The 56,644-nt window shown below is 54.7% G+C and carries 57 protein-coding genes and 3 pseudogenes (2 of these 60 only partly in view); 35 read left to right on the top strand and 25 right to left on the bottom strand.

What is annotated here, in order from left to right:
- The 8 genes from F3J45_RS00555 to F3J45_RS00520 form a co-directional block, all read right to left on the bottom strand.
- On the bottom strand, nt 1-389 hold the start of the coding sequence (locus F3J45_RS00555; RefSeq protein WP_167055562.1) for a glutamine synthetase family protein. It extends 970 nt beyond the left edge of the window; the window shows 389 of its 1,359 coding nt (coding positions 1-389); the start codon lies at nt 387-389; its stop codon lies beyond the left edge, outside the window.
- A 30-nt stretch (nt 390-419) separates the two neighbouring features.
- Complete coding sequence (locus tag F3J45_RS00550; RefSeq protein ID WP_167055559.1) at nt 420-2,576, bottom strand: methyl-accepting chemotaxis protein; 2,157 nt, start codon at nt 2,574-2,576, stop codon at nt 420-422.
- A gap of 21 nt (nt 2,577-2,597) precedes the next feature.
- A complete protein-coding gene (locus F3J45_RS00545) occupies nt 2,598-3,884 on the bottom strand; it encodes an FAD-binding oxidoreductase (protein WP_167055558.1) in 1,287 nt (428 codons plus the stop codon).
- A gap of 2 nt (nt 3,885-3,886) precedes the next feature.
- Nucleotides 3,887-4,402: a MaoC family dehydratase gene (locus F3J45_RS00540; RefSeq protein WP_167055556.1), complete on the bottom strand. Its 516-nt coding sequence runs from the start codon at nt 4,400-4,402 to the stop codon at nt 3,887-3,889.
- A gap of 52 nt (nt 4,403-4,454) precedes the next feature.
- Entirely contained in the window at nt 4,455-5,180 is a 726-nt protein-coding gene (locus tag F3J45_RS00535) for a TorF family putative porin (protein ID WP_167055554.1), read from the bottom strand.
- Nucleotides 5,181-5,311: 131 nt separating this feature from the next.
- Nucleotides 5,312-6,106 (bottom strand): ABC transporter permease, encoded by a 795-nt coding sequence (locus F3J45_RS00530; protein WP_370526188.1) that lies wholly within the window; start codon nt 6,104-6,106, stop codon nt 5,312-5,314.
- 23 nt (nt 6,107-6,129) lie between these two features.
- On the bottom strand, nt 6,130-7,014 hold the full coding sequence (locus F3J45_RS00525; RefSeq protein WP_167055552.1) for an ABC transporter permease subunit: 885 nt from the start codon (nt 7,012-7,014) through the stop codon (nt 6,130-6,132).
- Nucleotides 7,015-7,059: 45 nt separating this feature from the next.
- Nucleotides 7,060-8,142, bottom strand: a complete 1,083-nt coding sequence (locus F3J45_RS00520) for an extracellular solute-binding protein (protein ID WP_167055550.1) — start codon at nt 8,140-8,142, stop codon at nt 7,060-7,062.
- A 492-nt stretch (nt 8,143-8,634) separates the two neighbouring features.
- Here F3J45_RS00520 and F3J45_RS00515 point away from each other — a divergent pair, with 492 nt between their 5' ends.
- Together F3J45_RS00515 and F3J45_RS00510 are read left to right on the top strand one after the other, a co-directional pair.
- Nucleotides 8,635-10,251, top strand: a complete 1,617-nt coding sequence (locus F3J45_RS00515; protein ID WP_167055548.1) for a class I adenylate-forming enzyme family protein — start codon at nt 8,635-8,637, stop codon at nt 10,249-10,251.
- Nucleotides 10,252-10,364: 113 nt separating this feature from the next.
- Nucleotides 10,365-11,453: an ABC transporter ATP-binding protein gene (locus tag F3J45_RS00510; RefSeq protein ID WP_167055546.1), complete on the top strand. Its 1,089-nt coding sequence runs from the start codon at nt 10,365-10,367 to the stop codon at nt 11,451-11,453.
- Between the two features lie 101 nt (nt 11,454-11,554).
- Here the strand turns inward: F3J45_RS00510 and F3J45_RS00505 are convergent, their stop codons facing one another.
- The 4 genes from F3J45_RS00505 to F3J45_RS00490 form a co-directional block, all read right to left on the bottom strand.
- The gene (locus F3J45_RS00505; RefSeq protein WP_167055544.1) at nt 11,555-13,186 is read right to left on the bottom strand and encodes a GMC family oxidoreductase; all 1,632 of its coding nucleotides are present in this window, start codon (nt 13,184-13,186) and stop codon (nt 11,555-11,557) included.
- Between the two features lie 220 nt (nt 13,187-13,406).
- Nucleotides 13,407-13,988 (bottom strand): TetR/AcrR family transcriptional regulator, encoded by a 582-nt coding sequence (locus F3J45_RS00500; protein WP_167055541.1) that lies wholly within the window; start codon nt 13,986-13,988, stop codon nt 13,407-13,409.
- A gap of 416 nt (nt 13,989-14,404) precedes the next feature.
- A complete protein-coding gene (locus F3J45_RS00495; protein ID WP_167055538.1) occupies nt 14,405-15,133 on the bottom strand; it encodes an amidotransferase in 729 nt (242 codons plus the stop codon).
- 218 nt (nt 15,134-15,351) lie between these two features.
- A complete protein-coding gene (locus tag F3J45_RS00490) occupies nt 15,352-15,909 on the bottom strand; it encodes a TetR/AcrR family transcriptional regulator (RefSeq protein WP_167055534.1) in 558 nt (185 codons plus the stop codon).
- A gap of 273 nt (nt 15,910-16,182) precedes the next feature.
- Between F3J45_RS00490 and F3J45_RS00485 the strand changes: the two genes are divergently transcribed.
- From F3J45_RS00485 to F3J45_RS00415, 16 genes are all read left to right on the top strand, one after another.
- Nucleotides 16,183-16,998, top strand: a complete 816-nt coding sequence (locus F3J45_RS00485) for an alpha/beta fold hydrolase (protein WP_167055531.1) — start codon at nt 16,183-16,185, stop codon at nt 16,996-16,998.
- Nucleotides 16,999-17,019: 21 nt separating this feature from the next.
- A complete protein-coding gene (locus tag F3J45_RS00480) occupies nt 17,020-17,301 on the top strand; it encodes a hypothetical protein (RefSeq protein ID WP_205300332.1) in 282 nt (93 codons plus the stop codon).
- Nucleotides 17,302-17,304: 3 nt separating this feature from the next.
- The gene (locus F3J45_RS00475; RefSeq protein ID WP_167055525.1) at nt 17,305-18,177 is read left to right on the top strand and encodes a protocatechuate 3,4-dioxygenase; all 873 of its coding nucleotides are present in this window, start codon (nt 17,305-17,307) and stop codon (nt 18,175-18,177) included.
- Nucleotides 18,149-18,505: a non-heme iron oxygenase ferredoxin subunit gene (locus F3J45_RS00470; protein WP_167055521.1), complete on the top strand. Its 357-nt coding sequence runs from the start codon at nt 18,149-18,151 to the stop codon at nt 18,503-18,505. Before F3J45_RS00475 ends, F3J45_RS00470 begins: the two co-directional genes overlap by 29 nt.
- A 25-nt stretch (nt 18,506-18,530) precedes the next feature.
- Nucleotides 18,531-19,880, top strand: a complete 1,350-nt coding sequence (locus F3J45_RS00465; RefSeq protein ID WP_167055518.1) for an SRPBCC family protein — start codon at nt 18,531-18,533, stop codon at nt 19,878-19,880.
- An 11-nt stretch (nt 19,881-19,891) separates the two neighbouring features.
- Nucleotides 19,892-20,413 (top strand): 3-phenylpropionate/cinnamic acid dioxygenase subunit beta, encoded by a 522-nt coding sequence (locus tag F3J45_RS00460; protein ID WP_167055515.1) that lies wholly within the window; start codon nt 19,892-19,894, stop codon nt 20,411-20,413.
- Nucleotides 20,414-20,423: 10 nt separating this feature from the next.
- On the top strand, nt 20,424-21,236 hold the full coding sequence (gene hcaB / locus F3J45_RS00455; RefSeq protein ID WP_167055513.1) for a 3-(cis-5,6-dihydroxycyclohexa-1,3-dien-1-yl)propanoate dehydrogenase: 813 nt from the start codon (nt 20,424-20,426) through the stop codon (nt 21,234-21,236).
- Between the two features lie 37 nt (nt 21,237-21,273).
- A complete protein-coding gene (locus F3J45_RS00450; protein WP_167055510.1) occupies nt 21,274-22,251 on the top strand; it encodes a nitronate monooxygenase family protein in 978 nt (325 codons plus the stop codon).
- Nucleotides 22,252-22,281: 30 nt separating this feature from the next.
- A complete protein-coding gene (locus F3J45_RS00445; protein WP_167055508.1) occupies nt 22,282-23,064 on the top strand; it encodes a 2-keto-4-pentenoate hydratase in 783 nt (260 codons plus the stop codon).
- 103 nt (nt 23,065-23,167) lie between these two features.
- Entirely contained in the window at nt 23,168-25,027 is a 1,860-nt protein-coding gene (locus F3J45_RS00440) for a feruloyl-CoA synthase (protein WP_167055494.1), read from the top strand.
- Nucleotides 25,024-25,932: an acetaldehyde dehydrogenase (acetylating) gene (locus tag F3J45_RS00435; RefSeq protein WP_167055492.1), complete on the top strand. Its 909-nt coding sequence runs from the start codon at nt 25,024-25,026 to the stop codon at nt 25,930-25,932. Before F3J45_RS00440 ends, F3J45_RS00435 begins: the two co-directional genes overlap by 4 nt.
- On the top strand, nt 25,932-26,945 hold the full coding sequence (dmpG, locus tag F3J45_RS00430) for a 4-hydroxy-2-oxovalerate aldolase (protein WP_240164497.1): 1,014 nt from the start codon (nt 25,932-25,934) through the stop codon (nt 26,943-26,945). Before F3J45_RS00435 ends, dmpG begins: the two co-directional genes overlap by 1 nt.
- Before the next feature lie 4 nt (nt 26,946-26,949).
- Nucleotides 26,950-27,951, top strand: a complete 1,002-nt coding sequence (locus F3J45_RS00425) for a CDP-6-deoxy-delta-3,4-glucoseen reductase (protein WP_167055486.1) — start codon at nt 26,950-26,952, stop codon at nt 27,949-27,951.
- Between the two features lie 29 nt (nt 27,952-27,980).
- The gene (locus F3J45_RS29790) at nt 27,981-28,358 is read left to right on the top strand and encodes a flavin reductase family protein (RefSeq protein WP_205300331.1); all 378 of its coding nucleotides are present in this window, start codon (nt 27,981-27,983) and stop codon (nt 28,356-28,358) included.
- A gap of 65 nt (nt 28,359-28,423) precedes the next feature.
- Nucleotides 28,424-28,645, top strand: a complete 222-nt coding sequence (locus F3J45_RS29785) for a hypothetical protein (RefSeq protein WP_205300330.1) — start codon at nt 28,424-28,426, stop codon at nt 28,643-28,645.
- A gap of 104 nt (nt 28,646-28,749) precedes the next feature.
- On the top strand, nt 28,750-29,937 hold the full coding sequence (locus F3J45_RS00415) for an MFS transporter (RefSeq protein ID WP_167055483.1): 1,188 nt from the start codon (nt 28,750-28,752) through the stop codon (nt 29,935-29,937).
- 309 nt (nt 29,938-30,246) lie between these two features.
- On the opposite strand, the gene F3J45_RS00410 is transcribed toward F3J45_RS00415, so the two are convergent.
- The 3 genes from F3J45_RS00410 to F3J45_RS00400 form a co-directional block, all read right to left on the bottom strand.
- Nucleotides 30,247-31,317, bottom strand: coding sequence for an aromatic ring-hydroxylating dioxygenase subunit alpha (locus F3J45_RS00410; protein ID WP_205300329.1), 1,071 nt, complete (start codon nt 31,315-31,317; stop codon nt 30,247-30,249).
- A 36-nt stretch (nt 31,318-31,353) separates the two neighbouring features.
- Complete coding sequence (locus F3J45_RS00405; RefSeq protein ID WP_167055480.1) at nt 31,354-32,307, bottom strand: PDR/VanB family oxidoreductase; 954 nt, start codon at nt 32,305-32,307, stop codon at nt 31,354-31,356.
- Nucleotides 32,308-32,638: 331 nt separating this feature from the next.
- Nucleotides 32,639-33,244, bottom strand: a complete 606-nt coding sequence (locus F3J45_RS00400) for an OprD family outer membrane porin (RefSeq protein WP_205300328.1) — start codon at nt 33,242-33,244, stop codon at nt 32,639-32,641.
- Nucleotides 33,245-33,351: 107 nt separating this feature from the next.
- Between F3J45_RS00400 and F3J45_RS00395 the strand changes: the two genes are divergently transcribed.
- The 5 genes and pseudogenes from F3J45_RS00395 to F3J45_RS00375 all read left to right on the top strand — a co-directional run.
- Nucleotides 33,352-33,678, top strand: coding sequence for a transposase (locus F3J45_RS00395; RefSeq protein ID WP_167055477.1), 327 nt, complete (start codon nt 33,352-33,354; stop codon nt 33,676-33,678).
- A complete protein-coding gene (gene tnpB / locus F3J45_RS00390; protein WP_167055474.1) occupies nt 33,675-34,010 on the top strand; it encodes an IS66 family insertion sequence element accessory protein TnpB in 336 nt (111 codons plus the stop codon). Before F3J45_RS00395 ends, tnpB begins: the two co-directional genes overlap by 4 nt.
- Before the next feature lie 50 nt (nt 34,011-34,060).
- A complete protein-coding gene (locus F3J45_RS00385) occupies nt 34,061-35,377 on the top strand; it encodes an IS66 family transposase (protein WP_167055471.1) in 1,317 nt (438 codons plus the stop codon).
- 23 nt (nt 35,378-35,400) lie between these two features.
- Nucleotides 35,401-35,907, top strand: a complete 507-nt coding sequence (locus tag F3J45_RS00380) for an AAA family ATPase (RefSeq protein ID WP_167055469.1) — start codon at nt 35,401-35,403, stop codon at nt 35,905-35,907.
- A gap of 35 nt (nt 35,908-35,942) precedes the next feature.
- Nucleotides 35,943-36,053 (top strand): annotated as a pseudogene (locus tag F3J45_RS00375) (transposase domain-containing protein); the annotation flags it as partial.
- 140 nt (nt 36,054-36,193) lie between these two features.
- Here F3J45_RS00375 and F3J45_RS00370 read toward each other — a convergent pair.
- From F3J45_RS00370 to F3J45_RS29960, 3 genes are read right to left on the bottom strand one after another with little or no spacing between them, the layout of a single operon-like run.
- Nucleotides 36,194-36,502, bottom strand: coding sequence for a hypothetical protein (locus F3J45_RS00370; protein WP_167055466.1), 309 nt, complete (start codon nt 36,500-36,502; stop codon nt 36,194-36,196).
- 44 nt (nt 36,503-36,546) lie between these two features.
- Nucleotides 36,547-37,260, bottom strand: coding sequence for a YafY family protein (locus tag F3J45_RS00365; RefSeq protein WP_167055463.1), 714 nt, complete (start codon nt 37,258-37,260; stop codon nt 36,547-36,549).
- Nucleotides 37,253-37,507: a helix-hairpin-helix domain-containing protein gene (locus F3J45_RS29960; protein WP_167055460.1), complete on the bottom strand. Its 255-nt coding sequence runs from the start codon at nt 37,505-37,507 to the stop codon at nt 37,253-37,255. Before F3J45_RS29960 ends, F3J45_RS00365 begins: the two co-directional genes overlap by 8 nt.
- Nucleotides 37,508-37,979: 472 nt before the next feature.
- On the opposite strand from F3J45_RS29960, the gene F3J45_RS00355 reads away from it, so the two are divergent.
- Nucleotides 37,980-38,453, top strand: a complete 474-nt coding sequence (locus tag F3J45_RS00355) for a MarR family winged helix-turn-helix transcriptional regulator (RefSeq protein WP_167055434.1) — start codon at nt 37,980-37,982, stop codon at nt 38,451-38,453.
- 150 nt (nt 38,454-38,603) lie between these two features.
- Here the strand turns inward: F3J45_RS00355 and F3J45_RS30450 are convergent, their stop codons facing one another.
- The 5 genes from F3J45_RS30450 to F3J45_RS00330 are packed head-to-tail and all read right to left on the bottom strand — an operon-like array spanning nt 38,604 to nt 44,018.
- Nucleotides 38,604-38,987: an OB-fold domain-containing protein gene (locus tag F3J45_RS30450; RefSeq protein ID WP_167055431.1), complete on the bottom strand. Its 384-nt coding sequence runs from the start codon at nt 38,985-38,987 to the stop codon at nt 38,604-38,606.
- Between the two features lie 2 nt (nt 38,988-38,989).
- A complete protein-coding gene (locus F3J45_RS00345) occupies nt 38,990-40,171 on the bottom strand; it encodes a thiolase domain-containing protein (protein WP_167055428.1) in 1,182 nt (393 codons plus the stop codon).
- A gap of 58 nt (nt 40,172-40,229) precedes the next feature.
- Complete coding sequence (locus F3J45_RS00340; protein ID WP_167055425.1) at nt 40,230-40,991, bottom strand: SDR family NAD(P)-dependent oxidoreductase; 762 nt, start codon at nt 40,989-40,991, stop codon at nt 40,230-40,232.
- Complete coding sequence (locus F3J45_RS00335) at nt 40,988-43,162, bottom strand: acetate--CoA ligase family protein (RefSeq protein ID WP_167055422.1); 2,175 nt, start codon at nt 43,160-43,162, stop codon at nt 40,988-40,990. Before F3J45_RS00335 ends, F3J45_RS00340 begins: the two co-directional genes overlap by 4 nt.
- A gap of 49 nt (nt 43,163-43,211) precedes the next feature.
- Nucleotides 43,212-44,018, bottom strand: a complete 807-nt coding sequence (locus tag F3J45_RS00330; RefSeq protein ID WP_205300327.1) for a crotonase/enoyl-CoA hydratase family protein — start codon at nt 44,016-44,018, stop codon at nt 43,212-43,214.
- Nucleotides 44,019-44,207: 189 nt separating this feature from the next.
- On the opposite strand from F3J45_RS00330, the gene F3J45_RS00325 reads away from it, so the two are divergent.
- The gene (locus F3J45_RS00325) at nt 44,208-44,621 is read left to right on the top strand and encodes a MarR family winged helix-turn-helix transcriptional regulator (RefSeq protein ID WP_205300326.1); all 414 of its coding nucleotides are present in this window, start codon (nt 44,208-44,210) and stop codon (nt 44,619-44,621) included.
- 239 nt (nt 44,622-44,860) lie between these two features.
- Here F3J45_RS00325 and F3J45_RS00320 read toward each other — a convergent pair.
- Nucleotides 44,861-45,171 (bottom strand): annotated as a pseudogene (locus F3J45_RS00320) (DegT/DnrJ/EryC1/StrS family aminotransferase).
- 796 nt (nt 45,172-45,967) lie between these two features.
- On the opposite strand from F3J45_RS00320, the gene F3J45_RS00310 reads away from it, so the two are divergent.
- From F3J45_RS00310 to F3J45_RS00265, 10 genes and pseudogenes are all read left to right on the top strand, one after another.
- On the top strand, nt 45,968-47,404 hold the full coding sequence (locus F3J45_RS00310; protein WP_205300355.1) for a gamma-aminobutyraldehyde dehydrogenase: 1,437 nt from the start codon (nt 45,968-45,970) through the stop codon (nt 47,402-47,404).
- Nucleotides 47,405-47,752: 348 nt separating this feature from the next.
- On the top strand, nt 47,753-49,462 hold the full coding sequence (locus tag F3J45_RS00305) for an NAD(P)/FAD-dependent oxidoreductase (RefSeq protein WP_167055417.1): 1,710 nt from the start codon (nt 47,753-47,755) through the stop codon (nt 49,460-49,462).
- Between the two features lie 165 nt (nt 49,463-49,627).
- Nucleotides 49,628-51,145, top strand: a complete 1,518-nt coding sequence (locus F3J45_RS00300) for a cytosine permease (protein WP_205300325.1) — start codon at nt 49,628-49,630, stop codon at nt 51,143-51,145.
- A 119-nt stretch (nt 51,146-51,264) separates the two neighbouring features.
- Nucleotides 51,265-51,852, top strand: coding sequence for an HD domain-containing protein (locus F3J45_RS00295; RefSeq protein ID WP_167055414.1), 588 nt, complete (start codon nt 51,265-51,267; stop codon nt 51,850-51,852).
- A 91-nt stretch (nt 51,853-51,943) separates the two neighbouring features.
- A complete protein-coding gene (locus F3J45_RS00290; protein ID WP_167055411.1) occupies nt 51,944-52,717 on the top strand; it encodes a class II aldolase/adducin family protein in 774 nt (257 codons plus the stop codon).
- A 241-nt stretch (nt 52,718-52,958) separates the two neighbouring features.
- Complete coding sequence (locus F3J45_RS00285) at nt 52,959-53,624, top strand: GntR family transcriptional regulator (protein ID WP_167055408.1); 666 nt, start codon at nt 52,959-52,961, stop codon at nt 53,622-53,624.
- 163 nt (nt 53,625-53,787) lie between these two features.
- Nucleotides 53,788-54,641, top strand: a pseudogene (locus tag F3J45_RS00280) (IS5 family transposase).
- A complete protein-coding gene (locus F3J45_RS30445) occupies nt 54,608-54,817 on the top strand; it encodes an OST-HTH/LOTUS domain-containing protein (RefSeq protein WP_370526187.1) in 210 nt (69 codons plus the stop codon). Before F3J45_RS00280 ends, F3J45_RS30445 begins: the two are co-directional and overlap by 34 nt.
- Nucleotides 54,818-54,993: 176 nt before the next feature.
- Entirely contained in the window at nt 54,994-55,449 is a 456-nt protein-coding gene (locus F3J45_RS00270) for a lysozyme inhibitor LprI family protein (protein WP_167055402.1), read from the top strand.
- Nucleotides 55,450-55,828: 379 nt separating this feature from the next.
- Nucleotides 55,829-56,029: a hypothetical protein gene (locus F3J45_RS00265; protein ID WP_167055400.1), complete on the top strand. Its 201-nt coding sequence runs from the start codon at nt 55,829-55,831 to the stop codon at nt 56,027-56,029.
- Nucleotides 56,030-56,477: 448 nt separating this feature from the next.
- Here F3J45_RS00265 and F3J45_RS00260 read toward each other — a convergent pair whose 3' ends face one another.
- A protein-coding gene (locus tag F3J45_RS00260; RefSeq protein WP_167055397.1) for a DUF3077 domain-containing protein crosses the window boundary here: on the bottom strand, nt 56,478-56,644 show its 3' portion. 97 nt of this gene lie beyond the right edge of the window; only the last 167 of its 264 coding nucleotides appear in the window; the start codon falls outside the window, past its right edge; it ends in the stop codon at nt 56,478-56,480.

Here is a 56,644-nt window from a genome sequence, read left to right as displayed (position 1 = left end):
TCCGCGTACATTTGCAGGACTTTCTTTAGAAGATTCCGTGGCGACAGCTCGATGGGCTTGCCTTGTTTATCATAAGTATCATGGATGATCTGTGCAGTGCGTTCTATAGCCCAAGGTACCAAAAAAATGGCGTTTTCGTCTGGCCGGCAGATCATGTCGATATCGGCGGGATCGAGAAGCTCATAGAAGATGTTATCTGCTACGTAATCACCTGTTACGGTTTGCAGCAGCACGCTTTCGGGTAAGCGCATGCCCTTTTCGTCAATAAACTTGTCGGTTGGTGAGATTTTTCCGCGAGCGATGCCGGAAAGGTCGCTTACGATACATTCTACCTCAGTAACCCGTTGTTCTTTCAACCAGGCGGAAACTTTCTCAATTCCACTGCTCATATAGGCATCTCATTTTCGGGGGTATTTGGCTCAAGGCTGGACCTTGAACTGGCTAGTCAAAGTTCGCTGTGACATCGCCAATTTGTTCAGGTCCAAGCTGACTCCGGAAGAGTCTGTGGCCTGCAGGGAAATGACGTTGCTCAGGTCGCGAACTGCGGCTATGTTTCGTGACATTTCTTCCGCGACTGAACTTTGCTGTTCAGCGGCGCAAGCGATCTGTGTATTCATGTGGGAGATGGTATTGACCGAGTTGGACATTCCGGTCAGGGCGGCAATTGCTGAACCGACTTTGCCAGCTTTGAGTTGAGTGAACTCATGGCCCTGGCGCATCGTGGTAATGACCATGCGGGTGCCATGCTGGAGCTCTTCGATGACTTGCCGGATCGTGTCAACTGACTGTTGCGTCCGTTTGGCAAGATTTCTCACCTCGTCGGCCACTACCGCGAACCCTCGTCCAGCATCGCCGGCTCGTGCCGCTTCGATAGCTGCATTCAGGGCAAGCAAGTTGGTTTGTTCAGCGATCGAGCGAATCACCGTCAGTACTGAGCCTATCTGGTCACTGCGGTCTGCCAACTGATCTACGTCGCTCATGGAGGCGCTCATTTTTTGGGCAATTTCTTCCATTGCATCTACGAGATCATGAACCGCACCGAGGCTTGATTCCGTTGCTTGCTGCACCTCGTTAGCGGCGCCGGCGGCATTTGCCGCCGACTGGGCGACAGCACAGGCGTTGGCGCTCATCTCGGTTGACGCGGTGGCCAGCAAGTCGATTTCGGCGAACTGCCGTTTGAGTTCCTGATCTGTCTTGCGCGCAACGTCTGCGGCCCGGTCTGCAGTTTCCAATGTGGCGCTGGCCGTGCGACTGATTTGCGCAACGGTGGGTTGGAGTTTGTCGAGGAAGGCATTGAACTCTTTGCACAGTGTGCCCAGTTCGTCCTCACGCCCATATTCGACACGTCGGGTGAGGTCGCCGTCGCCGCGACAGATATCCCCAAGAAGTGCAGCTACACGCAGGATTTGACGCGTTACCCCGGTTGCCGTGATCAAGATGAAGACCAAGCCCGACAACGCCACCAAGGTTCCAATGGCGAGTGCAGTCCTCAGGGCTGATTGCCGGTGCAATGAAACTTGCGACTGTAATTCCCGCACTGGAGCGAGCAGGGCGGTGTCCGGAATCTCGAGGATGACGCTCCAGTAGTCAGAGGAGGGAAGAGGGCGGAACGGGTGAACGATGATTCTCTTATTCCGGTAATGATGAATCGATGTGGCGCCTTGCTTGCTCCACTCCAACAGAAGGTCCCCCTTGGACGCATCGATGGAGCGTATGTGTTGAGTCAGTTGTTCAGCGTTTGCGCTGCTGCCTGCAATCAGTCCCTGGCTACTGAGGATGGTGGCGTGGCCAGCGCCTTCATAGAGCTCACGATGAGCACCTTCGGCGAGCAACTGGAGGTCGCTCAAGCGAATGTCGACACCCACAGCGCCAATCACCTTGCCTTGATCGATGATTGGCAGTGACATGCTGGAGATCAGGCTCTGCTTACCGGTTGCTGGGTCGGTGTAGGGGAACGGCTCCAGAATGCAGGCGCGGGCAGTCTGCTTGGGACAGGTAATCCACTGATTGTAGGGGCTACCTGCAGGTCCAGGAGTGGTATTGGCCAGTTCGCTTTCGTCGATGGCCTGGTAGTCGATGTGGTTGGATGAAGATTGGCTTATGTAAAACGATAGACGGCCAACTTCATTGCTGCCCTTTGATGGCGAGCCTGCAAAAGCAGCGTCCGCGTCATCAAATGCATTGGCGTCAAGCACTACATAGGTGCTCAGCAACTCAGGACGGGTAGAAAGGCTGGCAGTAATCTGTTTGACCAAATCCTGCCTGATATTGGTGTTTGAATAGTGCCTGTCGTTAAGTTGTGCCTTGGCTGTCACAACCTGCATTGCTATCAGTGCGCCGTATTCATAGGTAGATGTGAAGTACCGTTCAATGGTCTGGGCCTGCTGCGTGACTAACGCCTCAAGTCGAAGATCAGCGCTGTGTTCCAAGAAGGTTTTGCTTGAGGCGCTCATGGCGCGGTCGGCGCTGACTGCTTGAATAGCTGAGGTGCCCAGAAGCGACGCTGCTACAACCAGGATGCACAGTCCCGCGAGCAGGGTGATACGCCATTTGATGTTCAGTCGAGGCAGCGTCATTCGGGTGTCCATTGTTATTTTTTATTGAGTCAATTCTTTGATGCGCAACCACATCATCCCCAGCGCAAGCAGCGGCGAGCGAAGGTATCGCCCGCCTGGAAAAGCCATATGTGGTATGCCATTGAATAGTTCGAAATCAGCTGACTCACGCGTGATCGCCTCGGCAATGAGCTTCGCCGCCAAGTGCGTGGCGTTCAGTCCATGGCCTGAGTAAGCCTGGCCATAATAAACTTGGGGTCTGTGCGTAAGCCTTCCCACTTGAGGGAATCGGTTCGCGCCGATGCCGATCATTCCACCCCACTGGTGCGAAAGTTTCACACCTGCCAACTGGGGGAAAACGTTGAGCATTTTAGGGAGCATGTAGGCGCCAATGTCTTTAGGGTCGCGACCTGAATAATGGCAAGCGCCCCCAAATAAAAGTCGACCATCACGGCTTAGGCGGAAATAGTTGAGTCCGACCTGATTGTCTGAGGCAGCAAAATTTTGCGGAAGCAACTCTCGCTGTATAGAAGGGCTCAAGGGCTCGGTCGCAATAATGTAGCTGCCGGCCGGCAAGACGCGTGCAGAGAGAGTAGGCTCCAGGCCGTTGATGTGGGCGTTACAGGCGATCACGATGCGGCTGGCTTTGATCGATCCCAAGGCCGTCCTGATCAGCACATAATCGCGATGGTACTCGATGAATTCAGCAGGGGATTGCTCGAAGATGGCTACGCCTGCCGCCCGCGCGACTCTGGCTTCGGCAGCGATCAGCTTCAAAGGATGGAGGTGGCCTGACCCCATATCCACGAATGCTGAAACGTATGAATTCGACCCCACCACTGAGTGTATGTCGTCGCCTCCGACCACATACGAGGCATGTTCATAGCCAGAGTCCACGTAATGCTTTTGCCGTGCGATGAATGCCTGGGTATGCGATGCATTGTTGGCGAGATCGCAGTATCCCCACGTCAGGTCACATTTGATATCGTGTTCCTTGATTCGATCGCGGACGATATTGACGGCGTCGACGCCGAGTGCTTCCAGCCGGTCAATACCTTCTTGGCCTATCCGCGACTTGAACTGGGTCAAATCATGACCGACGCCACGGATAAGCTGCCCACCGTTGCGCCCAGTCGCGCCCCAGCCAATGCGCCCACCTTCGACAAGCGCCACGGATACACCACGCTGTGCAAGTTCAATCGATGTATTAACACCGGTAAATCCGCCGCCAATTACGCACACATCGCATTCGATCGCATCGACCAATCGAGGGTATTCATCAACGGTAGTACTTTCAGCGTAGTAGGAGGCAGTGTGCTGGGCTTGCATAATCAGTCTTCCTCAAGTTCTGTGCCTGCAGGCAGCAGAAAATAAATCATGGAGTAGTCGACGGCAGGCCTATCTGTGCCGTGCTTCTTTAGTTGGCAACGTAGCTCCACCAGAAAGCCCTGGGCCTTGCTTTGGATGGATGTCACGCTGCAGGTAAAGGTAAGGAGGTCATTCAGATAGATAGGCTCAATGAAACGCAACCGATTCGATCCATAATTCAAGCCGTAATAGTCAGAGGCATCTCTGAAGGTGCATTTCTTCAGCGCATCCATCAGTGAGATCAGATAGAATCCTTCTATTAGGCCGTCTTTGTACGGTGAGTCAAACTCACTCTCGGGGTAGGCCTGGTCGAGATAGGTCGAGCGTGAAAAACGTGCAGCTTCATCAGGGTCGATTAGGAACGAAGGGCAGGAGAGCTCAACGCCAATATTGCTTTCAAGATCTGCGATGCTCAGGATTGGCGAAGTGCTCAAGCATTCGAGCGGGATTCCGCGTGCAACTATTTGATGGTGTGGCATCTGCCACCTCTTCGAGTAAGTGAAATAATGCTGCCGGTGTAGTCTGTGTCACTTAGAAGGTTTTGGTCGCGGCTATGACCAGCGTGGCAGAGCAGACATCATCGACAGCCATTACTGACATGCACTCATGTTTGGACATGTCGGTGTCGATAAAGTCAGCACTGAACGTGACACCGTAGAACGCTTTCGACAGCTTTACTTCCCAGTCTGAGTAAGTTTGGCGAGTGCTGCCGTTGCCGCTATACATGTCAAATCCGTAATCGGTATGGCCATATTTGATGTAGAGGTTGGTATCATAGGGCAGGTTGAATGTGTAGCCAATAAAGCGTGAGGACAAATCGGGCACATGATTCGCTACCCCGTAGTCATAGATGTACCCGATCTTCAGCTGATGGATGTTCGCTTCTGCATAAATTTCATTGGTGTCCAGGCTCGCTTCGCCGGGGTACTCGTAGCGACCAATCGATGCCGAGATATTGATGGCTTCAGTGAACGCATGGGAATAGCCCGCATAGTAGCCCTCTTCAAGCCTGGCTTTGGTCCCGAAATCGACATTTGACGCCCATAAGCCCAGGAACAAACCGCTGGAGTGGGTGAGCACCCCGCTGAGTTGCAAGGCGGGATTGCCCTGCGTTTGAGAAACCCCCATGCTCCTGTAGTCACTGACTAAGGTCGGTGTCAAGTCCAAGTTGAAATTCGAGTTCAACTCAATGGCCTGCACAGCTACCGAGGACAAAGCTGCAGCAACACAGAATAAGTGGCGAATGTAGTAAGTCATTGAGTGCTCCGCGTACGGATAGCGCATTTAGTATTGTGTTTGTTTTTTAATGCATTGTTTGAAACTTGCGCAGCCGGGCACGTTGCCACTGCTGTGGTTTGGAAGTCTTCAGCTCAACTGCGCGGATATTTTTAACTGAAAGAGCTAACCAGCTTCCTGCGCTCGTTTCGCATTATTAGTGAATTGGCGATCACCACAATGATTGTTATGCAGGCCAGCAGAAGCGTGGCGAGCGCGTTGATTTCCGGGCTCAGCCCTTGTCTGGCTCGAGAAAAAATGACCATCGGCAACGTGACTGAGTCCGGCCCGGTAAGAAACGAAGTGATGATCAGGTTGTCCATCGACAGCGTGAACGACAGTAGCCAGCCTGAAATCAGCGAAGCTGAGATCAAGGGCAATGTGATGACGAAAAAAATCTTCAGCGGCCTTGCGCCGAGATCGAGGGCTGCTTCTTCCAGCGACAGATCCATTTCCCTGAGACGCGCCTGGACAAGGATGCCGACGTATGCCACAGCGAGGATGATGTGACCTATCAATACGGTCAGCGCGCCACGATCACCGAAAATACCAAAAAACTGTTTCATGGTGACGAACAACAATAGTAACGCAAGCCCCATGATGACTTCAGGCATCACGATCGGTGCATTTACCATTACCCCAAGGAGGCTACGTCCGCGGAACTCATAACGGGCCAGGACGAATCCCACCCAGACGCCGACAGCGGTAGAGCAGCAGGCGGTGATGAAGGCGAGTTTCAAGCTATAAATTAATGCGGAGATTATTTCTCCGTCTTTCACTACTTCCGTGTACCAGTGGAAGGAAAAGCCAGACCACAAGGTTACCAATTTCGATTCATTAAAAGAAAATGCGAACATCAGCGCGATGGGTATGTACATCGCCACAAAGCCGACGGTTAAAATTGTCACGCTGGCCAAGCGATACCGTCCTTTCACAGCGCGCCCTCCTTGAATGACTTCTTGTTGAATATGGCAAGAGGTACCAACAGCATCAGCACCATCATGCACGTGATTGCGCTGGTCATCGGCCAGTCCAGGTTGCTGAAGAATTCCTGCCAGATCACTCTGCCAAGCATCAACGTGTCAGAACCGCCCATCAGTTGAGGAATCACGTATTCGCCCATCGAAGGAATGAATACCAATAAACTGCCGGCTATGATGCCGTTCTTGGACAGTGGAAGGGTGATGCGCCGCAGTACGGTCAATGGCTTCGCGCCGAGGTCCTGAGCTGCTTCGATCAGTGAGTGGTCAATTTTGCTGATACAGTTATAAAGTGGCACGATCATCAATGGCAGGTAGGTGATCACCATGACTAAGTAAACTGAGAAGTTTGTTCTGTACATTTGAATGGGTGAGTCAATTACCCCGAGCCACAGTAAAAATTGATTGATAAAGCCATCATTTTTCAGCATGGCCATCCATGCGTAGACGCGTACCAGAAATGACAGCCACATCGGCAGCATCACCATAATCAGCAGGTAACTACGAATTGTATGATCAGCGCGAGCGATGCAGTATGCCATGGGATAACCCGCTAGCAGGCACAGTAGGGTGTTGATGGCAGAAAATTTTAATGATGAGAGAAAAGTATTGAGGTAAAGCCCATCCAGTGCGATGGTCAGATAGTTGGCCAGGTTGATACTTAAGGTTAATTCACGATCACTCCAGGATACGATGGGCGAGTATGGAGGCACCGCAAACTCGGAAGCCGTGAAACTGATCGTACAAACCAAAAGGAAAGGCACGAAAAGGAAAAATAGGAAAAACGCATAAGGTGCGGCAACAACTAGTTTTCCAGACCGGGAATTAGGAGTCATACGAGTTTTCTCACAAGAGTCGGTTGAAACGTTCGGCCGAGGCGGTCAGTTTCCTAACTTCAGCTGACTCCACAGTTGGTTCTGCAGGCGCATGATCTTTGCGGAAGGCGTCTTCGAGAGGTAGAAGACATTGGCGTTTGGCGTCTGCAGGCTGACAACCGGTTCGGCCAACGTTTCCGCGTTCACTTGAGGTCGAGCAGCTTCATTTATTGTCGCTATGCGCAGCTCATTCGTGTTTCTGGCGCTAACAGTTGGGTCAAGCAGAAAGTTTATCCACGCCATGGCAGCGTCTGGGTGCGGAGCATCCTTGGGGATGGCCAGTACGGCAAAATCAGTGGCTGTTCCTTCCTTGGGGATGGAGTAGCCAATGGTGTATGGGCGTTTTGCTTCTTTCGCTCGATCTCGCGCGATCAATGCATCGCTGCTCCAAGCGGTAGTGATGCAAATGTCGCCCCCCGCCAGGTCATTCAAATAAGTGCTTTCGTTGAATTGGGCTACGTACGGTCGAATTTTCTTCAACGCGTTGAATGCAGCTTGATAGTCTTTCGGATTCTCGCTACCAGGGTTCAACCCTAAGTATGTCAATGCCATCGAAAATACGGGCGCTGGCGTGTCAAAGAGGTTGATCTTGCAGGACTTCAGCTTTTCGGCGTTGGCGGGGTCGAACAGTAAGGCCAGTGAGTCCAGTTCCGCCTTTTCACCCAGCAGTTCCCTGACTTTGGTCTCGTTGAATGCCAAGAGTGTGGCCACGATTGCGAAGGGGACCAGATGATCGTTTCCGGGGTCTACGGTGGCGAGCTTGGCCATCATGGACTCATCCAGGTTTCGCAAATTCGGTAATTTGGATTTGTCCAGTTTGTACAGCAGATTTGAATTGACCAAGCGCTCGCCAATAGTGTGGCTGGGCGACACTACGTCGTACCCGGTGCCCCCGACGATTAGCTTGGTTTGCAAGGTGTCCAGAGAGTCAGCTACCGAGAAATTGACTTTGATTTTCGACTGGGTTTCAAAATCTTGGACGGTGCCGGCGGCCAGGAAATCAGACCAGTGATTGACATTCACTTCGCTGGCTTGGGCGGCCATGGCCATCAATCCACAGCTCAGAGCCGCTGCCAGCATGGTTTTCATGAACATTGTGTTGCCTCCGATATTTTTGTTTTGGATGGCAGGCTGAAATTGGTTCACCACTCCCCATTGCAGTCTCTGGCTTGCGCTGTTGCTGCTGTGCCCGCTCAGCATCGGTAATGCGGGTGGAGTTGTGACACGCCTTGAGTTTCTCAGACCAGAAAAAAATGTCAACACAATTGTTGAATTTTGCTTTGAGCCTGCTTGTTCAGTGTTTTGCGATGACTGTATCTAGCTTAAAACCGTCTAAATCAATGGTTTTAGAGGTTTTTGTCTGCTCTCGTGCATGGCTCTCTCTCCCCGGTTTTTCGCTGATGATCGTTCTGTTATCAACACTACTGTTGACTGAATCTTTTTTTCGCACCTAGACTGAGATCCGTTTCCCTGAAGGGCTTCACCTTCGGGTAACAGCGCTGCGCGGAGACCGGTATGAATCCGGCTCAGTAGAAGGAATGCGCTCATGCCTCCAAAACTCTTACAACAACGAGATTTTTCATGACTAACCTAGTGCACGCTCGCCTCAATCCTCACCCGTCGTTCGCCGCAATTGAGCAAACCGTTTTCCCGGCCTCGATCCCGGCTGTTCTGGATAGAGCTGCGCAGCGTTTTGGTGATGCGCCGGCTATCGACTTCTTCGAGCGAGGTGAGTCTTTAAGCTTCACTGCGCTGCGTGATACGTCCCACAAACTGGCCAGCGCTTTGCACCGATTAGGCGTTAAACAGGGCACTCATGTAGCGTTATTGATATCCAATCGGATCGAATACCCAGTTGCCTGGCTTGCCCTCGGAATTCTGGGGGCGGTCGCCGTGCCAGTGGTCACGGGGTCTACGGCCCGCGAGCTGAAATTCATCTTTCAGGACGCGAATATCGAGTTTCTGGTGGTCGAGGACACCTATCTCGCCACCGCACTGGAAGCGGAGGCAGGTGTCGACCCTGGCAAGTTGGTGCTGGTTGGCGAGGAGCAAGCGGGCTTCCAGGCTTACAGCAGTCTGCTGAGCGCGGGTGATAGTGGGTTCACGCCAGTTAATAGTATCGAGGGGGGGCAGCTGATGAATATTCAGTACACCTCTGGAACCACCGGCTTGCCCAAGGGCGTGATGCAGGACCATCGCTTCTGGGTTCTGGCCGGGGCGATTCCTGCGCTGATGCTGCCAAATTTGCAGAGCGTGCTTTCGGATCACCCCTGGTACTACATCGACCCACAATGGATGTTGATGACAGGGCTGTATTCGGGGGCGCGGGTTGATTTCTCGAACGGTATGAGCGTGCGTAAGTTCCTGGGCTGGCTGGAATCCCGTGAAAGCAGTCTCGTGTGGTTCCCGGATCCGTTGCTCAAACTTCCCGAGACGGAGCAGGACAGCAAGAATCAGGTCCAGCTTTTCATGGGTTACCACTTAAGCACAGATATGCAGGCTGCCATTCAGCGACGCTACCAGGCTCCCGTCAGAGAGTTCTACGGGATGACAGAAATCGCTTTGGGCATCTGTGTGCCCCTGGATTGCGATGATCCCGAGGCCATAGGTTCTTGCGGTGTACCAGGGCCTTTCCGCCGTGCGCGGATTGTCGATGGGCAGGGAAACGACGTCCAGCCGGGGCAGGTGGGTGAGCTTTGGATCACCGGTGACGGTATTTTCAGTGGGTACTACAACCGTCCTGAAATCAATGCCGAGTTGCTGGTGGATGGGTGGTTCAGGACGGGTGATCTGTTCTGCCAGGATGAAAAGGGATATTTCCATATCGTTGGTAGAATCAAGGACATGATAAAGCGTAGTGGCGAGAACATTGCTGCGCTTGAAGTTGAGCAAGTCTTGATGGACCTGGCTGGCATTGAAGAGGCTGCGGTGGTTGCAGTTCCTGATACTGACCGCGACCAGGAAGTCAAAGCGTACGTCAAACTGGCACGCGGGTTTACCCAGGAGAGCGTTGGGCTTTCTGACATTCATGCTCACTGCGCCGGTCTATTGGCAAAATTCAAGATTCCGCGATACATCCAGTATGTAGAAGAATTTATCTATACACCTTCGAACAAGGTGGCAAAGCATCTTCTGGTGAAGGGGGTAGACGACCTGCGCATCAACAGCTACGACTTCGTTGATAAAATCTGGCGCTGATTGCGGCTCGAATCCAGGCGTTCAATATTTTCGAGTGGAGGCAGGGGTAGACCCTCGCCTTCCTTCGCAAGGTAATCCAATCACGCCCACTGCGACAGGGGTGGAGGTTTAACATGTCTGCGTTTCTGCAGTTGCAAGGTGTTTCGAAATCGTATGGGGCTCTCCGGGCGGTGGACAATGTGACGTTGTCCGTTAAACGGGGAGAGGTGTTTGCCCTCCTGGGTGGGTCCGGGTCAGGGAAGTCAACGTTGCTGCGTATGATGGCAGGATTCGAGCAACCTTCCGCGGGGCGTATCTACCTTGACGGTGTTGATATCACGGCAATGCCGCCCCACAAGCGTCCGATCAACATGATGTTCCAATCTTATGCGCTCTTTCCGCATATGACCGTTGCGCAAAACGTCGAATTTGGATTGCTTCAGGAAAAGCTGGCGGTTAGCGAGATAAGAGCGCGCGTGGATGAGATGTTGTCGTTGGTGCACATGACGCATTTGGCCAATCGAATGCCGCATCAGCTTTCTGGTGGTCAGCGACAACGTGTTGCACTCGCTCGATCGCTTGCCAAGCGTCCCAAGTTGTTGCTGCTGGACGAACCCATGGGCGCTTTGGACAAGAAACTGCGTTCACGCATGCAGCTCGAGCTGATCGAAATTATCGAGCGTGTGGGCGTTACCTGCGTGATGGTCACCCATGACCAGGAGGAATCCATGACGATGGCGAACCAGATCGCAATCATGCACCAGGGGGCTATTGAGCAAGTCGGTACGCCCAAGGATGTATACGAGTCTCCGATCAACCGTCTGGTTTGTGAGTTTATCGGAAACGTGAACCTATTTGATGGCGAGATCATCGAGGATGAACAGTCCCACGCGATTATTTCATGCCCTCAACTGGACCGTCCTATCAGAGTTGGGCATGGTATTACCACCGCCATCGAAGAAAGGCCGGTGGCCTATGCGTTGCGCCCAGAAAAGCTGTTGATGGGCATGCAGGAACCCTGCTCGGATTTCAACTGGGCTCGCGGTAAAGTGCATGACATCGCCTACCTTGGCGGCCATTCGGTTTTCTACATTGAGCTGAGCAGTGGGCTGATCGTCCAGAGTTTTGTTGCGAATGCAGAACGGCATGGCGCGCGGCCTACCTGGGGAGATGCAGTATTTGTTCACTGGTCCGAGGACAGTGGTAGCGTGCTGCGGGGCTAAAGGCTCATTTCGCAGCAAGTGTTCATTTAATACGTCCATTGCCAATTCAAGCGTAAGGGCCGCAACAGAATGGCTGCGGCCCTTACGCTGTTTGGGATGCGTCAAGGTGCCTGAGTGATGAATTCTGCGGCTCTTTCGGCGATCATCACCGTCGCTGCCGTGGTATTGCCTCGGACTATCTCAGGCATCACGGATGCATCTGCAACACGCAGGCCTATTATGCCGCGAACGCGCAGTTGCAGGTCGACCACCGCGTTTTCGTCATTGCCCATGGCGCATGTGCCGGCAGGGTGGTATGAGTTCTCCGCGTTTTTGCGCACATAAGCTTCCAAGGCGGAATCATCATCGTTGACAGCATCGCCAGGTGTTATTTCGCCCTCAATGTATTGGGCCAGCGCGGGAGCCTGCAGGATCTGGCGAGCCAGCCGCACGCCCCTTACCAAGTTCTCGACATCAAGGGAATTGCTCAGGTAATTCGCTTCAATTATCGGCGCTGCGCTTGGGTCCTTGCTGCGCAAGCGAATTCTGCCGCGCGAATGACTTGTCAGGCAGCAGGGGGAAACGGACAAGCCGTGCTCAGGGGAGGGAAGTCCCGTGATATCGTCGCCCTCACCCCAGCTGGTAGAGGCCATGGCGATGGTGTGAATCTGGATTTCGGGGCGACCATCGCCGTCAAGATCGAAAAATCCGCCGCTCTCGACCAGGTTTGAAGTCAACAGTCCTCTGCGACGGATAACCCAGTCCAAGCCGTGGCGTAAGGCTTTAAAGCCCCGGTCCTGGCCAAGCAAGCTGATAGGGTTCTTGAGTCTGCCGTCCACCGCCACCGCGACATGATCCTGATAGTTCTCGCCGACACCGGGAACATCGCTCACTACTTCGATACCGTGTTCTCGCAAGTGATCAGCCGGTCCTATGCCAGACAACATCAAAAGCTTGGGGGACACGGTGGCGCCGGCGCAAATTATGACTTCCTTACGTGCACGAATCTCAATGAGTCCGCCGTCTACCGTCAACACGCGCACGCCAACTGCGCGTCTGTTCTCGATCATGACATGGGCGACCGGGCTATTTACCCGTACCTTGAGGTTGCGTCGACTCATGGCTGGCCAGAGAAAACTGCGTGACGTGCTGCAGCGTTCTCCATTCAGGCTGGTGGTTTGGTAGTAGCCGACCCCTTCTTGGCGAGGGCCGTTGAAGTCGTCGTTGTAGTGAATAGGCAGCCCGAGTCGCTCGCCAACCTGCTGCGCGCCGGTCACAAATGCTCTGCTGAGAACGTGACGGTAGCTGTTATCGGATATGGTCAGAGGGCCGGTATTACCATGCAAGTCTGTCATCAGTCTCTGATTGTTCTCGGACTTCTTGAAATAGGGAAGCACCTCCTCGAAAGACCACCCAAGGCAACCCTTCGCTGCCCATCCGTCATAATCCTCACGCTGCCCGCGAATATAAACCATGCCATTAATCGAGTGGCCTCCGCCCAAAGTACGAGCTTGCATCACTGCAATGGAGCGGTTCTCGGTGTAGGGGGAGGGTTCGGAATTGTAGGTCACCGTTCGCTTGGTGTTCAATGTGCGAAAATAGGCACCGTTCATGCGTATGTAGAGGCTCTTGTCATCGATGCCTGCTTCGAGCAGCAGTACCTGGCGACTGTGATCTTCACTGAGGCGCGCGGCGACCACGCACCCGGCCGCACCACCACCTATCACAATGTAATCAAAGACATCGGCGTTCATGAGGGGCCTGCTTTTATGTGTTGTTCGTCATGAAAGAATAATCCAGGGCCGTAGCGGCCCTGGAGCGGAATGTCTATCAGAGAGTTATTGAGCGAAAATAAAACTAAGGAGATGCCGACCGTTCAATCTGTCACTGCGCTCACGTTCGGTTGTGACAGGTGGTTGAAGGGGCGGCGTAGCGTTCCTTTTTATGTGAGCAGAGGATGTATCGCCAGGTTCTTCAGCTACTGGTGACAGATTTCAATATGCATTGCGCAGCAAGGCGGCCAGCTTCCAGGCGGTCACTGCTGAAGCCGTAAGATGTGAATACTGAGCAGCCCTCGGCGAGTTGGTTCAATGCATACGCAGCCCAGCGGCGTTTTTCGGGATCGGCATCAGGGAATGCTTGATCAACCTCTCGCAGAATGGCGAGCTCGACGGCCTGGTAAATTGACTTGACCTGTGCATTGATATGCTTTTCCCGGTTAGCCAATACGGCAAGTTCATCAATGACTTGAGAAAGCCCAGGCTGATGGAACCTGCCTCCGAACAAGTGCTCAACCAGTTGTTCAGCGCGGTGCTGGTGGTTTGTGTAGGCAGACAGTGAACGGGAAAACTGGTCAATGTATTGGTCCACTACAAACTGGACCAGCGCATCGATGAGTTCTTCTCGGGATTTGAAGTAGTAATAGAGGCTGCTGCGATCAATGCCGACTTTCGAAGCAATTTCAGCCATCGAGCTATTGTTCAGTCCCTGTTCGATAACACAGTTCATGAAGGTCTCGATGATCGATTGTTTCTTGTTAGTCTTTTTTACGGTCATGTTTGCTGCGTAGCTCCGGTCGTCGCCAGATCTGCGAAGTGGTCATGGCGGTGAAATGTGCAAATCCTGAGCCTTACGATACTGAGGCTGTCATGCTGCTCAGGAAGGATGCGACAAAAGATAACATCCTTCGGTCTTCTCGGCTCAACGGCGTTGAAGCCTCCGACGATTTTCAGCTTGTGGTGTGTGCGTAGTCTAGAATTCGCGGCCTAAAAAAGTCAACATAATTGTTGAAAAATTCAGAGGTCGGAGAATGAGACTCTGGTGGGGGTAATTTTTTTATTTTGTAAGTCGTTGATAATAAAGAGTAAATTATTCAATGCGATAGAGATTTGCCTTTTGTGATTTTAGAGATTTTTTCAACGTATGTGTTGGTTTGCCGCATTGCTTGATTGCGCTGCGGCTTTACACTCGCGTCAGCGTTGTGAGCGTGTCTGCGATTGAGCAACAAAATGCGTAATCCAGCTAGCAATCATTGAGCCTTGGTGGGGCTCGTTCAAGCTCTCGAGCCCCTTTATGTAAACCGCTGGTGAAAGCTTGTCACAGCGTCGTTCGATGAGCGCCCGGGAATAGGCAGAGGTAAATTCAGGATGCCCCTGAAAACAAATGATCCTGTCGCCTACCTGATAGGCAGCAACAGGGCAGAATTCGCTGGTTGCCAGTAGTTCGGCATTCGCTGGCATGCAGCTCACCTGGTCTTGATGGCTCACCAGCATCTTCACTTCGTTCGTGAAGGGGGTCATCCAGCTCTTTTTGGACTCGGTCCTGTAGGTATGAACGCCTATGCCCCACCCGTTGCCTGATCGGTCTACCTTGCCGCCGAGCATTAGCGATAGCAGTTGGTGCCCGAAACAGATGCCCACAATAGTCTGTTCATTCATGATCAGCGTGGCGAGGAAGTCGCGCAAATGCTGAATCCATAGTTCCGAGCCGAATGAGTCAAATTTACTGCCTGTTACCAGGTAGGCGTCATAGGTGGTCGTTGGATTGGGGTAGTCCCCAAGGACGACATTGTAGGTATCGAGGGATACGGGAAGCGACTGGTGCTGAAAAAGTTTTTCGAACATGTGTCCATAACAGCCGTATTGTTCTGCCAGTTGAGTAGCCAAAACGTCAGCTTCCAATATACATATCTTTAATGTCACGTGTTCCACCCGCGGTTATTGGGACGGCCGGATGGTAGGCTAGAATGGATGCTCGTTACATCGTCAGGTGTTAACGCTTAGTTGTCATTGCGCTAAACCTAGATAGTGACGGGTAGGTTGAAGTCGACATGAGCGCTGCTTGCCGAGCTGTCGTTAAGCGCTGATGCGTAGGCCTCAACAGTGAAGCGTCAGAATTTTCGGTGGCTGCAGAGGCGAGCTTAACTGCTCGCCATCTCTGGTATTAGCAAGGTCGAGATACGCGAGCACAACTGAGGTTCCTGGTTCAATAGTGACTGGCTGAGCTGGTAGGCGTAGATGAGGTAAGCCCTGGCTCTCGCGTCGTTTTCCTCTGCCCCGGCCTGTATCAGCAGGCTTTCGATATAAGTCAGCCGGTGGCGATCGACTTCGTCCAAGGCTTGCCTGGCTTGCTTGTCGCGCCGCGCCCAAGCCCGGATAGCTAGCTCGATAGCAGCAGCGTCCTTGGCGCGCTGGCCATGGGAGGGCAGTTCCAGCAGGTGCTGTAATTGCTGAAGCGGTGATTGGTGGCTGTCACGCAGACTTAGAATCACATCCTCGGTGGCCCTGGCCCGCCAACTGTCGAGGATGCCAGCGAGCAGTTCGCCGCGACTTTTGAAGTGGTAGTAAAAGCTGCCACGCGTGATTTTCATCTGCTTGGCGAGCACGTCCACGCGCACGGCATCCACGCCGCCGCTGACCAGTACGTGCTGTGCTGCTTCGATCCAGTCATCCCGGGTGAGGCTGGTACGTACATTCATGTATGCAAAAAACCTTATCGTGAGAGGCGTATGCCTGCTTGCCGGCGTCTGGACGAGCTTGATCTGGCGGGGCGTACAGTCTAACGCGCCAAGTCGCTGCGCGCCTAGCAGATGGCCCTGTATTGACGGCTTTAGGCTTGCTTAAAGCACAAATCATTAAGATACACAAGTGTATTTATTTTTCACGAGCCTGCCGCGAGGCCATTGACGTCAGCTAAAACTCTTCTTAGCATCTAGATACACAACTGTATGTTGCTAAATGACGGAGACCCGATGAGCGATAAAGCCAAGACCTTGCTCGCAGCAGGGCATAACACTCACTACCACGAAGCCGGCCAAGGTAATGCGCTGTTCCTTCTGCACGGCTCGGGGCCTGGTGTGTCGGGATGGGCCAACTGGGCCAAGAGCGTGCCGGCGTTCTCTGATCGCTGGCGGGTGATCGTTCCGGATATCGCCGGTTTCGGGTTCACCGAATTCAAGGAAGATACCAAGTACGACATCAAGCTGTGGGTCAACCACCTGGTCGGCATCATGGACGCGTTGGATATTCAGAAGGCTTCCTTCGTCGGTAACTCATTCGGTGGTGCCTTAGCCATCGGTCTGGCGGTGTTTGCTCCGGAGCGCGTTGATCGGTTGGTGCTGCTGGGCACCCCTGCAGGCGAGTTCGAGCAAACTGCGGGCCTGCGCGGCGCTTGGGAGTACGAGCCGTCAGTCGCCAACATGCGACAGCTGATGGCCCTCTTCCCCTACGACCAGAACCTCATCACCGACGAGATGGTTCAGGCGCGCTACCAGGCCAGTGCCCGCCCAGGCGCCCAGGAAGCGCTGCGCAAACTGATTCCGAAGCCTTTAAGCGATGGTCCGACCATTGTCAAAGGCTTCCCGGCAAGTGCGCTGGCCAAGATCACCGCGGCCACCTTGGTGGTGCACGGCCGCGAAGATCGTGTCGTGCCACCGGAGTGTGGACTGTTGATCGCCAATAGCATCCCGGATGCCGACTTGCACCTGTTCGGGCGCTGCGGCCACTGGGTGCAAAGCGAGCAGCCTCGGCGCTTCGTGGCGCTCGTCCGTGATTTCCTGAGCGAGTGATCGGTCATGAGTCGGAATCTGATGGAAAAAGTGCTCTGGCAACTCTGTGTCGAGCGCGCCGCGAAAGACCGATTTCGCCAGGACCCAGCTGGTTTCCTCAGGCGCTATGCACTCATGGAGGACGAGGTGGCGATGATCCTCGACTTCGACGTAGCGGGACTGCAAGCAGCTGGCGTGAGCCCGATGCTGACGATGGGGTTCTGGCAAGAGCTTTCCCCCCACCGAGACATGGCGGCGTACAAGCGCCGGTTGGGGTGTACAGATGAACAAAGTGTTGGCTTCTCTGCCGCGCTCAAGGGGTGAATGATGGGCAAGATTGTAGGCGGCTTCTGGATGCCGCACGACCCAGTGATGTTCGTAGCGCCTGAGGCCCCTCCCGAGCCGCAGCGCAATGCCGTGTGGGGCGCATTCTCTGAATGCGCCAAGCGTCTGGCTGAGCTGCAACCAACTTCAGTGGTCATTGTCGGTTGTGATCATTACATCCTGTTCGGTACTCACTGTCTGCCGCAATACGTGATTGCCACCGGTGATGTCGACGGGCCGATCGATCGGCTACCAGGGCTTGCCCGTGAACAGGTGCTCAATCACGAGCGGCTGGCTGCGCACATCGTTGAGCACGCTCAGGCAGGGGGTATCGACTGGACCGTGGCCCGTAGTTTCACGGTTGATCACTCCTTCTCAATTCCGCATCAACTGGTGGTCAGGCCTGCTCAGGCACTGCTTGGGCGTGAATTACCAACCATCCCGGTTTACCTGGCCTGCGGTGTTGACCCCTACATTCCCTTGTCCCGCGCAGCAGACCTTGGGCGGCAAATTCGCGCAGCCGTGGAAAGTTTCGATGAGCACGAGCGCGTGGTGATCATCGGCAGTGGTGGCATCAGCCACTGGGTCGGTACCGTCGAAATGGGCCGGGTTGCCGAAGAGTTTGACTTGGAGATCCTGCGCCACGGCATCAACGGTGACCTGAGAGCTCTGTGCGCCTACTCGGATGAGGAAATTCTCCGTCGCGCCGGTAATGGGGCAATGGAAATTCGCAATTTCGCCTGCGCCATGGCTGCCCTGCAACGGCCCCAGGGTGAGGTGATCGCCTATGAGGCCGTACCCGCCTGGGTAACCGGCTTGGGCTTTGTACAACTGAAGGAGGCCGATCATGAGCCGCATTTTGCTTTGCCAACGTGATGACCTTGCGCCCGGTGAACTGAAGAAGGTCGACAACCCGAACGGTGGCGATGCGCTGTGCGTGTACAACCTCCATGGCACCTTCTATGCCACCACGGACATGTGCACCCACGCCACGGCATCGTTGGCTGAGGGTGATCTGGAAGACGACCTGATCACCTGCCCGGTGCATTGGGGCCAGTTCCATGTGCCCAGTGGTCAGGCCGTTACGTTCCCGTGCGAAAAGCACCTGCGCACCTACAAGGTCATCGTTACTGACCGTGAGGTCTACGCCGACACCGCCGAAGAAGCCGAAGAGGCGCTGGCGGCTGTGAACAGCCCGGTGTAATGCCGAAATACTGTGAGTCTGAGCCATGGATAACAACAAGTACATTCCGCTGAGAAGCATCGAGAGCAGCCCGGCACTCGACAACCTCGACCGCATCTGCGACATGGAAGAAGGGCGGTTGTCGGGCAAAGTGTTCTGGGACGAGCAGATCTACGCCCAGGAGATGGAGAAGATCTTCGCCCGCTGCTGGCTGTTCGTCGCCCACGAGTCGCAGCTGCCCAAATTTGGTGATTACCTGACCACCAGCATGGGTGAAGATGAAGTGCTGGTGGTGCGGCAGAAAGATGCATCGCTCAAGGTGTTCCTCAATGCTTGCCCGCACCGTGGCAACAAGGTCTGCTTCGCCGAGGCGGGCAACGCCCGCGGCTTCATCTGCAATTATCACGGTTGGTCGTTTGGCGCCGATGGTGGGCGCCTGCTCGGCATGCACGAATCCAAGTGCTACGAAGAGAGCAATTTCGACAAGAGCAAGCATGGCCTGCGTGAGGCGCGGGTGGCCAGCTACAAGGGCTTGGTGTTCGCTACCTTCGCGGCGGACGCACCCAGCCTTGAGGAGTACCTGGGGCCGATGACCTGGTACCTGGATGTCATGCTCGACATGGACGAGGGTGGCAGCGAGTTCCTCGGTGGCTGTATCCGCTCCACCATCGAATGCAACTGGAAGATCGCCGCCGAGAACTTCGTCGGCGATATCCTGCACGGTGGCTGGACTCACGATTCCGCAGCCAAGGCCATGCTCGGCGGGCCGGTAGCCAACGTCGGCGAATTTCCTGAGTCCTACTCGGTGAACTGGAATGGTCATGGCTACGAGTTCGCCACCGATGTCGTGGGTAACGCCGCAACCCTGGGCGAGCGCGAGATCAACAAGTACCTGCACGTGTTAAGGCCGAAAGTGGCCGAGCGGCTGGGCGAGTTCCGCTCGAAGCTGATCGGGGCTATTTCTTCCTTCACGGTGTTCCCCAATTTCTCCTTCTTGCCGGGGCAGAACACTGTACGTATTTGGCAGCCGCGCGGACCGCACAAGATCGAGCTGTTCACCTGGGTGATCGTCAACAAGAACGCACCGCAAGACATCAAGGACAAATGGCGCCGTGGCGCGATGATGACCTTCTCGCCCACTGGTGTGTTCGAGATGGACGATGGCGAGAACTGGGAGTACTGCACCAAGACCAGCCGTGGTGTGGTCACCCGCTATCAGGACCTTTACGTCGGCCTCGGTATGGACAGCCGCATCGAAGACAGTGAGCTGCCTGGGAACGTATTCAAAGGCCAGCTCAACGAGTGCAATGCGCGGGCGTTCTACCAGCGTTGGAAGGATCTGCTGCAGGCGCCTACCTGGGCGGATGTGCCAGACCGCAATGGCAAGATGCGCTGAGGATGACTGCGATGACCAATGAAGTGATGCCAACCTTCGATGAAGTACGTCGGGTCGAGCAGTTTCTGCTGCGCGAAGCGCGTCTGCTGGATGACGAACGCTGGGATGAGTGGCTGCAGACCTTGAGCGAAGCCATTCACTACTGGATGCCGGGTATTGAAAACCGTCGTCGTGAGGACAAGTCAGGGCCATACCGCCTGGAGCACATGGCCTTGTTCGATGACGGCATGCGCGAACTTCAGCGCCGTGTGTCGCGCTTCAAGCAGCCCTCGGCCTGGGCCGAGAACCCACCGACGCGCAATGTGCACCTGGTCAGCAATGTCGAGGTGTATGCCGGTGACCACGTGGGCGAGTACCGGGCTTACTCCTGTTTCATCAACGTGCGCAGTCGCGGGCTTGACGAACAGTACCAGCTGACTGGAAGGCGCGAGGATGTTCTGCGCCTGGAGGCCGATGGCCTGAAACTGCTACGGCGCAAGATCTTGATTCCGAACGCAATGCTGCTGTGCAAAAACATCAACACTTTCCTCTGAGGACCTGCACATGGGTTGGCTGAACGAACAGGTCGCGCTGGTGACTGGTGGGACCGGAGGCATTGGCAGCGCGGTGGTACGGCGCTATGTGGCAGAAGGCGCCAAGGTCGCGGTGATGGCACGCGATGCCACCCAGCTGCGCCAGCTGGAGCAGGAGCTGGGCGATGCGGTTATCACCGTGCAAGGCGATGTCGCTGATTACCGCGACAATCAGCGCGCGGTCGCCGCAACACTGGAGGCCTTCGGCAAACTCGACACCTTTGTCGGCAACGCTGCGGTGTTCGATTACTTCACTCGATTGGATCGTATCGCGCCCGAGGATTTCGCCGGGGCGTTCAACAAGCTGTTTTCGATCAACGTACAAGGCTATCTGCTCGGTGCACAAGCTGCGACCGCAGCCCTGCGCGAAACCTCGGGCAGCATGATCTTCACCTTGTCCAATAGCGCGTTCTATGCCGGTGGCGGCGGCATTCTCTACGTTACTGCCAAGCACGCACTGGTCGGCATGATTCGCCAACTGGCCTACGAGTTGGCGCCAGACATCCGCGTAAACGGTGTGGCACCTGGCGCGACCAATACACCGATGAAGAGCCTGGAGGGCCTGAACAGCCGAAGCGTGCCGCTGAATCAGATCCCAGGGTTCGAAGCAGGCGCCGCCCAGGCTGTACCGCTCCAACGCCTCGCGGAGCCGGCAGACCATGCCGGGCATTATGTGCTGCTGGCTTCCCGTGAGAACGCAGGATTGACCACCGCCAACATCATTCATAGCGATGGCGGATGGGAAATTCGAAGTGCTGGGCCGTCTCGTCCGCGCAGTGCCTGAACCTGGCTTTTGAGAACTACAAGAATGAGTAAGCGTCATGAGCATTAACACAAGAAGCCTGAGTGCACCCCAGCGGCAATTGCTGGATATGTTTACCGCCCTTCAACTACCTGTGCTGGCGGCTCCAATGTTCCTGGTTTCCGGCCCGCGGCTGGTCGCTGCGTGCTGTCAGGCAGGAATCGTCGGCAGCTTCCCAGCGCCCAATGCCAGGACAGTGGAGCAGCTGCAGGAATGGCTGGAGCAAATCGTCAGCGAGCGAGAGGCCGCTGGGGACCGGGGCGAGCAATGGGCGCCCTGGATGCTGAACATGATCGTACACAGTACCTACGATCGCTTCGAGGCTGAACTGGAATTGGTGCGTCGTTACAAACCACCGATTGTTTCTACGGCACTGGGCAGCCCGGCCCGCGTACTAGACGCCGTGCATGAGTATGGTGGTGTGGTGATTGCCGACGTGGTCACGCCAGCGCTGGCGCGCAAGGCCGTGGCGGCGGGTGTGGATGGCCTGGTGCTGGTGTGCAATGGCGCTGGCGGTCATACCGGAACAAACAACCCGTTCGCGTTTGCAGCTGAAGTGCGCGAGTTTTGGGATGGCCCGCTGGGGTTGGCAGGTGCTATCTCAAATGGCCGCGACATCCATGCCGCACAAGTGCTGGGCTGTGATTTTGCACTGATCGGCACGCGCTTGGTGGCCACGGCAGAGAGTCTGGTCGAGCAAGCTTACCGCGATATGTTGGTGGACTGCTCCTTGGACGATATCGCTGCTACCAAGGCCGTCAGTGGCGTACTGGCCAACTGGATGAAACCGTCGCTGGCCAGGGCAGGGATTGACCCGAATGCCGAGTCCCGCGCGCAAATCGACTTTTCCGGCAACATCGCCACCGCCAACAAGGCCTGGAAGCATGTGTGGTCGGCCGGGCAGGGCGTAGGGCAGATCCGCCGCACCAGCACCGTGGCCGAGCTGGTGGATGAACTTCATCACAGCTACCGGCAGAGCGTTGCTCGCTCTGTTTGACCCAATTCAGCGTATTGAAGGAAGCGGACGATGAATCAACAGAATCTTGAAGCAGCTGCACTGGCCATTCTCGACGCCAGGGAACAATGTCAGGCCGTAGCACGAATTTCTGAACGTTTTGATATCACCAGCCTGGCCGACGCCTACGCCGTACAGGACATCAATACCCGGGTCGCACTTGCCCAGGGGCGGCGATTGAGTGGTCGCAAGATCGGCCTGACTTCGCTGGCGGTTCAGCAGCAGCTTGGCGTCGACCAACCGGACTTCGGCATGTTGTTCGCCGACATGGAACATCGGGATGGTAGTGACATTGAGACGAGCCGCCTGATCCAGCCAAAGGCCGAAGGCGAAATCGCGTTCGTCCTTGGTCGAGACCTGCCGAACGCCGACACCACCCTCAGCGAGCTGCTGCGCGCTGTGGATCATGTTCTGCCGGCTTTGGAGATTGTCGACTCGGTAATCCAGGACTGGAAGATTACATTGGTTGACACTGTCGCCGACAATGCTTCATCGGGTCTTTACGTGCTGGGCAAGACGCCGGTCCTGCTGTCGGGCTTGGACCTCTCCGTAGAGGGCATGGTCCTGGAGAAAAATGGCAGTCAGGCCTCGCTCGGCGTCGGCGCTGCCTGCATGGGTAACCCGCTGGATGCCTGTTTGTGGCTGGCACGCACAATGGCCGAAGCGGGGCGCCCGTTGCAGGCGGGTGATGTACTCCTGTCTGGTGCACTTGGGCCAATGGTTTCCGTCAGTGCAGGCGATCGCCTGCGGTTACGCCTCAGCCGCCTTGGCGAGGTGAGCTGCCAGTTCGTCTGAGCATCCGAAGCGATTCACCACCGCATTGGCCGATGCGGTGACCATTACAAGAACAAGATCACTGGGCGGGGCCTTATGCCGGCACCGCTCACGAGGGCGTGCCATGTACGACTTCCATAACGATCCGACGCTACTCGCACCGGCGCAGGTGCTCCGTGAAGCACGCGCCGACGGCAGTTTTGTCCTCAAGTCCCCGCACCCGCTGCTACCTTACGCACGGTGCATGGGTGAGTGGCTGGAACACTGGGCCGCGCAGGCTCCGGAGCGGGTATTTCTTGCCGAGCGGCGCGGTAATGGCTGGTTCAAACTGACTTACGGCGAAGTTCGCCGTCGTGTCGGCGAATTGGCTCAAGGCCTATTGGAGCTGAATTTGCAGCCGGGCCGTCCCGTATTGATGCTTTCGGAAAACGACATCGACCAAGCGTTGCTGACGCTCGCGGCGATGCATGTGGGCATACCCGTGTCCACAGTTTCTGTAGCCTATTCGCGCAACACCGCCGGAGGTTGCAAAAAGCTCCGGGCTATCATCGACGTATTACAGCCGGCGGTGGTCTTCGTCAGTGATGGGGATGCCTACTTCGAGGCTATCCGCCTGACCCAACCGCAGTGCCTGGTGGTCGCTGCGCGCAATGCCCAGGAGATCCACGGGGCGGTTGCGCTTCCTTTGCTCTATAAACCTGAAAGCGCTGCTGTGATGTCCGCTTTCCAGCAGGTTGATGGCACAACTCCTGCTCGCTACCTGCTGACCTCCGGTTCCACTGGGTCACCCAAGGCCGTAATCAACACCCACGGCATGCTCTGCGCGAACCAGCAAGCCATCGCTCAGTGCTGGCGCTTCCTCGAACACTGCGAGTTGGTGGTGCTGGATTGGTTGCCGTGGAGCCACGTGTTTGGGGCCAACCACAACTTCAACCTGGTGCTGCGAAACGGCGGCACGTTATACATCGATGACGGCCTGCCGCTCCCTGGGCAGATAGACCGTACGGTTGAAAACATCAAATCGGTGAAGCCGACAGTGTTCTTCAATGTGCCACGCGGTTATGAGGTACTGCTGCCGTACTTGGAACGTGACGAAGAGCTGTCCGAGGCCCTGTTCGGCCGGCTGCACATGCTGTTTTACGCTGCCGCAGCGTTACCCCAGAGCAGTTGGGACCGGCTGGTCCGCTGCGCCGCTGCGGTGCGCAGCCAACCTCTGTTTTTCGCCACTGCGTGGGGAGCCACTGAAACTTCGCCAGTGGTCACCAGTATGCATTTTGCATCCACGCGTGCAGGAATCATCGGGTTGCCGATACCAGGTACCGAACTCAAGTTCGTGCCATCCGGGGACAAGCTGGAGATGCGTGTACGCGGACCATCAGTGTTTCCACGTTATCTGGACGATCCTGCCAACACTGTCGCGGCGTTCGACGAAGAAGGTTTTTACCGCATTGGTGATGCAGGGCGATTGGTTGAGCAGGAACGCCCAGAGCTTGGTGTGCTGTTCGATGGCCGTGTCACCGAAGACTTCAAGCTCACAAGTGGTACTTGGGTGTCAGTGGGTACGCTGCGCACTCGCCTGGTCAGCGCGTTGGCTCCCTATGCCAGCGACTGTGTGATCTGTGGGCACGACCGCGATGTGATCTGCGCCCTGGTCTATCCGACACCGGCGTTGCGCGAACTGTTGGGGCGGGAAGGCCGGGCCTTGAGTGGCAGCGAGCTTGCCATGCGGGCAGAGGTCCGTCTGGCCCTATGCGCCGGGCTGCAGTCGTTGGCCAAGGCCTTCCCGGCCTCTTCGCAACACGCTGCTCGACTGATCATTCTCGACTCACCGCCAAGCCTGGCCGATGGCGAGATCACTGACAAAGGCTACATCAATCAGCGCGCAGCGCTGGCCCTGCACGCAGACGCGGTCCAGCGTCTCTACGCCGAAAACCTCGGACAGGACGTAATCCTGCTCGCTGAAGTCTATGGAGAAACTGCATGAGTCAATCCAAGTTCAAAGTCGCGATCATCGGTTCGGGCAATATCGGTACCGACCTGATGATCAAGATCCTTCGCAACGCCAAGCACCTCGAGATGGCAGTGATGGTTGGTATCGATCCAGCCTCCGATGGCCTGGCGCGTGCCCAGCGCATGGGGGTGGCCACAACGCACGAAGGGGTAGAAGGCTTGATCGCCATGAAGGCCTTCGATGAAATCGACTTTGTGTTCGACGCCACCTCGGCAGGCGCCCATGTGCGCAACGACGCGGCATTGCGTGCGGCGAAACCGGGCATTCAGGTAATCGACCTGACACCGGCCGCGATCGGCCCTTACTGCGTTCCGGTGGTCAATCTGGAACAGAACCTGCGACAGCCGAACGTGAATATGGTCACCTGCGGTGGGCAGGCGACCATCCCCATGGTGGCCGCGGTGTCTCGCGTTGCCAAGGTGCATTACGCCGAGATCGTCGCCTCGATCGCCAGTAAATCGGCTGGGCCCGGCACACGTGCCAACATTGACGAGTTCACCGAGACGACTTCGAAGGCCATCGAAACCATCGGCGGTGCAACCAAGGGTAAGGCGATCATCATCATGAACCCCGCGGAGCCGCCCTTGATGATGCGCGACACCGTGTTCGTCCTCTCGGAGCCTGCCGATCAGGCGCAGATCGCAGCATCCGTCGAGGAAATGGCAGCCGCGGTGCAGGCCTATGTCCCAGGGTATCGGTTGAAACAGCAGGTGCAGTTCGATGTGCTACCCGAAGGCCTCAAGACTTCGATCTTCCTTGAGGTTGAAGGCGCCGCCCACTACCTGCCTGCATATGCCGGCAATCTCGACATCATGACCTCGGCGGCGCTGGCTACCGCCGAGCGCATGGCGCTGTCACTGAACCAGGGAGCTGCATGATGAAAAAGCTTTATATCTCCGACGTGACCCTGCGCGATGGCAGCCACGCAATTCGCCACCAGTACAGCCTCGACAACGTGCGTGACATCGCCCGCGCCCTGGACAAGGCCAAGGTTGACTCCATCGAAGTTGCCCACGGTGATGGGCTGCAGGGTTCGAGCTTCAACTATGGCTTTGGCAAGCACAGCGACATCGAATACATCGAAGCGGTCGCTGGCGTGGTCAGCCACGCGAAGATCGCTACCTTGCTTCTGCCTGGGATCGGAACGATTCACGACCTCAAGGCGGCTTACGATGCGGGGGCACGAGTGGTGCGCGTCGCTACTCACTGTACGGAAGCGGACGTGTCAAGGCAGCATATCGAGTACGCCCGCAAACTGGGCATGGATACCGTGGGCTTTCTCATGATGAGCCATATGATTCCTGCCGAAGAACTGGCGAAACAGGGCAAGCTGATGGAGAGCTACGGAGCCCAGTGCATCTACATGGCCGACTCCGGTGGCGCCATGAACATGAACGACATCCGCGATCGGATGCGGGCCTTCAAGGCACTGCTGGACCCACAGACCCAGACCGGTATGCACGCGCATCACAACCTGTCGCTGGGTGTGGCCAACTCGATCGTGGCCGTGGAAGAGGGGTGCGATCGAGTGGACGCCAGCCTGGCCGGTATGGGGGCTGGTGCAGGCAATGCACCCTTGGAAGTCTTCATTGCCGCTGCCGAACGTATGGGCTGGAACCACGGCACCGATTTGTACACCCTGATGGATGCGGCAGATGACATCGTCCGGCCGTTGCAGGATCGCCCGGTACGAGTGGACCGTGAAACCCTCGGCCTCGGCTATGCGGGCGTGTATTCAAGCTTCCTGCGCCATGCCGAGGTCGCAGCGGGCAAGTACGGCCTGAAGACCCTGGACATTCTCGTCGAACTCGGCCGCCGGCGCATGGTCGGTGGCCAGGAAGACATGATCGTCGACGTAGCGCTTGACCTGCTCAAGGCTCAGCGAGGGTAGGGCGATGGGACATCACATTCAGATACTCCCTGTTGACCTGTGTTGCTCTATTGCCGAGAGCCAGACCGTTCTCGATGCGGCGCTAGCTGACGGCCTGATGCTCAAGCACAGCTGCCGCACAGGGACTTGCGGAAGTTGCAAGGGGCGAGTTCTTAGTGGTGAAGTTGACCACGCCGATAGCCCATGGGACGTCCTCAGCGAGCAGGAGCGGGCGCAGGGAATGGCGCTGTTCTGCTGCGCCCGAGCCCGCTCCGATTTGGTGATCGAGGCCCCCGAAGTCACTGAACTACGTGGCATCAGTATCCAGCAAATGGGCACTCGGGTCGCTTCCATCGACAAGGTGAGCCACGACGTTGCAGTGGTGCGGCTGATGCTGGCGCCAGGGGCGACGTTCAATTACTTGCCAGGCCAGTACCTCCAGGTATTGCTTAAGGATGGCAGCCGGCGGGCCTATTCGATGGCGACGTGCACCCCGCGCGATAATCAGGTGGAACTGCACATTCGTCACATGCAGGGCGGGGTTTTCAGTGGGCATGTATTCAACGCTCTGCAGCCTAAAGCCATATTGCGGGTAGAGGGGCCGTTTGGGTCTTTTTATCTACGTGATAACGAACGCCCGATGATCTTCCTGGCCAGCGGCACCGGTTTTGCGCCTATCCAGGCGCTGCTTGAGCAGTTGCAAGCGCAGGGTAACCGTCGCCCGGTTTACCTCTACTGGGGGGGGCGACAACGCGCAGATCTATACCGTCATGAGCACTTGCTGGCGCTCGAGGCGCAATTGCCCTGGCTGCGTTACACGCCCGTACTGTCGGAGCCTGGCCCTGCATGCGACTGGCAGGGGGCTACCGGCTTTGTGCACCGTCAGGTCCTCAGTGATTTCAAAAGCCTGAAGGAGTTTGACGTCTACGCCTGTGGCGCACCGATCGTGGTCAATTCGGCCCTCAGGGACTATGTAGCTGAACTCGACCTGGATGCTGACTGCTTCTACGCCGATGCTTTCGTCTGAACCGCGAATAACAATAAAAGGATCCTTGCATGTTCTATCAGCCCGGTGTCACTGCCCATGGCCTGCCACATGACCCATTCAAGTCTTGTGTGGTGCCACGCCCGATTGGCTGGATCTCCACGCGCAGCGCGGAGGGCATCGACAACTTGGCGCCCTATAGTCAGTTCACCAATGTCAGTTTCGACCCGGCCATGGTGATGTTCTCATCGAACCAGACCACAGATGGCCATCGCAAGGACAGCGTGGTCAACGCCGAACAAACGGGAGAATTTGTCTGGAACATGGCAACGTGGGCATTGCGAGAGCAGATGAACCTGACGGCCCAGGAGCTTGCTCACGGGTGCGACGAATTCGTACACGCTGGGTTGGAAAAAGGCCCGGAGTACAAGTGGCTGTGTCGTGCGTAGCTGCCTCACCCGTGCAGTTCGAATGCCAGTATCTGCAGACGGTACGGTTACCTGGCAATGGGCCAATGGGCACAGTGGACGTGGTCTTTGGCAAGGTCGTGGGCGTTCATATCGACGACAATGTCTTGACCGACTCAGGTCGTCTCGACATTCTTAAAATACGTCCATTGGCCCGGCTGGGTTATTTCGATTACACCAGTGTGACCTCTGTGTTTCAAATGGTGATTCCAGACTCTGAACGATTGCTGATAGGCCTGGAGGGTGCGGCAGCTCGTAACCTGCGCTGAGCTTGCCCGATCCCGGCTTGGTAGTGAGCGGAGCTCTTAGAGCCCTTGAACTATGCGATCCGGGACTAGAAACGCCATATACAAGTATAAGAAGGTGAATAACGATGAAGGTCGATGCGCGCGTGAACAGGCAGTGGGTCCGGCATGTGATACCCGTGGGGGCTTGCACGATACTTGGTTCGACGGGCTTCGGTGCTTATCTGGCGCTCCCGATGATACTTGGCGCGCTAAGTCAGGCGAAGGGCATAGACCCTGTGAAGGTCGGGTGGCTGGGATCTTCAGAGCTGGTTGGACTGTTATTGGGGTGTTTGTTGACGGCCAGGCTTCTGGGTAGGGGGCGGTCCCACAGTATTGCTTTGGCAGGCGCTGCGATGGCAGTGGTGGCAAACCTTGCAACCGCATGGGCCGAGGGCGTTGGTTTGCTGATTGTGCTGCGCTTCGCTGCTGGGTTGGGGGGTGGTATGTGCTACGCCTATGCATTGTCAAAGCTTTCCGTGGCTGGTAACCGCGCTGCCAACGCTTGCGTTTTTGGCATCGGCTTGGGGTTGAGTAGTTCTTGCCTGTGTTTGACCATCCCCTGGCTGCTGGGACACTGGGGGCTCGAGGCGGTGTTTGTCAGCTTGGCGACCATGTTCGTCCTCGCTGCCGCAGCGCTTAACTATGTTCCGGCCGTGCCCGAGTCTTGCAACCCTGACAATCAGCAGGGGGCTTCTTTGAATGCAGTCGGTCTAATTTCCATCGGCGCCGTCGTATTATGGGGTTTGGCCACCGCGTGTTTTTGGGCATATACGGAACGACTAGGTACTGCTCAAGGCTTGACTTCTGATACAGTCGGCCAAGTTCTGAATGTAGCCAATCTGACGTGTATGGCCAGTTGCCTATTCGCATACAAGATTTCCAAGTTATGGGGGCAGCACCTACCTCAAGTTATCTTGCTTTTTTCGAGCGGATTACTCTGCCTGTTCTGGAATGTCGAGGCCGCTGACTATGTGTATGCTGGACAGGTATTTATCTATTTCCAAATGATCGCTTTAACCCAGGTTTTGCAAATTGTGCTGTTTGGTGCGCTGGATGAGTCTGGACGCTTGGCAGCGTTATTGCCGGCCGCTCAAGGTGTTGGTCAGGCTGCAGGACCTCTGCTGGGATCGTTCGTCTTTGCCTATGGGTATGGTTTCGATGGTCTCCTTTCATTTGTTGGGGGAATGTTCATCGTTTCCTCAGGACTCTTCATGGTGGGATATTTGAGAACCCAAAGGAAGGTGCTTTCGCCAGTCCCCGTTGCTGGGGCTTGATCTAAGCCGGTGTGACGGTGGGGGGCAGACGGATCTGGAGCGATCCGTTTATTTTGGTTTCACTGTATCGCCTGAAGGTAGTATCAGGTGTGTGGCGTACAGCTAGCCCCTCAACGCTTAAAGCTAAAGGGGCTATTCGCGTCAAAGCGCTGTAGTGCCCGGTGAGTGGAACCATCCGTAATCGGGCTCTTAAAGCGCTCTCAGGTGAGCTACTACGATAATCACCCTGCCTTTTAGATCAGCTTGAGGAATGCCTGCAAATGGAGCAAAAGAATTTTTTTGAATTTATCGAAATCAGGGAATGGCTGTTCAGCTGGATTTAAGTTGTTCGATAATTCTCCGTGCACGGTTAGCGCCTACATCAACATGAATATCGATCATCGGTTTTTGGCCAAAACGGCACATATTTTTGTACTGCGCCTCAATGATTATCTTGTCTTCATCGAAGGTTAGGATAGTTTGTTCGATCACTTTGGCTTTTATCGCCTCTGGATCACTCACTGGGTTAGTCGCCATCGTCCAGAAATAGTGGCTGGTCGTATCGGTTTCTGGCGTCACGCCATGGAAGCCACGCATGTGGAAGCCACCACGCTCGGGGTCATCTATCGCATCGGTGTCCACGTCGACGGCACCGGTCCAGATGAGCAGGTGAGAAACATGGAATTCGATCTCCTGCCATCTGTCGACGTTACCCTTGAATGGATAGACTGCGGTGTAGGTGGGAGGCGGTACAGAATTCGGCATATGGCGCACCACCCGAACAGTGTTCCCTTCGCTTTCGACCTTCATCTCGGCATTCATGTGAATACTGGCATTGCCACCGATAGTCTTCAGATGCACATAGCCAAGGTGGCTCAGGTCCATGAGGTTGTCGTGAATCAGTTGGTACGGAGCATCGTAGTGATATACGTCACCGTCAAAGACGTAGCGGCCAGAGCTGTGAACCTTGTACTCAGGGGGGGCGCAGTCAGGCTCAGTCGTCGCATCGGCGCCAAACCAGATCCAGATAATATGGTCACGTTCCTTGACGTGGTAAGCCGGTACCTTAGCCTTGCTTGGAATCTTGTTCTGCCCAGGAATCTCAACGCACTTACCTGCCTGGTTAAACAGCAGGCCGTGATAGCCGCACCGCAAACCCGTGGCCTCCAAGGTGCCATCGGAAAGCGGGAGTGCACGATGGCAGCAGCGATCCTCTAGAGCTGCAACCTGGCCATCACCCGTACGGAACAGGACGACGGGTTTATTGAGTAGAGTGCGCCCTAAGGGCTTGTCTTTCAGCTCCGAGCTCAGCGCGGCGACGTACCACTGGCTGAGCGGGAAAGCGGGAGAATTGGCTGGAGCAACCTCGTAGGCAAGCTGTTCAGTGGTAGAAGTAATCATGGCATCTTCCTTTTCTTTGATTGTTATTGTTGGAACTCACAGGTCGAGAACCAGGCGTGGCGATTTGGAGCGAGAGCAGCAAGGCGTGAACTGATCGTTTAGCGCATGCTCTGCCGCAGTCATGAACTGGTCGCGGTGCTCCGGGATACCGTCTAGGACGCGGGTGATACACGAGCCGCATACGCCCTGCTCGCAAGAGCTCGGAATCTCGATGCCGCATTCGTCCAAGACTTCAAAAACGGTGCGGTCGGTTGGAATCTGGAAAACCTGGCCTGATCTGGCGAGCTCCACTTCGAAGGAATGGTCACCGTCGTGGCTCACTGGCTCTGCAGCGAAAAACTCCCGGTGGATCTGCCGCTCTGGCCAACCGCAGGACGCGGCTGTATCGAGGATGTGGTTCATGAAACCACCGGGCCCACATACGTACAGGTGCGAATTTGCTTCCGGATTAGCAAGGAGGTTTTTCGCATTCAGGCGTTGATCATCGGTGCTACTGTCATCGTGGAGATGAACGCAACTGCTGAACTCAGCCGCTTTCAAGTAATCAATGAACGCCGCCCGATCAGCAGCTCGATAACAGTAATGAAGCTCGAAATCGGCATCGCTGCCGTGCAATGCGTGTGCCATGGCAAGTATCGGGGTAATACCGATGCCTCCGGCAAAAAGCAGGTGCTTGTCTGCAGTCTTATCGATAGGGAATAAATTTCGGGGTTCGCTGATCAAGACAAAACCACCCACATCGACATCGGTGTGCATCGAAACAGAGCCACCACGTGAGGACGAATCTTTCAGCACGCTAATTACATAACGATGGCGTTCTGTTGGTGAATTGCACAAGGAGTACTGTCGGATGATACCATTAGGCAGGTGCACATCAATATGCGCACCTGCAGTAAATGGCGGAAGCTTTGCCCCAGAGGCTGTGCGTAGTTCAAAACTAGAGATATCTAAAGCTTCTGCTTTTTTATGGAAAACTTGAACTTTGAGCATGACTTCTACCTCCACTCAGAAAGTGGTCTGCAAATTTACAGGGCATGTAACTATGACTTGACTGTAAATCAGTCTCGTCGAGAGTTGGAGCTTGAAATTGCGGTAGCGTCGGGAGGGGGCAGACAGTGGTATCCGTGGCTAATCATGACAGCTTCGCTCTAATTTTTTGTTGTAGGCATGGCGACGCTTTGGACCGCCACTTCGCACTTCGGCTGATCATAGAATTGCCTTGATTGGTTGCGGTGTCAACCAATTGATTTTATCATTTTGTTCTCAGGAGCAGCATTGATATAGCTGTCAGTGAGTTTTCTCCCCAGAAGGCCAACAGGGATCATCTGGCAAGCACTGGTCCCCAGATTTTGAGGGTGTAATCGAAATTGATCCGGGTTTCGTTATCGCTGCGGAAAGTGGCATTGGAATCGAGATCATTACGGTAGAACGCATGCCGCAGACGTATGGCCAAGTTCTTGGCAGGTCCGGATTGAACGACGTAGGCGACCTCTACGTCTTTGCTGGACTCCTTGAGGTTCGCGCCGCCTAGCTGGGGGAGATCAATATCGCTACCTCGCATGTACCGAATCATTCCGGTGAGACCTGGGATTCCCATGGCTACGAAGTTGTAGTCGTATCGAACGACGGTCGTGTGCTCCTTGGGATTCGCAAAGGCGGCACTCATAGCGCCGTCGCTTATCACCCCTGGCTCACCGCCGGCGATGTAGCCTAATCCAAACGAATGGCTTCCCAATCGGTAGGTGATCATGACCCCAGCGTTCAAGCTATCCACTTTGCCGGCTTCTGTCCCACCGGTATTGCGAGGATCAAACACTCGGAGGTCCGTCTTCAGCTCGCCTGGGCCTAAAGGCAGAGAGTGAGTCGTTCCGGCGAAGTCCTGCTCGTAGATATTCTGAAGCCGAGCGTGGTAGTAGCGCAGCGTCAAATCATTTGTAAGCGTCTGCCGAACACACCTTAAAAATCCCCAGGTTAAGGGCGATGGTGTCCACCTAAAAATACGTGGACACCATCGCCTTTAATTCAAGGAACACCATGCGCCAGCGCACCTCTTATCCCAAACCCTTCAAGGCCCAGGTTGTCCAAGAATGCCTGGGCCCTGATGTGTCCATTGCCAGCGTCGCCCTGCGGCACGGCATCAACGCCAATCTGGTTCGCAAGTGGATACCTATCTATCGTGACCGGCAGGCTTGCGCCTTGCCTGCATTTGTACCGTTGAAGCTTGAGACCGCTGTGGCGATGCCAGCTCGGCAGGATGTAGCTCGCATCGATATTTCCTCCGGGCAGCGCACAGTCACTGTGAGCTGGCCCATCTGCGACCCGGATGGCTGCGCCCGCTTCATCCGCAGCCTTTCGCAATGATCCGCATCGACGCCATCTGGCTCGCCACCGAGCCCATGGACATGCGTGCCGGCACGGACACCGCACTGGCCCGCGTTGTCGCCGTATTCGGTGCGGCGAAGCCGCACTGCGCTTATCTGTTCGCCAATCGCCGCGCCAACCGGATGAAAGTACTGGTGCACGACGGCGTTGGCATCTGGCTGGCCGCGCGCCGCCTGAACCAAGGTAAATTCCATTGGCCTGGCACTCATCGAGGCCACGAAGTTGAACTCGACGCCGAACAACTTCAGGCGCTGGTTCTAGGCCTGCCCTGGCAGCGGGTTGGCGCTAACGGCGCAATTACGTTGCTCTGAATCGGGCCTTTTAGCTGTCTCGGATGGGTTGCTTTGGTAAAATCCACGGCATGACTTCCTCGCCTAATCTCGACCAAATGACGCCCGATCAACTGCGCGCACTCGCTGCGCAGTTGCTGTCGAAGGTCGACACCATGGGCCGAAAGATCCATCGTGACGAGACGATCATCGAGCAGCTCTCTCACGAAATCGCCATCCTCAAGCGTCACAAGTTCGCCAAACGCAGCGAGCAGATCAGCCCGGCGCAAGGCAGTTTGCTGGATGACCTGCTCAATACCGACCTTGAGGCCATCGAGGCAGAACTGGACGCGCTTCGTCCTGCCCCGACGTCGGACGAAACTCGCCAAAAGCCCAAGCGTGCGCCACTGCCACCGCAGTTCCCCCGCACCGTCCTTCATCACGAGCCGGAGAACACCGAGTGTGCCTGCGGCTGCCAGCTTCAGCGCATCGGAGAAGACGTCAGCGAGAAGCTGGATTACACGCCAGGCGTGTTCACCATTGAGCAGCATGTACGTGGCAAGTGGGCCTGCCGTCAGTGCGAAACGCTGATCCAGGCACCGGTGCCCGCCCAAGTCATCGACAAGGGCATCCCTACTGCCGGTCTGTTGGCTCACGTAATGGTGGCCAAGTTCTCCGATCATCTTCCGCTGTACCGGCAGGAAAAGATCTTTGGCCGTGCCGGCCTGGCGATCCCGCGCTCAACACTGGCGCAGTGGGTGGGCCAATTCCTGGGCACCTGGAACGGCAAGCTGGTGTGCGATGACTTCGCGGGTTACAAGGCCGGCTTCGAACTGGGCATCACCGAAATCGGTTGCATGGCCCATGCGCGGCGCAAGTTTTTCGACCTGCATGCGGCAAATAAAAGCCAGTTGGCCGAACAAGCGCTGCACTCAATCGGCGGTTTGTACGAAGTCGAGCGGCAGGCCAAGCAGATGAGCGATGAAGATCGCTGGCGATTACGCCAAGAAATGGCGGTGCCCGTCGCTGAGAAGTTGCATGAGTGGATGTTGGCTCAGTGCGCACTTGTGCCCGAGGGCTCGGCCACGGCCAAGGCACTTGATTACAGCCTTAAACGATGGGTAGCGCTGACGCGCTACCTGGATGATGGTGCTGTGCCCATCGACAACAATGCCGTGGAAAACCAGATCAGGCCGTGGGCGCTCGGTAGATCGAACTGGCTCTTCGCTGGGTCGCTGCGCAGCGGCAAACGGGCTGCGGCGATCATGAGCTTGATCCAGTCTACGCGGCTGAATGGTCATGACCCGTACGCCTATCTAAAGGATGTTCTCACTCGCCTGCCAACGCAGCGGGCGAGTGAGATCGATCAATTGCTACCGCATAACTGGTCGCTGCCTACACTGGGCTAAGTCATGAAATCGAAGGACATAGAATGCTAATCGTCTTCAGCGGCCTTCCAGGCACCGGAAAAACGACTATCGCCAAGGATCTCGCCGCTACGACAGGTGCCGTGTATCTACGGATCGATGCGATTGAGCAGGCGATTCGAAGCTCTGGTGCTCTCGCACAGGACGTGGGGCGCAGTGGCTACATAGTCGCTAATGAGCTTGCGCTGAGTAATCTCCGTATAGGCAGCACAGTCATCGTTGATTGCGTCAACCCCGTCAGAGAAAGCCGAATCAAGTGGAGCGATATCGCCTCAAGCTCTGGTGTTCAACTAGCCAATATCCAAGTGATTTGCTCCGATACAAATGAACACCAGCGCCGGGTAGAAACGAGGACAGTTGATATTCCCGGGCTGACGCCACCAACCTGGGAATCTGTGTTGGGCCATGAATATGAGTCGTGGGACGACACTCCGTTTTGCATAGACACAGCCCTGATCTCTTCAGCGCAAGCGGTCGCGATGATTGTTAACCGATTTCTGCCTAGCGAATAGCGTCACCCGCGATGGCAAGGTGTGTTGGCCGGACGCTTACTGGGTATGACCCGTATGCCTATCTCAAAGATGTGCTGACGCGTCTGCCAACGCAGCGGGCGAGTGAGATTGCAGAGCGGCTGCCGCATAGGTGGCGTCCGGTTTAGCCGTGCAAGACGGGTTGCCGGACGCTTACCCCGGAATCTAGCAATAAGTGATCAGAGAACACTTACACGGGAGGTGACGACACCGATGCCTGACAGTAAAGGCATCGGTGTCTCTTGCCAGCTCTGGCAGGCCCTCGTGGTCAACTCATCTCTGGGGCGAGGTGACTCATGAACATAAGGTCTTCAATGGCGTACATATATTCCGAGAACCTCGGATCTCCATCGTTGAACGCCTTTGCCACTTTTTGTGCGTTCTCAAGACTGTCCCACATTGCTAAGTCCGCGAAGATTCGGTCGTCGCTCATCGGGCAGTAGGCACGGTATTCCATCAAGCCGGGAAAGGTCTTTAACGTTTCACGAAGCCCTGCGCGGAGCACAGGCACTTGCGCAACGCATTCCTGTTTGACCTTGAAAATGGCTAATTCGAGTACATGAGGTGAGCGCTGCATAGGGATAACCTGCTGTGTGTTAGGAAGTCCCAATTATCAATAGCTCATACTGACAGCGTAGTGTCAGTAGCAGTGATCGCTTTCCACTGGCTTGCCTGGTGCTTCATATACGCTTGGAGATCAAGGGCTGGATTGTCGGATGACGGTTGTTGAGCAATAGCGATGGAGGCTATGCGATCGACCCGAAAATCGCGGTAAGCCGCCCTGGTACTACACCAGCTTCCAACCGTCCACTTTCCTCCCCAGTAGAAAAGGCCAAGGGGGGAAATGAGGCGTTGCGAAACTGCACCATCCAAGCTGGTATAAGTTATCGTCAGCGCCTGAGCGTTTTCGATGGCATTTCGAAGGGTTGCCAGATGGCCACGCGTCGAGGAAGGAGTGGTTCCAAGTGCCCTGATTTTTGCCGTGCTGGGGTCAACCTGATGATGGACTATGGACGCTGAGATTTTGCTCAACAACATCCTTGCAGCAGCACTTAGATCGTTATCGGCGGAAGCTGAAAGCATTTCCATCCCGAGCATTAATGCATCCAGTTCGAGCCTGTTCAACGTTAATGGCGGCATCTCAAAGTCGGCACCCAAGGAATACCCCACGCCGGCGGTACCATAGATTGGGATTCCACTGAAGGAAAGATCGTCGACGTATCGATAGATTGAGCGAACGGAAACGCCAATTCGGCTAGCCAGTCGTTCAGCAGAGATTGGCTGATGGACACGAATCAGATTTACCAATTGAAATAAGCGATCAGCTTTACGCACCAGGTGTGCCCACCTGAGAGTTCTTTGCAAGCTCGATAGCCGCGTTAATGGCGGCCCGAGCTTGGGGGCTATTCTTCCAGCAACTCGATCCCACTGCTGCCGATGCCTGAGCCAGGATGTCACAAGCATTCGCTTTGCTGAGCACAGCTAGCGAGTCAATGCCCATCTGCTCAAGGCGAGCGATAACGGCCGGCCCTACGCCCTTTAGGGCCAACAAGGCATTATGCTCCGTCGGTGGAAATGGCATCCGTAAACTCCTGTTATCGGCCTATGAAATAACCGGAGTCTGCACGACGGGAGAGGGCATCTCAATAGATGGACTCCATCGACCTCAGCGTAAGCATCAGGAAGGTGGCAGACGCTTATGCTCTTGGAGCTACATCCCGGCTCTCGCTCGTCAAGGTGACTTAACCGGACGCTTACAATCATTTGACCACTTGTATCTTATCGTTTTATGAGGTGTGTCAGGAGCGTGAGGTTGAGGTCTGGAATACGGGGCGGGCTCTCAGCTTAAAGCGGCTGTACGCGATCTCGCGCTGCAATCCTGCAGCGGTGGACCAAATGTGAGATCTAGCATTACTCAACCCCGATCATTATTTTTGTGAGGTTTTCGCCAGCATGGCATGCTGCACAGGATCGATTAGAGGTCATCCCCACCTTAATTGGTTGATTCGTCAACTAATTCCATCGAGCGAAATCGTTCTCAAGGATCTTTTTTTATGCCCGAATCTTCACACCTGGACCTAAATCGCTATGTGCCAGGCCTCCTCACATTTCTAGCCAACAAGCTGGCAACCGGGGCGTCTTATTGCTACCGCAAGCGCTTTGGCATCGGCGTGGTGGAGTGGAGAATGCTGTCGATGCTTGCTGTCGAGGATCACATTACGGCCAATCGGATTAGCCAGGTCATTGGTCTGGATAAGAGCGCTATCAGTCGCTCCCTGCAGGCTCTGGAGACGGGGGGGTACGTCTCTAGTCAAGTCGATAAATCAGACGCTCGTCGATATGCAGTCAGCCTGACCACAGCGGGTAAGCAGCTTCACGAAAAAGTCTTGAAAGTCGCTCTTGAGCGTGAGCGTAGGCTGCTCAGCGATCTATCACCTGCAGAGATCGATCTGCTAATAAATCTACTGGGACGGTTGCATTCAAAAGTATCCTATACCAATGATTATGATCCGCCGATTGGAGATTAAAGGTCACAATGGCTAGCTGGCCGTGCCATTTGGCCTCCCGGCAAAATGAGGCCGTCGCAGTCCGGAAACCTGAGTATTGTCTTAACCAAGGGACGTGCTTAGGAGGCCGCTTGACTGATACGGATCGACGTCGAGTCAAGCAGCCTTTTCTCACGCTGGAGAAAACATCGGGACCTTCTGACCCGTCGCACTTTCGCTAAAAATTAGCCGCAACTGTTGGCCTATCTGCAGCGCACTGAAGTCGCTAGCGACGATGTTGGTAAGGATTGTTGGTCCCTCCTCCAGAGTTACGTACGCGAGACAATAGGGCGGCTCAGCTCGCTGAGAAACGCTAAATGTGTACAGTATCGCATTTCCGCTCGCTTCGAACCAGCCGCTGCACTCTCCACCCGTGAATGGACTATGCGAACGCGGATAGAAGAAGGCCCGGCCGCTTTCGACACATCGTTGTAGCAAGAATTTTCCCTCATTGGCTGCGTCCCAAAATCGAGCCGTCTCTGGCCACGGTTGAGGCGAACTTGGAATCCTGCTCATCGTTAACCCTCTAGCTCAAGAATCAGTGTTGCGCTGCTGTGCCGGGCAGCTAACTGCCCACCTGTACCGTGAACTAGGGCCAACTGGCAGTTGGGGACTTGTACCATTGGATGCGCTTCACCGCGCAATTGCCGCACAGCCTCAATGAGCTTCACCATTCCACCTCTGTTGCCTGGATGGTTGTTGCACAGCCCCCCCCCATCAGTGTTCACGGCCAGCTTGCCAATGCCCGAGATCAAGCCGCCGTCCGACACGAATGCTCCGCCTTGGCCAGGTGCGCAGAAGCCTAAGTTTTCCAATTGGATCAGAACCGTAATTGTGAAGCTGTCGTACAGCGAGGCGTACTGGATGTCACCAGGGCATACCCGCGCTTGCTCGAAGGCTTCGGCGCCTGACTGTATCCCTCCAGACGCGAGTATGTCGAAGTAACCGCCGTTTAAATGTTTAACCGTGAAGCCAGCACCCCGGGGAGTGATGAGGGGACGACGCAGCTGTTTTGCCACATCCGGGTGCGCCAGGACGACTGCACCGCCACCGTCGCTAATTACACAGCAATCAAGCCGCCGCAAGGGCGTTGCAACCATTGGAGAGGAGAGGACATCTTCGATGGATACGACTTTCGGCAGCATCGCGTTCGGATTGTGTTGTGCATGGTGGGAAGCAGCGACTTTAATCCAGGCCAATTGCTCAGACGTCGTGCCATGCTCATACATGTGTCTCATCGCACACATGCCATACCGGTTGGCTACCTCAGCCCCATAAGGCAACTCGAATTGAGCTTCTGGAGCACTTTGATCTTGTTGATGGTGCTGCTGCTGAGGGGACAGCCGATCGGCCCGTGGCTTGCCAGCTTGGGTAATCAGGGCAACTCGGCATTTGCCAGCTGCGATGGCGCGAACGGCATGTTCAACAAGGTTAATGTATGCTGACCCCCAGGCTTCCGTTGTATCGAGATGCCGTAGCCTCAAGCCCAAGTACTCTACGACCGACATTGGTCCTACGCCTGGAGCATCCCACCCTGCGACGTCCCCAGCGCAGAAGTAACCATCCACATCTTCAAGGCGAAGACCCGCATCATTCAGAGCGCCTAGTGCTACCTCTGCATGTAGCTGAGCCAGTGACCTGTCCACGGCGTGTCGTGTCGGATGCTCATACGCTCCAACAATGTAAGCCAAACCTTTCATAGATTTACCTATATCCGTCTAGCGCTGAAAGGCTACCTCGAGCTCTCCAGCGCGGTAATTAACGTGCGGCGAGCCTGATTGCACCGTCCAAACGAATCACCTCCCCGTTGAGGTATTGATTCGTGACAATGTGAGCGATGAGATCAGCGAATTCGTCCGGCGATCCCAAGCGTTTCGGGAACGTCACCGCGGCGCTGAGCGAATTACGCACTTCGATCGGCGCCGTTTCCATGAGCGGAGTATCGAATAGGCCGGGGGCGACAGACATGACGCGGACCCCAAACTGGGCGAACTCACGAGCAAGTTGAATCGTGAGTGAATTCACGCCACCTTTAGCTGCCGCGTAAGCCGCTTGGCCAATCTGACCTTCAAACGCGGCTACCGAGGAAGTGGTAATAATCACACCTCGCTCACCACGATCGTCCGGCATGCTATTCAGCATGGATGCTGCAACCAAGCGGATCACGTTGAAGGTGCCGTTGAGGTTCAGATTCACCACTTTGGTGAATTCCTCCAAAGGCATGGGACCATTACGACCGACTACGCGCCGAGCTGATCCAACGCCGGCACAGTTCACCAGAACGCGCGCCAAGCCATGTTTGGATTCAGATTGATCGATGGCGCTACTGACGCTTTCCGATGAGGTAACGTCGCAGGCGATAGCTAGACCACCAATGCTGTTGGCAACTTCCTGAGCACGCTTGAAATTGATATCTAGGACTGTGACGAGTGCCCCTTTCCCTGCCAAGTGACGGCAAGTTGCCTCTCCTAGTCCTGATGCACCGCCAGTCACCAGTACTGCAGAATCTTTCACATTCATTGAGATACATCCTGGGTTGGAGTACTTGCTGGGTCTTCGCAGATAAACAACGCATCAAGAGCTGCTGCCCCTTGGCCTTCGCTATAGACCACTAACGGGTTGATGTCGATTTCCAGGATTTCAGGACGTTCTTGCATTACTCGCCCCACCAAGGACACCACGCGTGCGACTTCTTGCAGATCCACAGGACGGCTTCCTCGGAAGCCGTTAAGGAGCTTGGAGGCTTTCAGCGTTTGCAAACGCTCCACAATCGCGGATGCAGGTAGGCCCGGTGGCAACAGTTTTACGTCACCCAAGGCTTCCACCCAGACTCCTCCGAGGCCAACCATGATGATTGGCCCCCATTGACTGTCGCGGCTTGCACCCACTACGAGCTCCAGCCCGTGGTCATTCATAGTTTCGACCAGAACCCCGTCAAGGTTTAGCCCCGGCAGCGCCCTGTGGACGTTGTCTTGAATCCGGGACCACGCGCGGCATAGTTCTGAATTATCTTTGATGTTTAGGAGGACGCCACCGACTTCACTTTTGTGGGCAAGGGTCGCCTCCTGTGCCTTCAGCACTACTGGGTACCCGACTCGATTGGCAATTACGAGCGCTTCATCGACGCCAGTGGCCAATGCGCCATCGGGCACTCTCACGCCGAGTCGGGAAAGCACCTCCTTCCCGCGCCACTCGGAAATTGGGCCTTGTCCAAGGCGGAAATGGGGAAGCCGAGATTCAGCTGCGAGGCTTGCCGGGCTGACCGCTTTTTGGCTCCGCCCAAAGCGTGTAAACCGTGCAAGCGCTCGGACTGCACGTTCTGGAGAGCGCATTACAACTGCGCCATGCTGTTGTGCCAGTTCGACAAATGCAGGAGCCAGTGGAACATCTTCGTTCTGCATCACAAAGATCGCCGGTTTCTGGCTGTCGCCGCTTCCCCGCAGATAGTGCTCCAGCCAATTGACAGAAGCCTCAGGCCCCGGCATCGCGAGCGAGATGATCAAACTGCCGATTTTGGGGTCCGCCAGAACATGGCGCACGCCCAGTTCTATTAGCTCAGGTTGATAAGTAAATAGAGTACCTAGATCCAAGGGATTTCTTGGGGGCAGAAAGTCTGGAAGATGTTCCTTGAGTGCAAGAATCTGATCTTCTCCTAGCGGGGGCAGGTCCAACTCAAGTGGCTCGACGTAGTCCTGCAAAAGGCCACAGATTGCGCCAGAAGCAGTGACCAAACCCAAGCCCCCACTAGGTGCTTCAGGATAGCGAAGCAGGAGTTGGCCAACATCGATTGCTTCCTCCAGGCTATCGACTGTCACGACTCCAGCATACTCAGTAATGAGTTGCATCGCGGCGTGGTTGCCAGCAAGGGCGCCAGTATGAGATTTGGCAGCTTCTTGCGAGAGCTGGCTTCGACCCGGATGCAACAGTACAACGCCTTTTCCATTTCTCCGGGCGTGCTCCACAGCCGTGAGGAAAGAAGTGGCCGATCGGATTTGTTCGGCATAAACGATGACTGCGCCGGTGTGTTTATCTTCAGCGAAGAACTCGATCAGCTCAGCGAGACTTAACTGAGCTTCGTTGCCGGTCGTCATCATGTACGACAGTGGCACTCCTCGTGAACGCAGAGAGGCTGCCACATGCGTACCCACTCCGCCGCTCTGAGCCACGACAGCGATTGCTGGCCCTGCGCTTGGATCAAGTTTCGGTGGCAATACTAGCTGGACCATCATGACGTAAAACGCGTCAACGTAGTTGAAGTAACCGACGGTATTGGGTCCTAGGAGAGTCAAGTTGCCGTCGCGAGCGACGTCAGAAATGTGCTGTTGTAATTCGCGCCCAGCAGTTCCCATTTCGGCAAAGCCCGACGCAAAACAAACCGCAGCTTTTACACGACGCTGGACGCAGGCCTTCACTGTGTCGAGTACAGCCGCCGATGGAAGCACCAGGATGGCCAGCTCCACTCCAAGTGGCAGCTCGTCGATAGTCGAGAGGATCGGGCGTCCGTCTATCTCTCCGCCGCTGCGGCCCACCAGGAAAATATCTCCATCATAGCCGCCTGTGACAAGGTTGTTGAGCACCACTTGGCCAGCAGTGCCCGACTTTGTCGACACCCCGATGATTGCAACCGAACTCGGCCTCATCAAAGATTCGATACTGAGCGAATTGGTTGAGTGACTACCGTTATATTCCATAACCAACCTCTTGTTTTTGTTAATCAGTAGTAGGAATCGGCAAGGCCATTCAGGCTGGTGCGACCTTGCTCGCACGCTTGTCTAGAAAAGCGTTCAGGCGCGATTTTGCTTCTGGATCGCTTTGGGTGATTGCCGACATAAGCGCTTCTGTGAGGAGCCCATGTGACATCGGTTGCTCAGCAATAAGAGGCAGAGCGTTCAGAATGGCGTAATTGGAGAGTGAGGCATTAGCTGCCACTTTCAGTGCGAGCTCTTTCGCCAGATTCAAGCCTTCACCGTTGGGAACGACGTAGTGCGCCAATCCAATGCGATGCGCTTCATCCGCGTTTATCACTCGGCCGGTGAGCATCATTTCGGTCAAGCGCGAGAAGCCGATCAGCTTAGTGATCCGAACTGAGCCACTACCACCCAGGAAGATCCCGCGCTGTCCTTCAGGCAGCGCGAAGTAAGCGTTCTCCTCGGCGATCCGAATGTGGAGAGCGGAGGCCAGTTCAAGTCCTCCACCCACGACCGCGCCATGAAGAACTGTGATTACAGGTACACGGCCAAACTGAATTTTGCGAAAGGCCTCGTACCAAATGGCGGATGCTTGCATGCCTTCTACTGCGGTGGATTCTGTGAGTTCAGAGAGATCCAATCCGGCGCTGAAATGTTCGCCTGCACCGAGCAAAATTGCGGTTTTGACAGTACTGGGAAGATTGTCAAAGGTGAGCTGGAGGTCGTTCAGGAGCTGGACGCTTAAAGCGTTGCGCTTGTGCGCCCGATTTAAAGTGATGGTTGCCAATGGTCCGTCTATGTCGAGCTCTACCAAATTCGGTGAGGCGGATGAATTCATTTCATGTTCTCCAAGTGACATCCAAAATTCCATTGCCAGGCAGACTGTATGCCTGGCTAACAGTCTGGCATGCTAGTATGTCTCTTTCAATGGTGCTGGAGAGAAAAGGTGCGATATCAAGACTCAGTGGCAGAACAGAAAAGCCGCTCCGCGAATCACCTGCGGTCATCTGGCAGCCCTAGGTCACCTGCGGCGCCAATCGAGGAGATGATGGCGGGTACCCTCGGCTATGCGCTTAAGCGCGCTCAGGTAAGGTCATATGAGCTTTTTTTCACGATGATGGGGCCAGATACCATTTCGCCTGCTCGAATGACTGCGCTCTCGATGGTTGCTGCTCAACCAGGTATCAGCCAATCCGGATTGGCAGAGCGGCTTGCGATCACACGTGCCAGTGTTGTCAAAGTGGTTGACAACCTAGAATTATTGGGCCTGATTGAGCGTGCTCCCATGCAAGGTGACCGGCGGAGTTATGCCTTGGCGCTCACCGATGAAGGCTACAAGGAGCTGGCTCGCTTACACGGCGAGATACGTTGCTATGAGGAAAAACTGGCGAGTCGACTGACTACGAGTGAGCGGGATTTACTTATGGCCTTGCTCGAACTAGTGGCTCAGCCGGAGGATTAATACCTCTAGAAGCTGCAAAGCCCGTATCATTTCTGGTTGCGGTAGAATCAACTTCCTATGTCAACAGAATGCTCCACTGGTACTATCGGGCGAACCAATGAATCATCTGGATCTTAGCCATTAGATCGTGCTCAAGGAGTTGATTCTCGCGCTCGTCGCAGAGGACCGCAGGAGGATATCGTGCTGCACGGCATTGGCCTGGCTTGTTGCAAGGCTGGGAATCACCCGCAAAGGCGATTTTAGATCAAGCGACAATGTAGGGATGAACGTGTTCGCTCGGCCAGCGCGGCGCCTTCACCACAGGTCAGATTCTTGATCTCATGGAAAGAGAAGATCGCGGTGCTGTATGGCCAACCGGTGCGCCGCGATAATGGGTTCCCACTGCATGGGCGGCATCCTCGATAAGGCTTATGCCATTTTTTTGCGCCAAAGCCTGCAAGAGCATGAGGTAGAGATGCGCCTGCGTAATGCGCCGGAATGATCGTGCGAGTCCATGGGGGATTGCAGCTTCTACCTGCTCTGCCGTACACATCAACGTATTGCGGTCCACATCTCTACGACTACAACTCGATCATCCAGCGTTCGGCTGCGGGTACCGGCGTCTACCTGATCGACATTTTCGACCCAGTGTTGGGCCCGCGCGCCATGCTCTAACCCGTACCACCACCTACGATAAGGAAAACCTCAAGACTTGGGCGGCCTTCATCCAGGACGGCGTGGTCGTCACCGAGCGCCTGAAGACACACTCGTTGCCTTTATATGCATAAATCATTGATTTATATAGATTTTGTAAAAATACAAATTGTCTATGAAATGTATTTCACGCTGGTTCGATTCTTTCGGTTGACAATTGTCGACAATCGACGATATAAGTTTACTCAGTGAATGGGGAAATCAATCCATTCTAAGAATGGCGCACACCACCCGTGTTGCATGCCAAAATAATAAGAATGTAGATTTGGCCATCGAACCGCTCTAGGTTCGAGTCAGCCATACAGCAGGAGCGAATGCCTATGTGTAATGCATTAGTCTGTGCTCACCATCCCAAGGACTGCGTTTCTGAAAGAAGCGTGTGCCTATCAAACTCCGACCCTTGTCGGTTCAAACTGCCCTTTGTATTCAGTTGATAGCCTACTTCACTGCCTAAACTGCATTGGGGCGCGATCTCGTAGCGTTGCTCAGCGATAATGGAGTTATCGTTCACTCCGGCTTGCTACTGCGAGCCGAAATGTGCTCGGCTGAAGCAATCTTTCGTATGCGCTTATGTCAAGTCTCTTAGCATCCTAGGTTTCATTAGTCGTAGATCCAAACCATCATCATCAATCGAGGAAGAAGTAATGAGTGATATGCCAGTGTTCGTGACCGACCTTCTGATCAACGGTGAACTGGTTCGCGGGGAGGGGCAGGCGGAAGTCTTGTTCAATCCGTCTACAGGCTTAGCGATCGGTGAAGTTAACGAGGCTTCCACCCAACAGGTTGATCAGGCAGTCCGTGCGGCTCGCAGTGCATTTGCAGAATGGTCTCAGCTTCCACCAGGTAAGCGATCTGCCCTGCTGTTGAAGATTGCAGACCGAATCGAGCGCGAAGGTGAGGAGTTTGCGCGCACCGAGTCAATCAACGTGGGTAAGCCATTCGAGCGAATGCTTGAGGATGAAATTCCTGGCGTAGTAGATAACATTCGGTTTTTCGCTGGGGCAGCGCGAGTTTTGAGTGGTTTGGCGGCAGGTGAGTACATGCCGAACAACACCAGCATTATTCGTCGTGATCCCGTTGGGGTGGTAGGCGCTATTGCGCCTTGGAACTTCCCGTTGGCGATGGCAACGTGGAAAATTTTCGCCCCAATTGCGGTAGGTAATACCGTCGTCATGAAGCCATCCGAGAACACCCCGCTGACCGCCCTGAAGCTTGGTAAGATTCTGGCTGAGATGCTGCCGCCAGGGGTAGTGAATATCGTTGCGGGCCGAGGTGAGTCGGTCGGTGCCTACTTGGGTAACCACCCAGGTGTGGCGATGATGTCTCTCACTGGGGATGTGTCCACTGGTCAAAAGGTGCTTCAAGCGGCGACCAGCAATCTGAAACGTACGCACCTCGAATTGGGCGGCAAAGCGCCGGTCATCGTAATGGCGGACGCGGATATCGACGCTGTCGTGGAGACTGTCCGCTCCGCTGGATTCTACAACGCTGGGCAAGACTGCTGCGCTGCTTGCCGGATCTATGTGCATGAGTCGGTGCACGATGCGCTGGTGGAGAAGCTCACTAAGGCGGTTTCATCGATTCGGATTGGTGATACCGATCAGCCGGGCACCGAACTGGGGCCGCTGGTGAGCAAGCGGCAGCGTGACCGTGTAGCGGGGTTTGTGGATCGGGCTCGTGATTTGCCTCATATCAATATTGTCACGGGCGGTAAGCCTGCAAGCCGAGAGGGCTTCTATTACGAGCCAACGGTCATTGTAGGCGCGCGCCAAGATGATGAAATTGTTCAGCGTGAAGTATTCGGTCCAGTTGTATCGGTCACCAAGTTCAATACTGCCGATCAAGTACTGGAGTGGGCGAACGACAGTCGCTATGGTTTGGCGTCCTCTGTGTGGACCAGTGATGCTAAAACGGCGGCGAGGATCAGCTCGCGCTTGCAGTACGGTACTACTTGGGTGAACCAGCACTTCGCACTGCTGAGTGAGATGCCGCACGGGGGTATGAAAATGTCGGGTTATGGTAAAGACCAGTCTATCTATTGCCTCGAAGACTACACCGTCGTTCGCCATGTCATGATGAATTTTGGCTGATAATTGCGAGCATTAGCGTGAGATGATATGGGGAAGCTAGTAGAGCTGGCAGCTAGCTTCTTTCATTACTGGAGACAGTGCAAAATGAAAATAATTAAGCTTGCAATTTTTTGCTTTAACCTTGCGTCCAGGATAAGCAGGTCAGTGTTGTTAGGCTCCACTCGAAACCTCAAGGTCAGAGAAACTGATGCTATGCCCGGATGTTCATAATGTAGTGCGCTGCCAATAAGTAAAAGAAGCATGGGGTGGGCATTAAATGCCTGCTGAAATTATGAACCACCACTCGCATGTATGCGGTTTTATTAGCATAGCCGAGCAGACTGCCAAGTTTTTGAGCGGAGCGAAAAAATGACTGTGCAAGAATTCGATGCGGTGTTCGTAGGGGCTGGACATAATAGTCTTGTTTGTGCAAATTATCTAGCGAGGGCAGGTTTGAACGTCCTCCTGCTTGAGTCGCGTAAGACAATCGGTGGGGCTTGTACTAGTGAAGAGCTTGTTCCGGGAGGTACCTTCTCGTCTTGCTCTTATATTCAAATGATGCTGAGTTCCGACATTATCTCTGATCTGGAACTGAAGCGTCATGGCTTGTCTTCTACTGCCCCAGCCATGCAAGAGATGGGGTTATGGGATGACGGTCAGCATGTGATGCTCTGGCAAGAGATCGACAAAACGCTTCGCTCAATTGAGGCGCATCATAAAAACGATGGTGAAGGCTTCATGCGATTCGCCACGCGTCTTAAGCGCTTTGGTGATCTAACCCAATCGGTCCAGTTCGGGGATCCACCCAGCCGTGCCGCTTTGGAACAATTATTCGGTGAGGCGGGTGAAACTGAGCTTTTCCAAGAGTTCATGGAGGGCTCCACTGAAGCTCTTCTCACCAAATACATCGAGTCTGACCGTCTCCGCGGGCTCATGATGTTTATGGGGTTAGTTTCGACTTGGGGAAGCCCGCACACCCCTGGCACCGCGTACGTCTACGGCTATCACGCTGTTGGTGAGTTTGAGAGGGCGTTTGGACGGTACGGCCTACCGGCAGGGGGGATGGGGATGATTACCCAGTCACTGCTACGCGCCTTGGTTGAGCGCGGGGGGGAGGTCCGGGTGGATACCAAGGTTGATCAGATTCTCATTGAATCTGGTCGTGCAGTCGGCGTCAGACTCGCGAGCGGAGAGGTCATTCGGGCGTCAATGGTCGTGTCGGGAACGGATCCCACTCGTTCACTGGTGAACATGCTCCCGGACGGTGCGCTTCCCCCAGCTGCAAAAGCCTCTGCTGAGAAAATTGATCAGAGAGGTTCGATGGCTCGGATTCATCTGTTGGTCGATGCTTTGCCCGATTACGTGGGATTCACTCCGGGGACCGTTGGGCCACAGCATCAAGGCTTGAATATCCTCGGCCCATCGCCCTCACTCTATGAGAAGGCTTGGGAAGCCCAACAGAAAGGCGAGTTCCCTGACGATATGATCATTGAGGCGCTGATTCCTTCAGTGACCCACCCCGGTCTAGTGCGTGTACCAGGTACGCACACTCTATCGCTAGGTGTCCAGCAGCTGCCGTTCGATCTGGCCCATGGGGACTGGGATTCACGGAGAGATGAGTGGGCCGACAAGGTGCTCGAAATTTATTTCCGGTATGCACCCAATATGCGGAATCATATTTTGGGTAGGCATGTGATTACTCCGCTGGATCTCCATCGCACATACGGAATCACGCGTGGGAACATAAATCATATGTCAATGATCGGTTTGGAAAATCTATTTGACCAGCGTCCTACCCCCGAAACCTCGCATTACCGTACCCCGATCCCTGGATACTATCTCTGCGGCGCTGGAAGCCATCCGGGCGGCGGAGTAACTGGGATGCCTGGGCATAATTCCGCCCAGCGAATTCTAGCGGATCTGGCGGGCAAGGAAGATGACCTGACTCAGCGTAAATTCGATAAGGCTGACAGAGGCCTGATCGACGGCATCTTGAAGACCGATGTAGGGCAGAAGCTCGGTTACAAAGTTGCTAGATCTCGAATATTTAGAGGATTGACCGAGCGGCTTAGTAAGTAGGGGCATGTTGAGTGTCATCTTGTTCGGCGCCGCTTATCAGTTTTAAGGATGGTGGCCGGTGGGACAGGGAAGTCCGCAATAGGCAGCGTGCGTACGACGTCGCGCTGCCTATGCTGCGTAGTTGTATTGGATCGTTATTTGAACGCTTTATTCTAAGTTTTTCAAATGATGTCAGATGCTAACGGCTTTTGCCGTATTGGATGTTCGCCCGCTGAGCATGAAGCTTATGTATTGTCTCTGGAAGATTCGACCGGGTTTCTAATTCAAGCGCAAATGAGCCTGGCCATGGCGTCCTCTCAAATATTAGAGGTTACGATTATGGAAGTGGAACGTCGCAGTATAGAATTTGTACCTCATGAAGAGCGCTATGGTACTCCGCGGCGCCTTTTCACAATTTGGTTTAGTTCTAATGTTCAAGTGACAGCCCTAATGGTAGGGACACTCGGTATCGTAGCGGGGCTAAGCTTTTTCTGGACTGTAGTGGCCTTGTTTATTGGTATCGCTATTGGTACGGTTTTCATGGCTGCACATTCTGCCCAAGGTCCCCATCTCGGCATTCCACAGATGATCCAGAGCAGGGCGCAATTCGGTGTTATAGGTGCCGCGATTCCACTGTTAATGGTTGTTCTGTCAGCGGTGCTATTTGTCGCGGCAAGCGGGGTGTTGCTCAGGGAGTCGATTAAAGCTGTAGTGCCGTTGACGGACAACCTGTCGATCGTCCTGGTTGGTTTTGCTACTCTGCTTATTGGATTCATGGGATACGAACTGATTCACAGGGTCGGCGCCTGGATGACAGTTCTGTCCACCATGGTTTTTGTAGGGGCGCTGGGAATTTTGTTGTTGAAACCTGAGACCTGGAGCGCACTGCAAGCTGGTGATAGAGGTTTCTCGATCGGCGCATTTAACTTGGTTATCGCTCAGGCAGCGTCGTGGGGGTTGGGTTATGGGCCCTACGTCGCTGACTACTCCAGGTATCTGCCGGCTAATGTAAAAACTAGCGATACTTTCTGGAGCACCTATTTGGGATGCGGTTTGGGTTCCTTCCTGATAATGACGCTAGGCGCCCTGTTCGCTATCACATTGCCGACCATTATGACAGGAGATCCGGGTACCTCAATATCCAGTCTGTTCGAGGGGTATGGAAAATTAGTTCTGGTGATAATTGTTATTGGTGTGGTCGAATATAATGTGCTGTGTTTGTATAGCGCCTACATGTCATCTGTCACGATATTCAGTGGCATGAACAAGATGACGCGAGTTGGTCGGGGGGTGAAGTTTGTCATCATGCTGGCACTTTCCTCGGTGGCCACAATGATTGCGATTAAAACCCAGTACGATTTTAACGCTTACTTCTCAGATATTCTTGTTGGTCAGCTTTACCTGATTGTGCCCTGGAGTGCGATTAACCTAGTCGATTACTACCTGGTACGATGCGGTCGGTACAGTATTGCCGATATGTATGAAGTGAAGGGCGAGTACGGTCGATTCAATGTGCTGGCGCTCACTGTATATCTGGTCAGTATTATTCTGACAATTCCGTTTATGGACCTCTCGTTCTTCAAAGGCTCCATAGCCTTGGCAATCGGGGCTGACATAAGTTGGATGCCGGCATTGGTGGTGCCCGGCCTCTTGTACTACGTTGCCTTTATGGGGCGTCGAAAAACCTTGGTGGGAGTGAAGTAGACGATCTTATGCGATGCGGATGGAGAGTTGATGATCCTTCCGCCTATTGACGAGGTGTTTAGCCAAGCGGTTTTACTGAAGTGTTGCGCCTGCACGCGCATGAATGAATGGAGAGTGCAATGACTACTGTTTCTTTTCGTCAGATGAAAGATGGCGTAAAACACGAATATGAAATGCTTCATAGACTGGAGGCAGATTTTGCAACTGCTTTGCCTGATCGTCTCTTGAAATGCCTGCTTGGCCTGAAAAACTCCCTGGCTGGCTATCAGATCGATCGCTTGCAGCACTCGCTACAGACTGCGACGCGTGCTGAACAGGATGGGGCAGATGAAGAGATGATAGTGGCGGCCCTCATTCATGACTTAGGCGATGAACTCGCGCCTTATAATCATTCGCAACTAGCCGCAGCTATCCTTCGCCCCTATGTTCGGCCCGAGGTCACTTGGGTGATCAATCATCATGGGCTATTCCAGAATTTTTACTATGTTCATTTCTTTGGTGGTGACCCTAATGAGCGTGATATGTACAAAGATCATCCTTATTACGAAAGCTGTGTGCGATTCTGCGAAGCTTGGGATCAAGCGTCTTTTGATCCCGATTACCCGACCAAGACCCTGGATCACTTTGAGCCGATGGTAAGAAGAATTTTCTCCAGGCCTGCATTCGATCCTCGGTATGTCGGAAGTGATGGTGCGGTTCACGGCTAGAGTAATTGAGTCCTATCTAAAGCAATCGGCTCTTACTGTCCGGTTCATGTAGATCTTTGGCGCAAGATGCTTGATATTTCAGGAGAAGGGTATGTCCAGTTCGATGCAAGGCAAAATTTCGAGTGTTAGCCAGGAAGCTGAGTGGGCTACTCGGTGTGATCTAGCGGCGCTGTATCGGTTGATGGCGCATTTTCGCTGGACGGATCATATCGATACGCATATTTCAGCGCGAGTTCCAGGTACTACTAACCGCTACTTAATTAATAAATTTGGGGTGATGTTTCACGAGATGCGTGCTTCAGACCTCGTCGAGGTAGATCATGCTGGAGAGGCTGTGTCGCATCTCTCTGTGGGCGAAAAAGTCAACCAGGCAGGATTTAACATTCACTCTGCAATTCATGGCGCCATGCCAGAGGCAGAGTACGTTATTCATACCCATTCACCAGCAGGCATGGCAGTTTCGGCTCAAGAGGCAGGGCTTCTGCCTGTAACTCAGCATGCCATGAAGTTCTATAATCGACTGGGTTATCACGATTATGAAGGCATCTCTTGGGATACGAGTGAGCGCGACAGATTGACCGGGAGCCTGGGGAAGCATCGAGCTATGATTATGCGTAATCATGGTCTCCTAGCGACTGGGCGTACTGCCGCGGAAGCCTTTAATCTGATTTACTTCCTGGAGCGAGCCTGCCAAGCGCAGATTATGGCGATGTCAGGGGGCGCAAAACTGCGGCAGCCCTCAGAAGATATCTGTGAGTTAGTCGCAGTTCAAGAAGAGCAAGAGTGGGTTAATGGTACTCATCTATTGGCTTGGGACGCTGCATTAAGACTGATCGATAACTCTGTTTGCGACTATCGGAGCTAGTCGAGGAGCGGCATGGTCTATGCCACGCCTGCTGACATGCATAGCGGCTTGCGTTCAAGACGAAGCCGCTAGCATTTAATTGACCTTTGATTGTCTCCTGCCTTAACCCGTCAATCTCTTCTTGTTGAAGGGCTGCGAGTGTTTCAAACGTCATATTTTCTGTCAGATTGATGATGCGCGATCCATGCATCCGGGGTATGATGGGGGCTCGTTACCTCTTGGCAGCGTTTTTGGGGTTTGCATGGATTACAATCAGGTTCGCACGGTTGAAAAACGCTCTGCTGAAGAGCAAGTGGTTGAGATTCTTCGCGAATATATATTGTCAGGTACTCTTAAGGCCGGGGCTCGAATAACTGAGACGCCGCTAGCTGAGCGCCTAGGTGTGGCTCGCGGCACACTTCGGACTGGCTTGCACAAGCTTGCCACAGAGGGCTTGGTAATCCAGACGCCCTACATCGGCTGGCAAATAGCGAATTTGACCAATGATGATCTTTGGGAAATATGGACGCTGCGTGGTAGTTTAGAAAGTTTGGCAGCCAGGATTGTAGCTGAGCAAAAAGATCCAGCGGTGTTCTCAGAGATTAAACGAGTGTTTGATGCAATCGTCCAGGCGTGCGATGCCGGTGATGCGGTCTTGGCAACCAAACTCGATTTTGAGCTTCACCGCACGATAGTTATAGGTGCGGGCCACCAACGGTTGGTGCAGCAGTATCTCCTGAACGAGCAGCAGATTCGTCTTTACATTGCTACCGCTAATGAACGAGTTCATAGCAATCTCTCTGAGCTGATAGAAGAGCACAGTACCTTAGTTGATGCAATTCTTTCTGGGAATGCCGAAACGGCAGCCCAGGCTGCCTGGTCTCAAAACGAAAATCTCAGCAAAGAAGCAAAGCCTGAAAAAATCTAATTAGTCGTGAATTTTGGTGGGAGATAATATCCCACCCTGACCCCAGCTTAAAAATCCCTTCTGCCATGCTTAGTTTCTGTATGAAAACCTTTGAAACCTCACCGGAGCCGTTGGAAGCCTGATTTTTCGTAGAGTTCTCGCTTTTTAGGCGAAGGATTCTGCCATGCCTAAGCGATACCAACTTTCCGACACAGAATGGGAAATAGTCACGGACCTCTTCACCGAGCATCGACGTACGGGACGCCCAAGAGTCGACGATCGCTTGATGCTCAACGGCGTGTTGTGGGTGCTCTGCTCCGGTGCAACCTGGCGGGACATGCCTGAACGATTCGGGCCTTGGTCGACGGTCTATCAACGATTTCGAGACTGGCGAAACCAAGGAACCTTCAACAAGATGCTCAAGCGGTTACACCTCAAACTCAATGCACAGGGCCAGATTGACTTGACCACCTGGTGCATCGACTCAACCGCCGTGAGGGCCACCCGTGCCTCTGCCGGAGCAGGCAAAAAAGGGGGGCTGAAGAACCAACGGACCACGCACTTGGACGAAGCCGGGGCGGGTTGACGACGAAAATTCACATGGTCAGTGATGCCCGTGGCATCCCACTCCACTTCACGCTCTCAGGTGGTAACGCCAGCGACATCTCCCATGCTCAGTGACTGCTGGACGGTGTCCACATCCCCTCGAATCGAGGTCGGCCACGCAAGCGCTGCCGCTGGCTCCTGGCCGACAAAGGCTATGACGCAGAATCCTTGCGGCAATACTGCGACCGCTATCGGATGCAGCCGGTGATTCCTTTGCATGGAATGAAGCGCAAGCCAAAGCCGGGTTTACCGCGCCTGTTTGACAAGCCCAAGTATCGGCCGCAGAACGCTATCGAACGGCTTTTTGGTTGGTTGAAGGAGCACCGCCGCCTGGGTACACGCTATTGCAAGCAAGCGGAAAGCTTTGCTGCGATGGTCACGCTGGCTTGCTGGCGGCGGTGTTTACGACATTACTTTTCGTACAGTGCCTAGGGCTATTGGGCGCGAATATCACCAAACTGAGACCAGAATTTGATCCTCGCACTCACGGCTTCAAAAAACTGAGCGATCTGATTAAAGGGCATTCGCATGCATTCGAACTCCAGGCTCGCTCAGCCTCAGGGGGCGCGGCGGCACTCTACGTCCGTCATAAGCAGCCAGTTAAATAGGCCTGAAGGGGCGTCGAGCAAGCACCTCAGCCTGCCCGGAGACTATGAGATAAAAGTAGGGACGTTCGGCTATGGTAGGTGAGGGCCACAAAATAACTGAGCGCCTTTTCGTGGCGCACAGTTTCATTTTGCCGCACCCTGCGGGCCTGGAATAGATATCTCAAGGAGAGAGGCACGTGAAAAGTTTGTATAAAGCGATCTGTCTGGGATCGTGGATGGCAATGGGCGCAGCGCACGCTGATGTTGGCCGGGAAGAAGCACTGGACGCGGCAGTGCGCCAGTTCGCGGCGAAGCTGGAAGGAGAGTGGCAGCAGTGTTTGAAGAGTCCAAATACACACACGACAAACGACAGCGAGATGTGCGCGTTGGCGATGCTTGAAACAGCTAGCGATGCCGTGACACAGAAATATCAGGGAAGGCTCGTTCGGACTCAGCAAGACGCTGAACAGGGCGTAGTTCCAGCAAGCGTTCCGGCCCTGCTTCCGCAGGCGCAGGCAGCGTGGGAATCGTACGTCAAAGCAGACTGTGGTGTGGTAGGTGCCTTGGTTACCGGGACAGCGAGTACAACCTATCAGCTTGTGTGCCAATACAAGCATCAAATTCAACGTCTGGATGCACTTGATAGGTGGTGAGCCTGCGGCCTTTTGCTCTTCAATCTCAGTCGTTACACCTAGGTGTCAAAGTCGAATCAGGCGATGCAGTTTCTGCCGCAATAGTTCTGGACAGGCTAACGAAAGCCGGCGAGCGGGCGGAGGTTTCTGCCGACATGGCTGAGCGCAACAAGCGCCTTGATGGGCTGACCAGTAAGGCGGGAATGCCGCGACCAAGGCGTCAAAGGTAGCGCCCATCACCACCCATACTGTCGACAAGGCTGATGAGGCCCTGAACAGCGTGTCGCTGTAGTCGATCTCGGCGACAAGGAGCACCCTCTCCGGCGAGAAACTTAATGGAAGCACAACGCCATCAGTGCCATTATCCCCAGTTGGCGGAAATGGACTTCGAGGCGACGTGATGGGAATGGCTTTATTTCGACTTTCCAGCGGCATTGCCTGCATTGTGTTCACGCTTGCCGCTGAGATGATCTGGGGAATTCCCGGACTTATTGGTGGGGTGCTGGTGCACTCGATCGTCTGGAAAGGCTTGCTTCCATTCGCAGACTTTGTGAGCCAGACCATTACATGGAACCGCAACAAGCGAGATCGGTTGCGCTGAGTGATCTGGCCTGACCTGGTGATGGTTGTCATGCTGCGACAGCCTCACCTTCTGATTCTTTCCATGAATTATTCGCTCTGGCCAGCGCCATCGGCGGCGCTCATGGCTGATTTCTAACGAGCATTCCCCGACTCCGCCTAACTCAAGGCGGCGTTTTCGTTTGGGCGAGAACGGCGCTGGCGGGCAGCGTGGAAAATTCGATGAACTTCTGAGCGGCCCTACTACTCTGATCGTGGCGCCGCGAATGCGAGGCTTTCCGGCTTACAAGATCAATAACTGCTAGCGGAAGCTTAGGAATGTTCTCGGAAGACTTTTACGGCGTGTACCTCGTGGCTGAGGTCGTGTTAGTTGTCGCGGCCCTGGCGATCGCTTTGCATTTCAGCCAAGACACGTAGCTGGGTCGCTAGCGGGCAGCGCTGAAAGGCTACCCGGCAGCATGGCAGAAAACTCAGCGCTTCATGCCCAACTCGGCATCATCCAACAGTGCCTTGGCCATTGCGCAAAGGTAGTGGGAGGCCCATATCAACTGTGGTTTGTCTTCCATCAAACCATCGATGCTCAGGTCCCGTGCATAGCCCATCAGCTCCGACGCTTGCTCCCTGGCAAACTGACAAG

This window comes from Pantoea sp. Ap-967 (genome assembly GCF_011752565.1).
Lineage (GTDB): Bacteria > Pseudomonadota > Gammaproteobacteria > Pseudomonadales > Pseudomonadaceae > Aquipseudomonas.
This window is presented reverse-complemented; position numbering and strand designations above follow the sequence as displayed.

Coding starts and splice junctions, on each gene's coding strand:
- F3J45_RS00290 (WP_167055411.1), top strand. CDS start 51,944: ATGTCCAGTTCGATGCAAGGCAAAATTTCGAGTGTTAGCCAGGAAGCT.
- F3J45_RS30450 (WP_167055431.1), bottom strand. CDS start 38,987: ATGAGCAGGATTCCAAGTTCGCCTCAACCGTGGCCAGAGACGGCTCGA.
- F3J45_RS00460 (WP_167055515.1), top strand. CDS start 19,892: ATGACCAATGAAGTGATGCCAACCTTCGATGAAGTACGTCGGGTCGAG.
- F3J45_RS00310 (WP_205300355.1), top strand. CDS start 45,968: ATGCCAGTGTTCGTGACCGACCTTCTGATCAACGGTGAACTGGTTCGC.
- F3J45_RS00265 (WP_167055400.1), top strand. CDS start 55,829: ATGGGAATGGCTTTATTTCGACTTTCCAGCGGCATTGCCTGCATTGTG.
- F3J45_RS00395 (WP_167055477.1), top strand. CDS start 33,352: ATGCGCCAGCGCACCTCTTATCCCAAACCCTTCAAGGCCCAGGTTGTC.
- F3J45_RS00370 (WP_167055466.1), bottom strand. CDS start 36,502: ATGCAGCGCTCACCTCATGTACTCGAATTAGCCATTTTCAAGGTCAAA.
- dmpG (WP_240164497.1), top strand. CDS start 25,932: ATGAAAAAGCTTTATATCTCCGACGTGACCCTGCGCGATGGCAGCCAC.
- F3J45_RS00285 (WP_167055408.1), top strand. CDS start 52,959: ATGGATTACAATCAGGTTCGCACGGTTGAAAAACGCTCTGCTGAAGAG.
- F3J45_RS00480 (WP_205300332.1), top strand. CDS start 17,020: ATGGAAAAAGTGCTCTGGCAACTCTGTGTCGAGCGCGCCGCGAAAGAC.
- F3J45_RS00490 (WP_167055534.1), bottom strand. CDS start 15,909: ATGAATGTACGTACCAGCCTCACCCGGGATGACTGGATCGAAGCAGCA.
- F3J45_RS00300 (WP_205300325.1), top strand. CDS start 49,628: ATGATGTCAGATGCTAACGGCTTTTGCCGTATTGGATGTTCGCCCGCT.
- F3J45_RS00505 (WP_167055544.1), bottom strand. CDS start 13,186: ATGAACGCCGATGTCTTTGATTACATTGTGATAGGTGGTGGTGCGGCC.
- F3J45_RS00485 (WP_167055531.1), top strand. CDS start 16,183: ATGAGCGATAAAGCCAAGACCTTGCTCGCAGCAGGGCATAACACTCAC.
- F3J45_RS00500 (WP_167055541.1), bottom strand. CDS start 13,988: ATGACCGTAAAAAAGACTAACAAGAAACAATCGATCATCGAGACCTTC.
- F3J45_RS00435 (WP_167055492.1), top strand. CDS start 25,024: ATGAGTCAATCCAAGTTCAAAGTCGCGATCATCGGTTCGGGCAATATC.
- F3J45_RS00525 (WP_167055552.1), bottom strand. CDS start 7,014: ATGACTCCTAATTCCCGGTCTGGAAAACTAGTTGTTGCCGCACCTTAT.
- F3J45_RS00415 (WP_167055483.1), top strand. CDS start 28,750: ATGAAGGTCGATGCGCGCGTGAACAGGCAGTGGGTCCGGCATGTGATA.
- F3J45_RS00515 (WP_167055548.1), top strand. CDS start 8,635: ATGACTAACCTAGTGCACGCTCGCCTCAATCCTCACCCGTCGTTCGCC.
- F3J45_RS00410 (WP_205300329.1), bottom strand. CDS start 31,317: ATGATTACTTCTACCACTGAACAGCTTGCCTACGAGGTTGCTCCAGCC.
- F3J45_RS00295 (WP_167055414.1), top strand. CDS start 51,265: ATGACTACTGTTTCTTTTCGTCAGATGAAAGATGGCGTAAAACACGAA.
- F3J45_RS00475 (WP_167055525.1), top strand. CDS start 17,305: ATGGGCAAGATTGTAGGCGGCTTCTGGATGCCGCACGACCCAGTGATG.
- F3J45_RS00550 (WP_167055559.1), bottom strand. CDS start 2,576: ATGACGCTGCCTCGACTGAACATCAAATGGCGTATCACCCTGCTCGCG.
- hcaB (WP_167055513.1), top strand. CDS start 20,424: ATGGGTTGGCTGAACGAACAGGTCGCGCTGGTGACTGGTGGGACCGGA.
- F3J45_RS00535 (WP_167055554.1), bottom strand. CDS start 5,180: ATGACTTACTACATTCGCCACTTATTCTGTGTTGCTGCAGCTTTGTCC.
- F3J45_RS00355 (WP_167055434.1), top strand. CDS start 37,980: ATGCCCGAATCTTCACACCTGGACCTAAATCGCTATGTGCCAGGCCTC.
- F3J45_RS00385 (WP_167055471.1), top strand. CDS start 34,061: ATGACTTCCTCGCCTAATCTCGACCAAATGACGCCCGATCAACTGCGC.
- F3J45_RS00335 (WP_167055422.1), bottom strand. CDS start 43,162: ATGGAATATAACGGTAGTCACTCAACCAATTCGCTCAGTATCGAATCT.
- F3J45_RS00465 (WP_167055518.1), top strand. CDS start 18,531: ATGGATAACAACAAGTACATTCCGCTGAGAAGCATCGAGAGCAGCCCG.
- F3J45_RS00445 (WP_167055508.1), top strand. CDS start 22,282: ATGAATCAACAGAATCTTGAAGCAGCTGCACTGGCCATTCTCGACGCC.
- F3J45_RS00345 (WP_167055428.1), bottom strand. CDS start 40,171: ATGAAAGGTTTGGCTTACATTGTTGGAGCGTATGAGCATCCGACACGA.
- F3J45_RS00425 (WP_167055486.1), top strand. CDS start 26,950: ATGGGACATCACATTCAGATACTCCCTGTTGACCTGTGTTGCTCTATT.
- F3J45_RS00380 (WP_167055469.1), top strand. CDS start 35,401: ATGCTAATCGTCTTCAGCGGCCTTCCAGGCACCGGAAAAACGACTATC.
- F3J45_RS00540 (WP_167055556.1), bottom strand. CDS start 4,402: ATGCCACACCATCAAATAGTTGCACGCGGAATCCCGCTCGAATGCTTG.
- F3J45_RS29960 (WP_167055460.1), bottom strand. CDS start 37,507: ATGCCATTTCCACCGACGGAGCATAATGCCTTGTTGGCCCTAAAGGGC.
- F3J45_RS00340 (WP_167055425.1), bottom strand. CDS start 40,991: ATGAATGTGAAAGATTCTGCAGTACTGGTGACTGGCGGTGCATCAGGA.
- F3J45_RS00470 (WP_167055521.1), top strand. CDS start 18,149: ATGAGCCGCATTTTGCTTTGCCAACGTGATGACCTTGCGCCCGGTGAA.
- F3J45_RS00325 (WP_205300326.1), top strand. CDS start 44,208: ATGGCGGGTACCCTCGGCTATGCGCTTAAGCGCGCTCAGGTAAGGTCA.
- F3J45_RS00545 (WP_167055558.1), bottom strand. CDS start 3,884: ATGCAAGCCCAGCACACTGCCTCCTACTACGCTGAAAGTACTACCGTT.
- F3J45_RS00330 (WP_205300327.1), bottom strand. CDS start 44,018: ATGTCACTTGGAGAACATGAAATGAATTCATCCGCCTCACCGAATTTG.
- F3J45_RS29790 (WP_205300331.1), top strand. CDS start 27,981: ATGTTCTATCAGCCCGGTGTCACTGCCCATGGCCTGCCACATGACCCA.
- F3J45_RS00405 (WP_167055480.1), bottom strand. CDS start 32,307: ATGCTCAAAGTTCAAGTTTTCCATAAAAAAGCAGAAGCTTTAGATATC.
- F3J45_RS00520 (WP_167055550.1), bottom strand. CDS start 8,142: ATGAAAACCATGCTGGCAGCGGCTCTGAGCTGTGGATTGATGGCCATG.
- F3J45_RS00450 (WP_167055510.1), top strand. CDS start 21,274: ATGAGCATTAACACAAGAAGCCTGAGTGCACCCCAGCGGCAATTGCTG.
- tnpB (WP_167055474.1), top strand. CDS start 33,675: ATGATCCGCATCGACGCCATCTGGCTCGCCACCGAGCCCATGGACATG.
- F3J45_RS00305 (WP_167055417.1), top strand. CDS start 47,753: ATGACTGTGCAAGAATTCGATGCGGTGTTCGTAGGGGCTGGACATAAT.
- F3J45_RS00510 (WP_167055546.1), top strand. CDS start 10,365: ATGTCTGCGTTTCTGCAGTTGCAAGGTGTTTCGAAATCGTATGGGGCT.
- F3J45_RS29785 (WP_205300330.1), top strand. CDS start 28,424: ATGGGCACAGTGGACGTGGTCTTTGGCAAGGTCGTGGGCGTTCATATC.
- F3J45_RS00440 (WP_167055494.1), top strand. CDS start 23,168: ATGTACGACTTCCATAACGATCCGACGCTACTCGCACCGGCGCAGGTG.